At 53.9% G+C, this 57105-nt stretch carries 57 protein-coding genes; 28 read left to right on the forward strand and 29 right to left on the reverse strand.

The annotated features are described in order from the left end of the window. The first annotated feature begins 962 nt into the window (after positions 1–962). Together G491_RS0122880 and G491_RS32115 are read left to right on the forward strand one after the other, a co-directional pair. Complete coding sequence (locus tag G491_RS0122880; RefSeq protein ID WP_028316201.1) at positions 963–2066, forward strand: TRAP transporter substrate-binding protein; 1104 nt, start codon at positions 963–965, stop codon at positions 2064–2066. A 9-nt stretch (positions 2067–2075) separates the two neighbouring features. Beyond that, a complete protein-coding gene (locus G491_RS32115; protein ID WP_028316202.1) occupies positions 2076–5288 on the forward strand; it encodes an efflux RND transporter permease subunit in 3213 nt (1070 codons plus the stop codon). A gap of 97 nt (positions 5289–5385) precedes the next feature. Here G491_RS32115 and G491_RS0122890 read toward each other — a convergent pair whose 3' ends face one another. The 4 genes from G491_RS0122890 to G491_RS0122905 form a co-directional block, all read right to left on the reverse strand. Further along, the gene (locus G491_RS0122890) at positions 5386–6108 is read right to left on the reverse strand and encodes a DUF5131 family protein (protein ID WP_028316203.1); all 723 of its coding nucleotides are present in this window, start codon (positions 6106–6108) and stop codon (positions 5386–5388) included. Continuing rightward, the gene (locus G491_RS0122895; protein WP_015948991.1) at positions 6101–7204 is read right to left on the reverse strand and encodes a three-Cys-motif partner protein TcmP; all 1104 of its coding nucleotides are present in this window, start codon (positions 7202–7204) and stop codon (positions 6101–6103) included. The genes G491_RS0122890 and G491_RS0122895 overlap by 8 nt, the downstream gene beginning before the upstream one ends. Positions 7205–7362: 158 nt before the next feature. Continuing rightward, positions 7363–7710, reverse strand: a complete 348-nt coding sequence (locus G491_RS0122900) for an AzlD domain-containing protein (RefSeq protein ID WP_028316204.1) — start codon at positions 7708–7710, stop codon at positions 7363–7365. Then, a complete protein-coding gene (locus G491_RS0122905; protein ID WP_015948993.1) occupies positions 7707–8441 on the reverse strand; it encodes an AzlC family ABC transporter permease in 735 nt (244 codons plus the stop codon). The genes G491_RS0122900 and G491_RS0122905 overlap by 4 nt, the downstream gene beginning before the upstream one ends. An 82-nt stretch (positions 8442–8523) precedes the next feature. On the opposite strand from G491_RS0122905, the gene G491_RS32120 reads away from it, so the two are divergent. Next, positions 8524–9075: a gamma carbonic anhydrase family protein gene (locus tag G491_RS32120; RefSeq protein WP_169829504.1), complete on the forward strand. Its 552-nt coding sequence runs from the start codon at positions 8524–8526 to the stop codon at positions 9073–9075. A 29-nt stretch (positions 9076–9104) separates the two neighbouring features. Here the strand turns inward: G491_RS32120 and G491_RS0122915 are convergent, their stop codons facing one another. From G491_RS0122915 to G491_RS0122945, 7 genes are all read right to left on the reverse strand, one after another. Beyond that, complete coding sequence (locus G491_RS0122915; protein WP_015948995.1) at positions 9105–9692, reverse strand: chemotaxis protein CheD; 588 nt, start codon at positions 9690–9692, stop codon at positions 9105–9107. Between the two features lie 198 nt (positions 9693–9890). Then, positions 9891–10664, reverse strand: a complete 774-nt coding sequence (locus G491_RS0122920; RefSeq protein ID WP_028316205.1) for a type III pantothenate kinase — start codon at positions 10662–10664, stop codon at positions 9891–9893. Between the two features lie 9 nt (positions 10665–10673). After that, positions 10674–11594, reverse strand: a complete 921-nt coding sequence (locus G491_RS0122925) for a CdaR family protein (RefSeq protein ID WP_028316206.1) — start codon at positions 11592–11594, stop codon at positions 10674–10676. A gap of 5 nt (positions 11595–11599) precedes the next feature. Continuing rightward, the gene (folP, locus tag G491_RS0122930) at positions 11600–12472 is read right to left on the reverse strand and encodes a dihydropteroate synthase (RefSeq protein ID WP_028316207.1); all 873 of its coding nucleotides are present in this window, start codon (positions 12470–12472) and stop codon (positions 11600–11602) included. An 11-nt stretch (positions 12473–12483) separates the two neighbouring features. Next, a complete protein-coding gene (gene ftsH / locus G491_RS0122935; RefSeq protein WP_028316208.1) occupies positions 12484–14475 on the reverse strand; it encodes an ATP-dependent zinc metalloprotease FtsH in 1992 nt (663 codons plus the stop codon). A 95-nt stretch (positions 14476–14570) separates the two neighbouring features. After that, positions 14571–16013: a tRNA lysidine(34) synthetase TilS gene (gene tilS / locus G491_RS0122940; RefSeq protein WP_028316209.1), complete on the reverse strand. Its 1443-nt coding sequence runs from the start codon at positions 16011–16013 to the stop codon at positions 14571–14573. A 33-nt stretch (positions 16014–16046) separates the two neighbouring features. Further along, a complete protein-coding gene (locus G491_RS0122945; RefSeq protein WP_028316210.1) occupies positions 16047–16436 on the reverse strand; it encodes a DUF3568 domain-containing protein in 390 nt (129 codons plus the stop codon). A 99-nt stretch (positions 16437–16535) separates the two neighbouring features. On the opposite strand from G491_RS0122945, the gene G491_RS0122950 reads away from it, so the two are divergent. The 4 genes from G491_RS0122950 to ahbB all read left to right on the forward strand — a co-directional run bounded on the left by G491_RS0122950 (position 16536) and on the right by ahbB (position 18457). Then, positions 16536–16808 carry a hypothetical protein gene (locus G491_RS0122950; RefSeq protein ID WP_015949002.1) on the forward strand — a complete coding sequence of 91 codons (273 nt, stop codon included), beginning with the start codon at positions 16536–16538 and terminating at the stop codon, positions 16806–16808. 81 nt (positions 16809–16889) lie between these two features. Then, on the forward strand, positions 16890–17345 hold the full coding sequence (locus tag G491_RS0122955; protein WP_015949003.1) for a hypothetical protein: 456 nt from the start codon (positions 16890–16892) through the stop codon (positions 17343–17345). A 53-nt stretch (positions 17346–17398) separates the two neighbouring features. Then, a complete protein-coding gene (locus G491_RS0122960; protein WP_015949004.1) occupies positions 17399–17821 on the forward strand; it encodes a hypothetical protein in 423 nt (140 codons plus the stop codon). A gap of 153 nt (positions 17822–17974) precedes the next feature. Continuing rightward, positions 17975–18457: a siroheme decarboxylase subunit beta gene (gene ahbB, locus G491_RS0122965; RefSeq protein ID WP_028316213.1), complete on the forward strand. Its 483-nt coding sequence runs from the start codon at positions 17975–17977 to the stop codon at positions 18455–18457. 9 nt (positions 18458–18466) lie between these two features. Here the strand turns inward: ahbB and G491_RS0122970 are convergent, their stop codons facing one another. After that, positions 18467–19546, reverse strand: a complete 1080-nt coding sequence (locus tag G491_RS0122970; RefSeq protein WP_015949006.1) for a hypothetical protein — start codon at positions 19544–19546, stop codon at positions 18467–18469. An 85-nt stretch (positions 19547–19631) separates the two neighbouring features. Next, positions 19632–20687, reverse strand: a complete 1056-nt coding sequence (locus G491_RS34505; protein WP_051327471.1) for a glycosyltransferase — start codon at positions 20685–20687, stop codon at positions 19632–19634. A 119-nt stretch (positions 20688–20806) separates the two neighbouring features. Here G491_RS34505 and G491_RS0122980 point away from each other — a divergent pair, with 119 nt between their 5' ends. Next, positions 20807–22366, forward strand: coding sequence for a lipopolysaccharide biosynthesis protein (locus G491_RS0122980; RefSeq protein ID WP_169829505.1), 1560 nt, complete (start codon positions 20807–20809; stop codon positions 22364–22366). Here the strand turns inward: G491_RS0122980 and G491_RS0122985 are convergent. Next, positions 22360–23232, reverse strand: a complete 873-nt coding sequence (locus tag G491_RS0122985; protein WP_028316215.1) for a DUF1848 domain-containing protein — start codon at positions 23230–23232, stop codon at positions 22360–22362. The two genes, G491_RS0122980 and G491_RS0122985, sit on opposite strands and share 7 nt — an antisense overlap. A 38-nt stretch (positions 23233–23270) precedes the next feature. Between G491_RS0122985 and G491_RS0122990 the strand changes: the two genes are divergently transcribed. The 9 genes from G491_RS0122990 (at position 23271) to G491_RS0123035 (ending at position 32533) form a co-directional block, all read left to right on the forward strand. Then, on the forward strand, positions 23271–24092 hold the full coding sequence (locus G491_RS0122990) for a tetratricopeptide repeat protein (protein ID WP_028316216.1): 822 nt from the start codon (positions 23271–23273) through the stop codon (positions 24090–24092). Further along, positions 24085–25479, forward strand: coding sequence for an asparagine--tRNA ligase (gene asnS / locus G491_RS0122995; protein WP_051327472.1), 1395 nt, complete (start codon positions 24085–24087; stop codon positions 25477–25479). Before G491_RS0122990 ends, asnS begins: the two co-directional genes overlap by 8 nt. Positions 25480–25552: 73 nt before the next feature. Beyond that, positions 25553–26392 carry an MBL fold metallo-hydrolase gene (locus G491_RS32130; RefSeq protein WP_015949012.1) on the forward strand — a complete coding sequence of 280 codons (840 nt, stop codon included), beginning with the start codon at positions 25553–25555 and terminating at the stop codon, positions 26390–26392. A gap of 21 nt (positions 26393–26413) precedes the next feature. Further along, positions 26414–27337 carry a carbon-nitrogen hydrolase family protein gene (locus G491_RS0123005; RefSeq protein WP_028316218.1) on the forward strand — a complete coding sequence of 308 codons (924 nt, stop codon included), beginning with the start codon at positions 26414–26416 and terminating at the stop codon, positions 27335–27337. Continuing rightward, the gene (gene crcB, locus G491_RS0123010) at positions 27337–27726 is read left to right on the forward strand and encodes a fluoride efflux transporter CrcB (RefSeq protein ID WP_015949014.1); all 390 of its coding nucleotides are present in this window, start codon (positions 27337–27339) and stop codon (positions 27724–27726) included. Before G491_RS0123005 ends, crcB begins: the two co-directional genes overlap by 1 nt. Before the next feature lie 12 nt (positions 27727–27738). After that, positions 27739–28083, forward strand: coding sequence for a DUF190 domain-containing protein (locus G491_RS0123015; RefSeq protein ID WP_028316219.1), 345 nt, complete (start codon positions 27739–27741; stop codon positions 28081–28083). 346 nt (positions 28084–28429) lie between these two features. Beyond that, entirely contained in the window at positions 28430–30598 is a 2169-nt protein-coding gene (locus G491_RS32135) for a penicillin acylase family protein (protein WP_051327473.1), read from the forward strand. A 398-nt stretch (positions 30599–30996) separates the two neighbouring features. Next, entirely contained in the window at positions 30997–31290 is a 294-nt protein-coding gene (locus G491_RS0123030) for a type II toxin-antitoxin system HigB family toxin (protein ID WP_282706002.1), read from the forward strand. A 1-nt stretch (position 31291) separates the two neighbouring features. Then, positions 31292–32533, forward strand: a complete 1242-nt coding sequence (locus G491_RS0123035) for an ImmA/IrrE family metallo-endopeptidase (RefSeq protein ID WP_028316221.1) — start codon at positions 31292–31294, stop codon at positions 32531–32533. Between the two features lie 45 nt (positions 32534–32578). Here the strand turns inward: G491_RS0123035 and gltX are convergent, their stop codons facing one another. Next, positions 32579–33985 (reverse strand): glutamate--tRNA ligase, encoded by a 1407-nt coding sequence (gene gltX / locus G491_RS0123040; protein ID WP_028316222.1) that lies wholly within the window; start codon positions 33983–33985, stop codon positions 32579–32581. 211 nt (positions 33986–34196) lie between these two features. Between gltX and G491_RS32140 the strand changes: the two genes are divergently transcribed. The 4 genes from G491_RS32140 (at position 34197) to G491_RS32145 (ending at position 39547) form a co-directional block, all read left to right on the forward strand. Further along, positions 34197–36344, forward strand: a complete 2148-nt coding sequence (locus tag G491_RS32140; RefSeq protein WP_051327474.1) for a DUF1156 domain-containing protein — start codon at positions 34197–34199, stop codon at positions 36342–36344. Positions 36345–36476: 132 nt separating this feature from the next. Continuing rightward, the gene (locus G491_RS0123050; RefSeq protein ID WP_028316223.1) at positions 36477–38054 is read left to right on the forward strand and encodes a GMC oxidoreductase; all 1578 of its coding nucleotides are present in this window, start codon (positions 36477–36479) and stop codon (positions 38052–38054) included. After that, on the forward strand, positions 38051–38848 hold the full coding sequence (locus tag G491_RS0123055) for a tetratricopeptide repeat protein (RefSeq protein ID WP_028316224.1): 798 nt from the start codon (positions 38051–38053) through the stop codon (positions 38846–38848). Before G491_RS0123050 ends, G491_RS0123055 begins: the two co-directional genes overlap by 4 nt. An 18-nt stretch (positions 38849–38866) precedes the next feature. Beyond that, positions 38867–39547 (forward strand): DUF6901 family protein, encoded by a 681-nt coding sequence (locus G491_RS32145; RefSeq protein WP_051327475.1) that lies wholly within the window; start codon positions 38867–38869, stop codon positions 39545–39547. 466 nt (positions 39548–40013) lie between these two features. On the opposite strand, the gene G491_RS0123065 is transcribed toward G491_RS32145, so the two are convergent. The 9 genes from G491_RS0123065 to G491_RS0123105 all read right to left on the reverse strand — a co-directional run bounded on the left by G491_RS0123065 (position 40014) and on the right by G491_RS0123105 (position 48145). Further along, a complete protein-coding gene (locus G491_RS0123065) occupies positions 40014–41405 on the reverse strand; it encodes a cobyrinic acid a,c-diamide synthase CobB (RefSeq protein ID WP_028316225.1) in 1392 nt (463 codons plus the stop codon). 76 nt (positions 41406–41481) lie between these two features. Next, positions 41482–41721, reverse strand: a complete 240-nt coding sequence (locus G491_RS0123070; protein WP_015949025.1) for a dissimilatory sulfite reductase D family protein — start codon at positions 41719–41721, stop codon at positions 41482–41484. A gap of 72 nt (positions 41722–41793) precedes the next feature. Then, entirely contained in the window at positions 41794–42939 is a 1146-nt protein-coding gene (gene dsrB / locus G491_RS0123075; protein ID WP_015949026.1) for a dissimilatory-type sulfite reductase subunit beta, read from the reverse strand. Between the two features lie 12 nt (positions 42940–42951). Continuing rightward, complete coding sequence (dsrA, locus tag G491_RS0123080) at positions 42952–44265, reverse strand: dissimilatory-type sulfite reductase subunit alpha (protein ID WP_015949027.1); 1314 nt, start codon at positions 44263–44265, stop codon at positions 42952–42954. A 189-nt stretch (positions 44266–44454) separates the two neighbouring features. Beyond that, on the reverse strand, positions 44455–45669 hold the full coding sequence (locus G491_RS0123085; protein WP_028316226.1) for a hypothetical protein: 1215 nt from the start codon (positions 45667–45669) through the stop codon (positions 44455–44457). A gap of 1 nt (position 45670) precedes the next feature. Then, entirely contained in the window at positions 45671–46300 is a 630-nt protein-coding gene (locus G491_RS0123090; RefSeq protein ID WP_015949029.1) for a tetratricopeptide repeat protein, read from the reverse strand. Further along, positions 46287–47138: a 50S ribosomal protein L11 methyltransferase gene (locus G491_RS34510; protein ID WP_169829506.1), complete on the reverse strand. Its 852-nt coding sequence runs from the start codon at positions 47136–47138 to the stop codon at positions 46287–46289. The genes G491_RS0123090 and G491_RS34510 overlap by 14 nt, the downstream gene beginning before the upstream one ends. Continuing rightward, the gene (locus G491_RS0123100) at positions 47116–47472 is read right to left on the reverse strand and encodes a hypothetical protein (protein WP_015949031.1); all 357 of its coding nucleotides are present in this window, start codon (positions 47470–47472) and stop codon (positions 47116–47118) included. The genes G491_RS34510 and G491_RS0123100 overlap by 23 nt, the downstream gene beginning before the upstream one ends. Positions 47473–47476: 4 nt before the next feature. Further along, positions 47477–48145, reverse strand: a complete 669-nt coding sequence (locus tag G491_RS0123105; RefSeq protein ID WP_028316228.1) for a YkgJ family cysteine cluster protein — start codon at positions 48143–48145, stop codon at positions 47477–47479. A gap of 519 nt (positions 48146–48664) precedes the next feature. Here G491_RS0123105 and G491_RS32155 point away from each other — a divergent pair. The 7 genes from G491_RS32155 (at position 48665) to G491_RS0123140 (ending at position 52500) form a co-directional block, all read left to right on the forward strand. Next, positions 48665–48907, forward strand: coding sequence for an AtpZ/AtpI family protein (locus G491_RS32155; RefSeq protein ID WP_084511657.1), 243 nt, complete (start codon positions 48665–48667; stop codon positions 48905–48907). Next, positions 48894–49268 (forward strand): ATP synthase subunit I, encoded by a 375-nt coding sequence (locus G491_RS0123115; protein WP_028316229.1) that lies wholly within the window; start codon positions 48894–48896, stop codon positions 49266–49268. Before G491_RS32155 ends, G491_RS0123115 begins: the two co-directional genes overlap by 14 nt. Before the next feature lie 151 nt (positions 49269–49419). Beyond that, on the forward strand, positions 49420–50058 hold the full coding sequence (gene atpB, locus G491_RS0123120; protein WP_084511658.1) for a F0F1 ATP synthase subunit A: 639 nt from the start codon (positions 49420–49422) through the stop codon (positions 50056–50058). Between the two features lie 2 nt (positions 50059–50060). Beyond that, entirely contained in the window at positions 50061–51038 is a 978-nt protein-coding gene (gene atpE, locus G491_RS0123125) for an ATP synthase F0 subunit C (protein ID WP_015949036.1), read from the forward strand. Positions 51039–51070: 32 nt separating this feature from the next. After that, entirely contained in the window at positions 51071–51319 is a 249-nt protein-coding gene (gene atpE / locus G491_RS0123130; protein WP_015949037.1) for an ATP synthase F0 subunit C, read from the forward strand. A 15-nt stretch (positions 51320–51334) separates the two neighbouring features. Further along, positions 51335–51787: a F0F1 ATP synthase subunit B gene (locus G491_RS0123135; protein WP_015949038.1), complete on the forward strand. Its 453-nt coding sequence runs from the start codon at positions 51335–51337 to the stop codon at positions 51785–51787. Between the two features lie 146 nt (positions 51788–51933). Further along, the gene (locus G491_RS0123140) at positions 51934–52500 is read left to right on the forward strand and encodes a F0F1 ATP synthase subunit B (RefSeq protein WP_028316231.1); all 567 of its coding nucleotides are present in this window, start codon (positions 51934–51936) and stop codon (positions 52498–52500) included. Positions 52501–52599: 99 nt separating this feature from the next. On the opposite strand, the gene G491_RS34515 is transcribed toward G491_RS0123140, so the two are convergent. The 5 genes from G491_RS34515 to G491_RS0123165 are packed head-to-tail and all read right to left on the reverse strand — an operon-like array spanning position 52600 to position 56967. Beyond that, complete coding sequence (locus G491_RS34515; protein ID WP_028316232.1) at positions 52600–53601, reverse strand: GNAT family N-acetyltransferase; 1002 nt, start codon at positions 53599–53601, stop codon at positions 52600–52602. Between the two features lie 53 nt (positions 53602–53654). Beyond that, positions 53655–55007, reverse strand: coding sequence for a B12-binding domain-containing radical SAM protein (locus tag G491_RS0123150; protein ID WP_028316233.1), 1353 nt, complete (start codon positions 55005–55007; stop codon positions 53655–53657). Beyond that, the gene (locus G491_RS0123155) at positions 55007–55834 is read right to left on the reverse strand and encodes a carbohydrate deacetylase (RefSeq protein WP_028316234.1); all 828 of its coding nucleotides are present in this window, start codon (positions 55832–55834) and stop codon (positions 55007–55009) included. Before G491_RS0123155 ends, G491_RS0123150 begins: the two co-directional genes overlap by 1 nt. Positions 55835–55859: 25 nt before the next feature. Next, on the reverse strand, positions 55860–56306 hold the full coding sequence (locus tag G491_RS0123160; RefSeq protein ID WP_028316235.1) for a hypothetical protein: 447 nt from the start codon (positions 56304–56306) through the stop codon (positions 55860–55862). Between the two features lie 40 nt (positions 56307–56346). Beyond that, a complete protein-coding gene (locus G491_RS0123165; protein ID WP_028316236.1) occupies positions 56347–56967 on the reverse strand; it encodes a VOC family protein in 621 nt (206 codons plus the stop codon). Positions 56968–57105: the final 138 nt, after the last annotated feature.

The raw sequence follows: 57105 nt of genomic DNA on the forward strand, positions 1-57105 counted from the left end.
CAGGATACTGCCCTGCCAGGGCTGCCCGAATGCGTTGGAAACACAGCCTCCCTATTATCCTCTATCTTGTCGGATTGCTCCGCGTGAAGAGATGGGCGCTTAGGATGTTTTTGTGGAAATTTTTACCCCGCCTTGTCCTGATCCCTATCCTGGCTTCGCGTAATCCGACCTACATATCGCCTTGCGATTTCGGCAAGGCGCGGCTATGTAGGGGCTACTTCTGTTGAAAAGACTTTCAGGCCGTGGGAGGCGCGGAAGGTTTCCATTCCGTGTTTTCCGTGACTTCCGTGGTTCAAAACAAACGTACAAAGTGGGTGTTCAGCCTTCAATCAGCCGGTATAATAATTGATAACCATTTGAATTTAAATATCTTTAATATGCATTCCGACGCACAGCATGGGAACGAAAGAAACCTATCCCCTACGTGGCCCATGGACGCTCGGGAATGCCGGATCCCCCCCACCACCACCCTGACCCTCCCATCAGGCGGGTAAGGGATTTTATAGGACGATCTTCTTTTGCGCGCAGCGCCATTTTAAAGTTTTGATCAAACTTTTTAGGCCGCGTTGCGGCCCGAAGATAAAATGTTTGCCGCCGGAGGCAGGCCGTTTTATTTTTTTGCAGTTTGCAGTTTGCAGTTTGCAGTTTGCAGTTTGCAGTTTGCGGTTTGCAGTTTTCGCTTCACCGCCGGAGGCTTATCCAGGCTCTCGAATTAATAGCAAAATCACATTTTTTTCATCGTTTGGCAAAGTAAAAGACTTGCGAAACCGCGTCCAAAAAGGGTATAGGAACAGGCAGAGGGTTTAACGCGGAGGGTCGCTGTTCAGGGGGGACGCAGTTTACTCATGTTTTCTCCGGCATTCTAGCTTCGGAGGAAGACATTCTCTTCCATTATTTCCAATCTTTCCGTCCATGGCGGCGGCCCCAGGCTAATAATCTGAATTCCATACATGGAGAGCCTGATGGCTTCACTATTTTTCTTGCGCAGGAAGGGGGGCGCCCTGCATGCGTCCACCTTGCGCCCGCGCCTGACAGCGTGGGCCGCATTGCCGGTTTTGTTCGCCTTTTTGTTTTCCGCCGGCGCCGCTTTGGGGCAGGAGCCCCGTTTTAACTGGAAATTCGCCACCCTGGCTCCGGAAGGCGTGGGCTACGCCGTGCAGATCAAGCATGTGGTCAAGCCCAAGTTGGAGGAAGTGGGGCAGGGCGACATCCGCATCAAGATATACTGGAGCGGCGTCATGGGAGACGACGCCGGGATCATCCGCAAAATGCGTTTCGGGCACTTGAACGGCGCCGGCCTCACCGGCAGCGGAAGCATCAGCCTGTGTCCTGAGATGTCGGTCCTAAGCCTGCCTTTTCTCTTTTCCGACTATGACGAAGTGGATTACGTCCGTAAAAACATGCGGGACGATTTTGAATCCTACATGGAGACCAGCGGCGCCTTTCTGTTCGCTTTTATCGATCAGGGCTTCGACCAGATTTATTCCAAAAAATACAGCTTTACCAAGGAAGAGGATTTTCGCGCCGCCAGGTTTCTGACCTGGTACGGACCGGTGGAGGAGGAGTTTTACCGCAGCCTGGGGAACAATCCCATTCCGGTCAGCTTTCCCCGGGTTCTGCCCAGCCTGAAAGACGACGTGGGCGACTCCTTTATGGGCCCGGCCATCCTGGTGGTGGGTTCCACCATGTTCACCATGTTCAAGCATGTCAATCCAACCTTTATTCGATACTCGCCGGCCTGCTGCGTCATCCGTATGGAGGACTGGAACAGCCTTCCCCAGGAATACGTGGACGCCTACTATTCGCTGCGGGACGGCATTGAAAATGAATTTTGCGTCCAGAACAGGCGGGACGATAAAAAATATCTGGTGGCTCTTAGCAAATACGGAATCAGCGTGACCCGCACGGACCCGGAGACCGTGGCCGCAATCCGGGAAAAGGTCAAACCGGTCTGGAAAGAACTGGAGGGCCGGGTATACCCTCCCGAAGTTCTGGAAAAAGTCACCACCCATTTGCAGCAATACCGTAACGCCAAAGCCTCAGGCCAGGAAGGCGAAGTTCGCTAGGAAAAATCAATGGCAGCACAATCTTCACATTTTTTTGATTATAATACCTGGCTCCGGTGGATTGTCAGCCGTCCATGGATTATGCTTCTGATAATCCTGCTGTTGACCATAGCTGCGGGATATCGCTTGCCTTCCATTAAAATAAACGCCTCGTCCTACGCAATCTCCGTCAAAGACATTCCGGAATTCGCCGCTTATGAGAATTTCTTGCAGGAATTCGGGGGCGCCGAATACATTCAGGTGGCGGCCAAGGCAAATAATATCTTTGAGCCCGAAACCTTCGCCAGGGTTAGCCGCATGGCCGACAAACTGGCGAAGATTCCAGGCGTTCAGACGGTTATCAGCCTGCCCGGCGCAAAGCGCGACATGGACCTTTTGGACGAATGGACCCCGGCCCAGTTCGAGGAAAAAATCGAGCCCGTGGATTTGTTTGTCCGCAACATCATTTCCAAAGACAAAAAAACAACGACCATCACCCTGATCCTGAACGACATCCGCGGCGGGGAAGAGGAGTTGGTCAGAGCAATTCAAGAGGCTGTGGACTCGGAAAAGGGGGACATGACCGTTTATGAAATCGGCATGCCGCTGATTTCCCAGGCGGTTTTAAGCGTCATAAAGCGCGACTTCATGATTCTACCGCCCGCGGCGTTCGTCGTCATGATTCTAACCCTGATTGTTCTATTCAGGTCCATACGCATACTCATCGGCCCCCTGGCCTGCGTCACCATATCCATTATTTGGGCCTTCGGCGCCATGGCGTGGACCGACACTCCGGTGGCGGCGCTCACCCTGGTGGTCCCCATATTTCTCATGGCTGTGGGTACGGCTTATTGCCTGCATGTGGCGGCCGAATATCAAAACACGATAGAAACCGCCAAGACGCCCAAAGAAGCGGCAATAGCCTGCCTGGAGCAAGTGCGCCTGCCAACCGCCCTGGCCGTGTTCACAACCTTGATCGGCCTCTCGTCTCTCATGCTCAACCGGACCGAGGCGGTCAGGGAATTCGCCTTTCCCGCATGCATCGGCATGTTGTCCCAACTTGTCCTGATATTGCTTTTGTTCCCGGCTATATTGGCCATGACGCCCTTGCCGAAAAAACAGGCCAAGGCGAAAAAAGAGGACCTGCTGGACCGCCTGCTGTCCAGGATCGCTGTCCTGAATCTGGATCACAGCAAAAAGGCCCTGACCGTAATTGCAGTGATCGTCGGCGTGTCTCTGCTGGGCTTTTTCCTTTTAAAGGTGGACGCCGACGTGACAAAATACCTGGGCAAGGACGCGCCGGTAACCAAGCATTTTCACGATGTTTATCAGGATATGGCCGGCTGCTTCCCCATCAATGTAATTGCAAAAGGGAAACGGAGCGAATGCTTCAGGAACCTGGACAAACTCCACCGGCTTTCCGAATTGCAACGCTACCTGGAGTCGGTGGACGGCGTGGATAAGACCATATCCACGGCGGACTATCTCAAGCTCATCAACTACTCGGTCAACGGCTATCGCAAAGAAGACTACACCCTGCCCGAAACCCAGGCGGATTTGGAGAACCTGTACAATCTCTATAGAATGCTCCTTGGCGGCGCCGACACGCAAAAATTTGTTTCAGACGATTTCAACTTGGCCAATATTTTGATGATGACCCACATCTCGTCCACCCACGAATGGCTGGAAACCCAAAAGCGCATCGAAGCCTATTGCCAGGAGCATTTTGGCGAGGATTTCAGCATTTCCATCACCAGCATGGCCGTGATAGTGGCCCATAGCAATGAAATCGTGACGCTAAGCCTCATAGAGGGCCTGCTCATAATCATTTGCGTGGTCCTGGGGATCATGCTGGTGGCGTTGTTATCCCCCAAAGCAGGGCTAGTCACCCTGCTGCCCAATTGCTTCCCCTTGGTGATCCTCTTCGGCGCCATCGGCTGGTTTTCCGTGGAGCTTTCCATGAACACCGCCATGGTGGCCAGCATTGCCATCGGCCTGGCCCTGGACGACACCATCCATTACATGGTCCGCTACTCCCGGGAGCTCCGCCACGGCCTGGACCGCCGCAAGGCTCTTGAAACCGCCGTTCGCAGCGTAGGGCGGCCCATCATCTTCACCAGCATTACCATCACCATGGGCTTTTTGATTCTTTTATTCTCCGGGTACAAGCCCACGGCGACCTTCGGCGCCCTCATGGCCGTCACCATGATGTCCGCCCTTGTGGGGGACCTTATAATTTTGCCCAGCATGATGCTTAAGGTGGATCTGGTGACCCTGCTTGACCTCCTGCGGGTCAAGTTGGGCATTGCTCCGGATAAAGGCATTCCCTTGTTTGCCGGGCTTTCCAAATCGCAGATCCGGCTGCTTTTAAGCGCCGGAGCCATCAGGAACTATCCCAAGGGCCATATTTTGATGGAGCCGGGCAAGGACGGGGATTCCCTATACGCCGTCATATCCGGCGAGGCGGCCTTGTATCACACCATACCGTCCCAGGACGACAGCCTGGCGGGCGCCCGCATCAGGCTGGCCGCCCTCAAGCCGGGAGACGTGATCGGCGAAATGGGAGGGGCCTCCAGTTGGCACGGCAAGACCGCAACCCTCATGGCCACCACCTATGTGGAATTGCTTGAGATTAATCCGGGCGTGGTCAAGCGGATTCAGTGGCTGTCCCCCCCCACGGCGTATAAGTTCATGCTCAACCTTGTGGAGGTCCTGGCCCAGCGCCTGGAAAGCACCACCCAGAGGCTGGCGGGGGAGGGATACCGGGATTCCGTCACCGGCCTGATTAATCCGGCCTCGTTCGAACGCGCCCTGGAAAAGGAAATCCACCGCGTAAGGCGTTACGGCAGCCAGTTGGCTCTGGGCGTGGTGGAAATTCAAAATCTGATAGACATCAGCACTCGTTTTGGACTGCATACGGGAGACCGGGTTTTGGCGCACGTCTCCAGGGTGTTGGGCAAACGCATCCGGGAATTCGACACCCTTTGCCGCTTGGATGAGCAGCATTTTGGCATGCTTTTGGTTCGGGCCGGAGATGAGGGCGGCCAGGCTATTGTCAGGCGGCTCTCTTCGCTGTTGAACAAGGACCTGGACAAGGACCTGCCCAGGCTGGAGGTCTCGGTGGGTTTTGTGGTTTTCAGCGGCGAAGAGGACGTCACCGCCGGCCAATTACTTTCCCGCGCCCATAAAGCGTTGGAAAGCGGAAAAGATCCGGACGCCTTCCTGCAGCGGCTTGTCGTTTAAAAGAAGCTCAATACGCATTTGCTATTGTAAAATGAAACGAGGGAGCGGCTTTTTCAGCCGTTCCCTCGTTTGGTTGGTTCGGAGAATATGTTGAGGATCACCCGGTCGCTTGTTGCTGCTCCGGCATATCATCGTAAAGAATGCCATCGAGCAAGCGCCCGGCTTTCTTTTTGTTTACCCCGCCCCATTGTTTGAAGAAAAATTTGACGCCAGCCTCGCAGCACTGGTCCCTGATATCGCAAACCCACGCCTTTTCCATGGGCCTTGAGCCTGGGCCGGATTCTCCGCCTACGATCACCCAATCGATGCCTTTCAGGTTCATGTCTGGCACAGGTCCCAAAAGCGGCTCCAAGGACAAAAAACGTACGGCTGCCGGGATTTCCCTAAGGTGATCAATACGTGATTTGTAATCCTGGTTTTCTATGGTGACGCCCATCCAAATGTTTGGGCTCCATTTAAGCTCATTAGCCATGGTCATGGCCCGGCGTGAGCGCTTGGTCAAAACTTGAAAGCTATGCCAATGGGCTTCTTTCATGACAGAAAAGATTTGTTGAATGAATACATCCGGGACGGAAGAATGAAAAGTGTCGCTCATGGAGTTGACGAATATAACCTGCGGCTTTTTCCAGTGCAGTGGATAATCAAGGACATGGGGATGCAGGCTTGGCTTGAATCCGTCCACATAATTAGGTTGGCCCATGGCCTGTAATCGCATTGCCATGCGCTCAGCATAGCAATGGTCGCAGCCAGGGCTGATTTTCGTGCACCCTGTCACCGGGTTCCAGGTGGATTCCGTCCATTCTATTCGCGAGCTAGCCATTGCCTATCCATTTGATCTTATGTCGCTTTTCCGTTTTTGAGCAGGTGTCGTAGTCGAACCCAATCCTTCTTTTATAGTGCACCTTACCACGTTTTTTCAGATCGCTCATCTTTTCTCGTGCATGTTTTGGAATATGCCCTTCCTCAAGTGTAAACCTTAGTACCTCCCAGTTTGTAACTTCCCGCTTTAAGGCAACAAATTTCTCTAGTTTCCTTTCAAAGGCTTCAACTTTAGATATTTTTTGATCCTCTTCAAAAATTTTAATTTGTTCAACATCGTCAATATCATAGTCTGCCTCTCCGGCCAACTTGTCTTTATTCCAAGCGATTTTTAAAAATTTCTGTACTCCCAGTAAATGCTTTGATCCAAAGATAAGTCCATATATGTTGCTGTTTTTCATAATAGAAAAAGGGTAGAGCAAGGTCAGATTATTATCGGGGATTCTTTTCCTATATGTTTCCAAGACAATTCTATGACTTTGGTCATGTGGGGCATTTTTAATCACCTCTGGGTCTAAATCCGGGAATATAGTTCGAAAACTTGGCTCTCCTGCAAACCTCCTTAAGTACGACGATGATATAAAGAAGAGAAAATCAGTTTTATCCATAGAAATTAGGCGATAAAATATCGGCTCGTTGACCTCTTTAACTCCATTCTGGTCTAAGAAAAATAGATTCGGCTGATTTCGGAATTGATTTTCCATCTTATAGAAAAGAGCTTGAAATTCGTCCTTAAATGGCAATACTTCAATAAGATCCTTAATGGCGGGGTGCAATTGCCCATACTCTTGGTTAATTGTTTTTTGAAGTAAATCAAATTTTTCGGGATCCTTCTCATTCAGGAGAATTCGGACTCTCACATTTTGTTCTATAATATTGCTTTGGTACTTTCGGATGTTATTAAAGATCAAAACTGGGCTCCCAGGGACGCCTTTCTTGTCATATCCAGGGCCGGCAAAGAAATCACAGATCATTAGCCCTTTAGGGCCTTGCCTGAAGAACACCGGAAGCCACTCTTCAAGATATCTTTGGAAAATATCCAGCTTAGTTTTGGTCGCTTCATCAAACGGCCTGCTGTGCAGATTGGTGATCGGCATCTTGCCTCCTTAAATGAAAGAAAGACAAAATTTAGACGGGCATGGTTATGTCGCAGAGGAAACTATCCTTTAATTATCATAGGATAGACAAATAAAAAAGAGCTTTATTTTACACATGTCATTCAGTTAGGGCTATTCCAGTGGTCTTAGGCATTGAGCTATCCTAAATATCCGCTTTCAATGAGCTTTTGCGCCAGCCAGTAAAGGGCCATGCCGGAGATGACCGTCCCGCCCAATGATTTGGTCTTGGCGGCGATGAAAAAAACAGGAAAAGCCACAAACAACTTGGGGTTTAAAAAGTCGAAATGCGCGCCCTGAGCGGTTTTGGCGACGATAAGGTCCGGCGCAAGCAAGGCGGCCAGCAGGGCCGGGGGGATGAATGACAGCCATTCGGAGAACCAGGCCGGGACGTCTCTTTTGGCGAACAAAGCCAGGGGGATGAAGCGGGGCAGATATGTCACAAGGCCCATGCCCAAAAAAATCAGGAATAATTGGAAGGTGGTCATGTTTTTTCCTCCCGGGCCTTTTCGAACTTTTTGAAAAAGGCTGTCCTGCGCAACGCCAGGCATACCGTGGCCCCTGTCATGGCGCCCACGATCACATACATGTTGCCTTCCGTATACAGATGCATGACCGATGCGGCCAATCCTGCGATCACGGCCGAAGCCACGTATATAAGCCCCCGGATTTGAAATATCAGCAAGCCGATGAACATGGCGATAAGCGCGTAGTCAATGCCGAAGGCCCCTTGAGGAATAAGCTCGCCGAACCAGGCGCCGGCGATGGTGCATAGAATCCAGCACAGATTGGAGGCATGATTGACCACCAGGGCTTTTTTCGGAGTCCAACCGCCTTCGATAAAACGGGTGTAGTTGACTCCAAAGCTCTCGTCAGTGACTCCGTACGCGTATAAGGCAAGCCCTTTGAGGCTCATGGAGTCCAGGTGCTTGGCCAGGGAGGAGCTTAAAAGCACGTGGCGCAGATTCACCACAAAGGTGGTGATGATGATGGGGATGGAGGCGGCTCCGGAGACCAGCATGGACACGCAAATGAACTGGGCGCTGCCCGCAAACACGATCACGGACATGAGGGCCATTTCAAAAACGCTGAGCCCCGCTTTTTGGGCGAGAACCCCAAGGGCCATGCCGATGGGCATGTATCCCATGCAGATGGGCCATGCTGCAGCCAGCCCCTGCTTTAAGAAATCTTTTTCCTTGTCCTGGTATTCGGCGTCCATTTCCTGTAAAATCCTTGTTGATAGTGCTCGCCCATATACCTATTATTGTAAAAAGATGTCAAGAACGGCAAGGAGAGATATTATGGCTGAAATCCATCCCAGCGTGTTCGTGGCCCCCAACGTATTCGTTTCCGGGGATGTGACGGTGGACGAAGACAGTTCCTTATGGCCCGGCGCTTCCCTCAGGGGAGACCTGGCGCCCATTCGGATAGGCAAGGGTTCATCCATTCAGGACAACTGCTCAATACATGTGAATCCCGGCTTTACCGTCGAAGTGGGGGATCTGGTTACCGTGGGCCACGGGGCAGTGCTGCACGGCTGCAAGGTTGGAAATCATTCCGTGGTGGGAATGAACTCGACGGTCCTGGACGGTGCGGAAATTGGCGATTGCTGCCTGGTGGCCGCAGGGTCGGTGGTCAAAGGAGGAACCAAGGTTCCTGACTATTCCCTGGTGGCCGGAAATCCGGCGGAAATCAAATCCGTTAGGCTGAAGCCCTTTATGAATTGGGTCGGAGCTTTAATGTATGTGGCCATATCCAGCCTGTACAAGGAAGGGGCGACCGAGTTCCCGCCGGATGAACTCAACAGGATCGTGGATTCGCTGAAAGACAAATACCCCATGCCCCCCGAATAGCCGCAGCTTTTCTTATAGCTTGGAACGGGTTACATGGTTGTCCATGCGACGTGCTGGCCGGCGGTGTTGGTTTTTAGGGTGACTTCGCCGGTGGCCATGTCCAGCCACATGGACCGGGAGCAAAACCCTCCGGTTTCCTGGGCGTTGATGGATTTGCCCATGGACTTGAAGATGTCCGTCAAGGCCTGGTAGTTCCGGGGGCCTATGTTGAACACCCCGGTGGAGGTTTTGCTGCTGGCGCCGCCTGCGATCTTGACTTCCATGCGCCGCCATTTGGCGCCCAGTTGGGAGCACGCCTCGAACAAAGCGGGAATGCCGGTGTCCGCGAACATATACGGCCTGGCTTGCGCCTTTTCCGGGGAGATGGACGAGTGCGGCAGTTGGAAATGCAAAAGGCCTCCGATCCGGGCGACCGGGTCGTAAGCCGATACTCCAATGCAGGAACCCAAAGAATAGGTGGCTAAAACGGCGTCAAGGCTTCCGCTGACTCTCAAGTCTCCAATTCCCGCCTTTACTTCCTTTTTCTTCCCAAGCACCAAACTGGATATGACCGGACTTTGAGCCGGGATGGGATAGTTTTCCAAGTTGCTAAAATGCGCCAGTGAGCCGTAAGCCATTCTTTTTCTCCTTAAAAAAGAAACAATCGGTTATAGGAGGCTTATCGGCATTTAGTTAAAAAAATTTAGGCGATTTTTCACATTCGGGCTATCTTGTGGAGGCTCTCTGAGCCGCGGCGTATTCTTCTGCTTGTACAGAAAATAAAAGCCCCGGGCGTGAAGGCGCCGGGGCTTTATAAAGCGGAATGAAATTGCAATTTAACTATTTGAAACCCTGTCGAAAATAATCCGGAGGCCTTCCAGGGTCAGGCCGGATTCCACCTCCTCGATGGTTTCCGCCACATTGGCCATCAACGGCGCAAGGCCTCCGGTGGCGATGACCCGGGGCTTGTTTTCCATTTCCTTGACTATCCGCCTGACCAAACCGTCCACAAGCCCGGCGTAGCCCAGGATAATCCCGGACTGCATGCTTTTGGCCGTGTCTTTGCCTATGGCCTGGGCCGGGGGATTGAAAATTTCCACCCTGGGCAGCTTGGAGGCGCGGGCGAACAAGGCTTCGGAGGCGATGCCCACGCCGGGGCTGATGGCGCCGCCCAGGTATTCGCCGTCCTTGGAAATGCAGTCAAAGGTGGTGGCGGTGCCGAAGTCTATGACGATCAGGGCGTCATGGTAGCGCTCGTAAGCGGCCACGGCGTTGACGATCCGGTCTGCGCCCACCTCCGCGGGATTGTCGTACAGAATGGGCATGCCCATGTCCATTTCCGCGGACACCCAGATAGGCTCGTGGCCCAGATACTTCTGGCAGAATGCGTGAAGAATCTTACGCATGGGCGGGACAACGCAGGAAACGATGGTGGCCGTGATGATTTCCGGCTTGATGTCCTTGCCGGCGAATAATTGGGACGCCAGGACAAAGAATTCGTCCTCTGTGGTTTCCCGCTCCGTCCTGATTCTCCAGTCGCAAACCACGCGCTGATCGTCAAAGACCCCCATAACCGTATTGGTGTTCCCCACATCAATGACTAATAGCATACCCGTTTCCTATTTGATTTGTACCGTAAAAACCTCCGGAGAGGCATCCTGCAAAGTTACGGCGAGCGGCAGGGCGATGACCGCCCGCCTGGCGTACACGCCCCGTTTCAGCCCGCTCAGGTCGATCCAGGCGGCCATTTCTCCGCTATTGGGCAAGTCGTCCAACACCTGCACCGGCCCGCGCACCACTAATTCTATCACCGGAGGAGAAATGTCAAACGCCTTGGGCGGATTTTTCCCTACAATGGGTACTGTAATCCTCCTGACCGCCTTCTCCTCTTCAATCACCACTTTGGCTGTCACGGCCCGGACTTCAGACAGTTTGGCCACCGCCTCCTCCAAATCCAGCGCCGCCTCCCTGGAGAGAGGTTCGCTGGCGCCGGCGATATCCACGGGCTTGGTCGGAACGGTTTCCTTATCCTTCAAAATTCGGGAAGGCCCCTTCAACAAAACCCTTTCCGGAACCACGTTAAGCTCCGTCACCGTATACCCTGACGCCGGCTGGCCCGCCAGCATGACCAGGACGTACATTTCCTTTTCGATTTTCGGCTCGACGCGAAAACTCAATTCCTGGGGCTGGATGGATTCCACGCGGACTCCGCGCGGGACGAGGCCTTCCCCAAGCTGGACGGGGATGGAGACCGCGCCTTCCTCAAAGCCCTTTGGGTCGGGGCGGTAGTAAACCCCTGAATCCATGAGGGAGCTGAGTCTGCTTCTGGGGCATGAAACGGTCAGGGTGAGGTTGTTCACCGGCGGGTCCACGGCCATGAGATCCCCCCGTACGTCCCAGTCAATGGGGACAAGGATTTCCGCCTGCGTGGGGATGACAAAGCAGAAAAAGATCCAACCGGCGAGGCACGCCAGCCCTAAGCCCAGCACGGCCGGCAGGATGATTCTGCGTACTCCGTTTTTAGCGGATTGAGGCTCCATAATGGCTATTCAGCCTGAGCGATGGCGTTTGCCAACAGCATGGTTGTACGGGCTCTTGGAACATCGTGCACCCGAACAATATGAACCCCGGCGGCTGCGGGGGAGGCCAGCACGGCTTGAGTTCCCGTTTCGATATCCTCCATGGAAGGCTCTTCCGTTCCCGGAAGTAAATTGTCAGTCAGTATTTTTCGGATAAAGGATTTGCGGGACGGCCCGAGCAGGACGGGAACGTTCAGGGCGTCCAACGCGTCCAGATGCTTGATAAGCAAGAGGTTGTGGAGGACGGTTTTTCCAAAGCCGATGCCGGGGTCTACTATGACCAGATCGCGGGAAATTCCAGCCTCCACGGCTTTTTCCACGGCGTTGCCCAGGTAATCGCGCACTTCCGCCACGACGTCTTTGTACTGAGGCGCTTCCTGCATGGTTTTGGGCGTGCCCGCCATATGCATGAGGATCACCGGGACTCCCGCCTTGGCGGCGGTCTCAGCCATTTGCGGATCCATGTTAAAAGCGCTGACGTCGTTGATGATGCTGGCGCCGGCCTTGACGGCGGCCTCGGCCGCCGCGGCTTTCATGGTGTCTATGGAAATAGGGACGGAGACCTCTTTGTTCAGCCTCTCAATGACCGGAACCACCCTGTCGATTTCTTCCTGGACGGACACCGGATCCGAAAACGGCCGCGTGGATTCGCCGCCAATATCGATGATGTCCGCTCCTTGGGAAACCATTTCAAGGCCGTGGGCGACGGCTTTGTCGGTCTCCCTCCATAGCCCCCCATCCGAAAAGGAGTCCGGGGTGACGTTGAGAATACCCATGATAAGGGTGCGGCTGGTCATATCCAGCCTGCGGCCGTTCCAGGCCATGGTATAAGGCTTCAAACGAACTTCTCCTATTCTTCTTCGTCCCTGTCGCGGGGATCGGAGCCATCCTTTAATTCAATATCTTCCGCATCTGCACTGTTTTCAGGAGTCTCCGGCGCAGACTCGTATTTGGCGTTCAAGGTCGGCCCGGGAGGAGCGATGACCTGCCCTTCTTCCGGAGCGTCTTCCCCTTCCTCCTCTTTCAATTCTCTTTTGAACTTTTCGGAAGGAAGTTCCAGGCCAGGACGCATGGAATGAATAAGCTCGTCCAGCTCCGCACCCATAATGGTTTCCTTCTTCAGCAAAAGATCCGCCAGGGCGTGGAGGATGTCCACATTGTCGGTCAGGAGCTTGACGGCGTTCTCATAGCTGGTCGTAATAAGGTTCTTGACTTCCTGGTCGATCTGCCGGGCCGTTTCTTCGGAATAATCCCTGGGCTTGGCGATCTCGCGTCCCAGGAAAACCTGCTCGTCGCCCTGTGCGTAAGAAAGGGGGCCCATCTTTTCACTCATTCCCCATTCCCGAACCATGCGCTGGGCCGTTTCCGTGGCCTGCTTGATGTCGTTGGACGCGCCCGTGCTTATGCGGTTGAAAATCAAATCTTCAGCCACCCGGCCGCCGAACGCGACGGCCAGTTCGCTTTCTAACTGGTCTTTATACTGGGTGACCCTGTCTTCCGAAAGGAACCAGGTGACGCCCAACGCCCTGCCCCGCGGTATGATGGTCACTTTGTTGACCGGCAGGGTTCCGGGCAGGAAGCGGGCGACCAACGCGTGTCCGCCTTCGTGATACGCGGTCATGCGAAGCTCGGCCTTGGACATGACCTTGGTCTTGCGGGCCAGCCCCATGTAGACCTTGTCTTTGGACTCCTCAAAGTCCATCATTTCCAGCTTATCCTTGCCCTTTTTGGCGGCCAGCAGGGCGGTTTCGTTCACCAGGTTTTCCAGGTCTGCGCCGGAAAAACCCGCCGTGCCCTTGGCAAGGGCATCGGCGTCCACGTCGTCCCCAATGGGGGTCTTTTTCATGTGGACTTCCAGGATTTTTTTACGCCCGCGGATATCGGGCAGAGGCACAACCACCTGGCGGTCGAACCGGCCGGGCCTGAGCAGGGCCGGGTCCAGAACGTCCGGCCTGTTGGTTGCCGAAATCAGGATAACGCCTTCGTTGGATTCAAACCCGTCCATTTCCACCAGAAGCTGGTTAAGGGTCTGCTCCCGTTCATCGTGTCCGCCGCCCAGGCCTGCGCCGCGATGGCGTCCCACGGCGTCAATTTCATCGATGAATATGATGCAAGGGGCGCTCTTTTTGCCTTGCATAAACAAATCGCGAACCCGGGAGGCGCCCACGCCCACGAACATTTCCACAAAATCCGAACCGCTGATGGTAAAAAAGGGGACCTCCGCCTCTCCGGCGATGGCGCGGGCCAGCAAGGTCTTCCCCGATCCCGGGGGGCCCATGAGCAGCACGCCCTTGGGAATACGCCCGCCCAGACGGGTGAATTTGCGGGGATCCCGCAAAAACTCCACAATCTCCGAAAGTTCTTCCAAAGCCTCGTCCACGCCGGCCACGTCGTCAAACGTCACCCTGGCCTGCTGGTCCGACAGAAGACGAGCCCGGCTTTTTCCGAACGACATGGCCTTGCCGCCTCCCGACTGCATCTGGCGCATGAAAAAGATCCAAACGCCCAGGAGAACGATCATGGGCAGCCATTGAAGGATGTATATCCCGATACTGTTATCCGAGGGCGGCTCAGCTTTTATGTCAATGCCCTTTTGGGTAAGGTGGGGAATCAGGGACTGGTCTTCCGGCGCATAGGTGCTCCACTCTTTGTCATTCTTTTTCAGAGTAATCTTTTTACCCTGGATGCTGACGGAATCCACCTCGCCTCTATCCACCATCTGCAAAAACTCGGAGTAGGTAACCTCCTGCTGCTGGGCGGATTGTTCAAAGGTGCTGAACATCAGGAAGACGGCAAAAATGATAATGACCCAAAAGGCTAAATTTTTATACCAAGGGTTCAAATGAGAATACCTCCTTCATCCCGGGGCTTTTGAGCGCACCACGGGCTATTGGGCTAATAAAACTGTCCAGGTTATATTTTAATCATTACGTGCTTTTAGGCAAGAAAAACTTTGCAACGCAAAATGCGCCTTGTTTCTGATAGAATTTTAGCAGGCTCCGCCAATCGTTGGCCTACAAGCCAAAGAACGGTTTCTTCATTTGTAAGTACATAAATATTTAGGCGATCCTGGGCGGGAACCTTGTGGTCGATAAGAAATTTTTTTACCTTTTGCGCCCCTCCTGCTCCTAATGGGGTAAAACGGTCCCCGGGCCTCCAGGGCCTGAAGGTCAGGGGAAAAGACGCCCGCTCCAGGTCCATGCAGACCTCCATGGGGTCCTCCTTGAGAAGAAAATTTTCCGTTTTCTCTTCCTCATAGCAAACCAAAGTCAGGCCGGCCTGGGGAATTTGGTGCGTCCCGGGCCCATCCAAAACCACCCGCCATTCCTTGGCAGGCTGGGAAGGCGTGCGCGCCCAGTCCGGAGAGTCGTGCAAGATGAATTCCAGCTTCCTTTGCACGCGCCGGGCTTCCAGGCCGTCGGGCAGGTGCACCTGGCTTCCGGATTTCCCTTGGCAGGCAAGTTTCAGGACGTCATGCACGTGGGTCCATGAGGTCTTTCGGGTATTGCCCCGAACTTCGGCCATGGCCTGCAGGACAATCCTGCGCTGCAAGGCCAAAGGCTGTTTAACAAGGTGGACGAGCGAAAGTTCCAGGCCGTTTTTTATTGGCTTGGCGTGATCGTCCAGGAAATCCCGGGCCATGCCGTCCATCCATAGATGCTCTTCCCGCAAGATGTTTGAAAGGCGATTAAGCCCCGGAACAATGGCCGGATTGTACTGGCTTTCCAAAATGGGGAGAAGATGAAGGCGAATTTGGTTTCTGAGAATGCTTTGATCCTGGTTGGTGCTGTCCTGGACCCATTTCAGGGCGTTTTCCCGGCAGTATTCCAGGATTTCCTTGCGGGTTAGTTTAAAAAGAGGGCGCACCGTTTTTCCGTTTACGGGCGGAATGCCGGAAAGGCCTCCGGCGCCTGCCCCGCGGATTAGGGAGATAAGCATCCATTCGGCATTATCGTCTGCATGATGCCCCAGGGCGACAAAGTCGTAGCCATGCTCCTGCATGGCGCGGGAAAAAAAGGCTTTGCGGGCCTCCCTGGCCGCCTCCTCCAGGCTCAGCCCCGACTCTTTTCGGGCGGCCGCAACGTCCACGGTTTCCATATGAAAGGGCACATCCAGGCTGTTAGCCAATTCCTGCACAAAGAGGGCGTCCCTGTCCGATTCCTCCCCGCGCAGGCAATGGTTTACGTGGGCCACGCCCAGTTGCAGGGCGAACTCCTTTTGAAGACGGGACAGAACGTGCACCAGGGCGGTGGAGTCCGGCCCGCCGCTCACGCCCGCCAGAACGCGGGCGCCGCGAAAAAGCAAGCCCTGTTCATACAGGGCTTGGCGGACTTTTTCCAAAAAAGAATCCACAATGGGCGGAACATGCCCTGCAGTCATTTGGGGGCCTCCGTCCTTATGGCGTGGGAAGGCCTAAAGGCGTTCCTGAATGTGGCTATGGATGGTTTCGGAAATCTGACGGTCCCAGACTCCCACGTATCCCACGCGAATTCCGATTTGGGTGATTTTAGGATCCAGCATGGTGACTTTGATGGTGACCGGCTTGTCTCCCGCCCTGCGGCCGTTGAACGTAGTGGTAATGCCGTCGTCCACCTTGGAGTCAATGCTGATTTTCAGCTCATTTATCACCGCGTTAGTCACGGATACGGCTTTGGCGTAAGTAGCCGGATAAGACCGCACCAGTTCCCCTTTAACGTACGTAAAAGCCCCCGCGCCCGCGCCCGCGCCCAAGACCACCGCAGCGCATGAAGAGGTTGAAATCAGTACAATGGCGCACAGCAATGCCAACAAAGCTCTTTGCATAAGAAAATCCTCCGTGATCTGATAGTTTCCTGATCCGCAGGCCTAAGATTAGGCTACATTCTCTGATGTGTCAACGGCGCATTGACAGGAGTAGTAATAGTGCTGATTATGTTATATAATACCGAACCCTTTAACCGGCAAAGGGGGTCGCCTTTGGAACTCATTGATTTCAAGTATGTATACTGCCCCGTGATGGAGAAGGAATTGCGCCTCAAGAGGCTTTACAAAACCCGTGCAAATGGTAAAAGCACCAGGAAGAAGGTGATCGATTGCACGGGCGCATTGAGGTGCGGAGCCTGCTCGGTCATGGATGAAAAGGTGATTTTCGATTTTTCCAACTGCCCTTTTCGGGATGTAAATTTTTTTGATTAACCCTTGGCGGGACCGGCCGGGGCGCGCCGGATCATAAACGGCCGCCCCGCCGGCCCCCATGCTTTGCGCCAGAGGCTTTATATGGACGAAAAACTTATTAAAACGCACGACCTTCCCAACGGACTTACCTTAAACATTTATGACGGCTCAAAAAAAATCGCTGACAAAGGGGAATTTCAAAGCGAGCACGCTTCCACGGCTCAGCGCAAGCTGGAAGGCGACATCTGGCTGGTCTCCATGACTCTGCGGATGGAAGTGCCTGTTCTGGACTCCTACTTTGTACAGGATGGAAGCTCCGCAATGACCCGCGAAAAAGTGGTTCAGGTTCTTGGAGAAACAGTCTTGTTTGAAAAAACCATGGCCCGGAACCTGGTTCATTCCAGCGAAAAGGACGAAATTTTCGAGCAGGTGGCGAAAGAAGCTGAAAAAAGCATGATCCCCTACCTCTCCCATCCGGAGTTCGGGAAAAAATTTGTTTATAAGGTCTACGCGGACGAAACATCCCCCGCCGCCATGCATAGGAAAGGCCTGCTGTAACGGAAAACGCAATGCGGCTCATCCGCCGCTATATAATACAGGATCCAAAGAAAATGATTAAAAACATATCCGAAAGCATGAAGGAATACGCCGAAATGGCGGTCCAGTTCGCCAAAAATTTTTTTGACGCCGACCTGGACTACTCCGAAGACAGCCTGCAAAAAGTGGATGAAGTCATTTCGGCCTACCGAAGCGGCCAGGTTTTCGATCCCAAAGAGCTTACCCCGGAACAGGAGGAGGACCTCTGGGTTTTCTCCAAAATGATAGGCGGCTACGTGGGGGAAGTGATTATTCGCAATTTGGGAGGAAACTGGTACACCCGGAAGCTGGATGATTTAAACCTGACCATTGTCCTGCAGATAGCCGACCAAGTGGAAGGCTCCCCCCCGGACATGGTGTTTCAATGCATGACCGAGCCTTTTCGGACCGTGGAAGCCTTTTATGAGGAAGCTAAAAAATCGCTTTCCGTGCATTAATGAGCCGACTCGGCGCTTGAGGCCCAAGGCCTTGTATACAGGTTATTATCTTGGGCCGGCCGGCTTCCCTTGAAATTTCAGGCCGTATGGAGTATTTGGATAAGACTTATTGATTGAAGGTCTTGTATTCCAATCCAAACTTGGTAAGGATCCATGCTGACAGACGTTGACAAAAAGGTGGTCGCCGCTATTCAGGGGGATATTCCCATTTCTCAAAGGCCCTACAAAGAGCTTGCGGAATCCATTGGGATTTCGGAAGCCCAGTTTCTTGAAGCCGTCAGAAAACTCCATGATCAAGGCGTAATCCGGCGTTTTGGGGCCACGATACGGCATCAGAAGTCCGGGTTTTCGGCTAATGCCATGGTTGCCTGGAAGGTGGATGAAGCCAAGGTGCATGAGGTGGGTAAGATCTTTGCGGGCTTTAAAGGCGTTTCCCATTGCTACCGCAGAAACCCCGTAAGTACATGGCCTTACAATCTGTACACCATGATTCACGCCCAGGCCCAGGAGGAGTGCGTGGAAATGGCCCGGGAAATGGCCCATACAGTTGGAGTGGAGGACTACAACCTGCTTTTTTCCAAGCGGGAGCTTAAGAAAACCTCCATGGAGTACTTTCCGTCCGACGACGACGACTAAATCAAACTCCTATACAGCCATGTCCACCTGCTGGACTGTGGCCACCTCCCCGGTTTCCTTGACAAAAACGCCGGTTTGCCGGACCTTGCCCTGCAACTCGTTGTCCTGGTCCTTGATGTCAAACTGGGTGGTCAGCCCGGAAGTGGAAATAGCCCCCACATTAGCCTCTTTTAAGGACTGCAGCGTCTGGTTTCCCTCGCCGTCCACGGTCCACACGCGCAACTGCCCGAAAACCGCATCAGACTCGTCAATCCAGTTGTTTCCGTCCTCGTCGTACTGAGCCAGTTCCTCAAAACCATTGCCCGAAGTGGGGCCGAACAACTCGCTGCCGTCGTTGATCATGCCGTCCTGATTTTTGTCCAGGGCGAGAAACCCGCTTCCCTGGGCCAGGGTGGACACATTTTCCATGTCTCCGTCCGCATCCAGGTCAAAGCTGAATTTGGAGGACGTCAAACTGGCGGCCGGAGCGTTGAAATTGATGACCAGAGGATCCACAATGGTTCCGGCCCGGAACTCAAAATTTTCCTCCGTATAGTATTCACGCTGCATGACCAGGTCCAGGGAGAAGTTGATGGACCTGCCGTCCGCCGTTTTTATTTCGCCCTGGGCCGAAAAAGAGGTGGCTTCCTTTTCGTAATAGGATTCGTGATATTTGTATTGGATTCCCCAGTCCGGCGCAGCCGCTTCTTCCACAGGGGCCTCCCCCTCAACAGGAACGCTTTCCGGCTGCTTCACTTCCTTCATGAAGTCAGACAGGGTTTTCAGCTTGATTTTCTTGCCGAACAGCGTCTCCAGGAGCATCTTGACCAGGTACCCCTCCTTTTCCATGTATTCCGCTTCTTCGGCCAGGATTTCGGAAAGGGTTTCGGTCTGATTTTCCACGGCGGCCTTTTTTACCTGCTTGGCGCCTTTGGCAAGGTCTTTGGCGAGATCCGACAGGCTGATCGTGTCCTTGGGGCCTTGGGCTTCGCCTTCCTCGGCGTCCACGGAGCCGTCGCGCATCTGGATGCGCAAGGATTCACGCTTTTCAGTTCTTTCAGTGTAGGTTCGGAAAGATTGAAGGTTTAGATTGGCTTGTTGTATTTTCATGTTATGCGCTCCCTTGCATAAAGACGTCCCTGTTTTTCGGAGTATCGGCAATAGAGCGGCTGGGCTTTAATATAAGCCGATGAGGCTATCTTATGCGGATCAGGGCTTTGGCATAGTGAGCGATGCGCTTCAGGTCATGAAAGAGGGGCTGGGGGTCGTGTTCTATAAAAAGGGCGGGCGCGGATCGGAATATGCGCTGATAAATAAAGGGATGGAGCAGGCTTTGGGCAAGATAGCCTATCCCTTTGGGGGCATGATGATTTCTCAGCAGCGCAAGCCCCAGGTCCATGTATGTCTTTCCTATCAGCCTGGAGCAAAGCCGCCCAAGGCCCGGTGCGCATTGCTTTTTAAACCTTTGTAAAATAAGCAACCGTTGCAGAAAATTGTTCGCCTGCTTTTTTTCCTTTTGCTCCATATCCCAATTGTAGCGGGCAAGCGGTTTATCGATAAACGCAAACCTGCAACGGGACGCCAGCCTGAGCCATAGGTCGAAATCCTCGGCGAACGGCAGCGATTCGTCAAAGCCGCCCAGCAAGTCGAAAACCTCTTTCCGGATCATGGCGGTAATCGTGGAAGGCAGCAGGTTTAAATTCTCCAAGGCAATCTTGCAATAGTCCGGGCCAATCAAATACACAGGTGCGTACTCACTATTGGAACTGCTGTTCAAAAAGGACAGATCTTCAGGACGGACCCAGTGGTACGGAGGGCGGCCAAGGGATTCAAACACGATAAAGTTGCTGTAAACGACCGAAACCTCCGGGTGCTTATCCAAGACCTCCGCCCGTTTCTCCAGGCTTCCGGGAAGAGCCTCGTCATCCGCGTCCAGAAATGCTATGTACTCTCCTCGTGCAACTCTCAACCCGGCGTTCCTCGCCCTGGCGCGGCCCAGGTTTTCCTGTTCCTGATAAACGATTTGCTTTTTTTCTGCGTAGCTCCGGCAAATATAGCCCGTATCGTCCGTGGATCCGTCGTTCACTACAATAATTTCCACGTCAGGCCCACGTTGCTCCAGAATGGAGTCAATGGCGTTGGCAATGCAATCCTGGCCGTTAAAAACCGGGATAATGACGGATACTTTAAATGGATTTTGGGCGTCTTTGTTCATATGCGCGGGAACAAGAAAAAAGTTGGTTAACAGCATTGATTTCAAAAACTAAGTATAAAGGGCCGTGCGTCCTGTCAACAAAAGAGTTGCTAAAAAAACTGCTGTTTGATAGGTATTTCCGTTCTTTCCGGTCGATATGCTGAGGATCTATGCGCTTGCTCAACAGAATTATCAGAGGGTCGGTTTTTCGAGTAGGAAGCCTTCTGCTTCAGATCGCCCTCACCTTCATTATGATGCCCTATATAGTCAACAGCCTGGGCATCCGTATGTACGGATTCTGGGCCTTGGCATGCGCCTTTGTGGGTTATTTCGGCTTGATGGACATAGGACTCGCCTCAGCCGTGGTCCGCTACGTCTCCCGGGCATTGGGCGCCAATGACAAACAGGATGTAAACCGGGTTGCAAGCACCGCCTTTTTTACCTTCAGCGGTTTGGGCATGGCCGCCTTGTTGGCCACTCTTATCCTGGCGTTTTTGTCCAACTGGTTCTTTAAAAGCCCTGACGAATCCAAAATTTTCGGCCAGGTGATCCTGATTACCGGGGCGGGCTTCGCCTTGAGCTTTCCCATGCGCGTTTTCGCCGGGCTGCTTAACGCCCGCATGCGTCAGGATCTCCAGTCTTTGACATCCATGCTCAGATTGCTGGTCGCCAATGCACTGATTTATCTGTCGTTATCTAACGGGTATGGAATTATGGCCCTGGCTTTGAGTTATCTGGCGGCCGACATATTCATGCACACCCTCACGGCTTTCATGGCCTATAGAATATATCCCGGCTTGCAAATCCGGCCCTCCCTCATGTCCACAGCCAGCCTTAAAACCTTATTTTCATACGGCGGCATATCCTTTTGGGCCAAATTGGCCGGAATCTTCCAGTTTCGGACCCCGCCCATCCTCATCGCAATTTACCTCAATGCCAACTACGTCACCCTGTTTCATGTCGGCGCCAGGCTGCTTCAGATCTACTCTGCGCTGGTTGACAGCGTGGCCAGCATGGGCGGCCCCATGTACAGTTGGCAGGAAGCCAGGGGCGACAAGCAGGCTCTGCAAAATTCCTTTTTGCATTTTATCCGGATCAGCAGTTTGTTCGCCGTTTTTATTGGGGCGTCCATTGTTTTTTTCGGAAAAGACTTTGTCACGGTGTGGATGGGGAAAGGGTATGTAACAAGCTATTACATCATATTAATCCTGGGCGCGCCCACCATTATCGCGGCGACCCAAGGTCCGGCCGTAAACCTGTTGTTCAGCATTTCCCGCCATCGTTTCATGGCTATCATCAACACGGTGGAGACCGTGATCGGCTTGCTGCTATCCATGATTTTACTCCCCTATTACGGAATTTACGGCGTGGCCGCCGCACTCGGCGTTTCCACCTTGTTATGCAAGTCCGTGATTCTTGCCTATTACACCTGCAAGTGCATTGAAGTCCCCGGCAAAGATTACGTCAGGGCTTTCGCTATGCCAAACCTTAAGCTCCTGGCCGCCATGGGTTTTTATTTCTACCTCATTTCGGATTATTTGAAGCCCACCTACGCCAGCATCATGGGGCTCGCCGGAGTTCAGATGCTGCTGTTTATTCCCGTGATCTACTTTTTTGTGCTGGAAAAAGAGGATCGGATCGCCTTGGCCGGTGTTCTAAAAGCCCGCAAGATGGGCGATGATCCGCTCTCTGCAGCCCATCCCGCCGACATCGACAAAGACGCTTCTTGTCAGTAGCCTTCCGGGTTGGCGTAGCAATAAAGGCAGCTGTGCCTGCAAGGATGAAGGGAGTAAGACCCAATGTCCCGGGACTCCATGCAACGGCACCCCTGGGAGGCCCTTTGGCCTTTGTCCTGTTTTTTGGAGAGCCCTGGCCCGTATAATTTTTCCAACAAATCATGATTGATGCATGCGTGGGGTAGGATGCCGCAGTCCTTGGGCAGGATTCCCTCAAGCCTGTTTTCGCAGCAGGTGTACAGGGTAATGCCCCGGTCTTGCAGGACCGTTTGCATGCGCAAGAGGATTTCCGCCTGCCTTTCCGGGCCGGGAGGGGCGAAGGAAAAATTCTTTAAAACTTTAGTGCGTGTGACCAGTTTCCGATACACATCGACAAAACTGGTGACGCATCGGGCCACGCCGCAGGCGGCCGCTGCATCGGCGATGGCGACGAAATCCCCCAGATTGTTCTGCGGGCCTTGCTCCGTTGTAAAATGGCAAATGGGGTCAAATCGCCAGGTTACCGCCTCCGGCCCGAATTGCTCCGCCAGCTTTTTCAGCGCTGCAAGGCGGTTTGCCAACGGCGGCGTCCGGGGCTCCAAAATAGGGGACTCCGAATTGATGGTAAAAACAAAAAAAAGATGATATCCTGTATCGATTAGGGCTGTCCCGTAGCCTCCACGCAGGAACGGGGAATAGTCCTTTGACCAAAATACTATGGAGTGAACTGCTTCATTGTCTGCAGGGACTTTGTGCATTATCTTGGAAAACGGGTTTTGCACTTCGAAAAAACCCTGCTTAACGCCGGCCATGAACCAGTCCATATAGAACGCAGGGATGTCTGTGCGTCTGGAAGCGGAAATAACTGTTTTGAAATGCTTTTTCACGTTAGTTCCGATCCCGTGCAGGTCCTGGAGGTGAAGAATTGAAGTTACACAAAGTTTGTTACGGCATCTTGTTCTTTTTTTATTTGGCCTCTTTTGTCTCCGCCAACCAGGGGCCCGGTGCAGCGATTTTCAAAGACATAAAAACCCATATAGAGGAAGCCTACTACACGGATAACAAAACAGAGCTTGAGGCGCAACTTAAACGGGCCTCGGCCTTGGTGAATAATAAGGAATTTGAGTGGTACGCTTATTATTACATGGCTTTTTGCCATAATCATTTGTCCATGCTTACTCTGGAGTCGGACCCGGAACAGGCCCGGAAACACGTGGACGCAGCCTTTGAGAATGTGGACAAAGCCAAGGAAATCAACGAAGCCGCCGAGCTTTACGTGCTTTGTATTTCCATCATGGGAAAAAAAATCACCCTGGGCTCCTCGCTCATGCGCATGACTCGCGGTTTGGAAACCCTGCGGTACATGGATAAAGCCAAGGAGCTGGACCCGGACATGCCCGGAGTTGTTTTTGAGCACGCCCTGACCGAATACCACACCCCGGTCAAGTTCGGCGGCGGCGTGGATAAAGCCAAAGCCTTGCTGAAGAAGAATCTGAAGATCCTGGAAACCTACGAGCATCAGGATCCCTTGTATATAGATTGGCACCTGAGAGAGGACAATCTGGCCTGGCTGGCCTACTTTGAGGCGGAAACGGGAAACATATGCGAGGCGACGGAGTATTATAACGAAGCGGCTGCGCTTCGCCCCGATCATGCCTTTTTGAATTCGGTGGTGGAAAAGAAACTTAACGAAAAAAAGAACGAACTCCTGCGCAGTAAGCAGGAAGGGGAAGAAGACCATGGCTAATCAGGCTCCTCCTTCCGGTTCCGCCCCCAGGTCTCGGGTGGCGGCCCTGCTCAACGCATCCGGTCCTTTGGAGAACGTCCTTGTCAAAGGGTGGGTGCGTACGGTTCGCGACCAAAAGGGATTCGCCTTTTTGGAAATCAACGACGGCTCTTGCCTGAAAAACCTGCAAGTCATCGCCGAAGGAGGCGACGGCCCTTATGAAACGGCCGTGTCGCTAACCACGGGATGCTCCGTGCAGGTTTCCGGGCGCCTGGCCGCCTCGCCGGGCAAGGGACAGGATTGGGAGTTGAAAGCCGGGGAAATCCTCCTGATCGGAGACTGTCCGGAGAGCTTCCCCCTGCAAAAGAAAAGGCATTCGGACGAGTTTCTCCGCACCATCGCCCATTTGAGGCCCCGTACAAACAAGTTCGGCGCTCTGTTTCGCATACGTTCCTCCATGGCCCTGGCCGTGCATAATTTTTTTGCGGACCGCGGTTTTGTCTATATTCAGACGCCCATTATCACGGGCAGCGACTGCGAGGGCGCAGGGGAAATGTTCACCCTGACCACCCAGGCAAAGGGCGAAACCTTGGCCCCGGAAAAGGATTTTTTCGGCAAGCCGGCCTATCTTACCGTGTCCGGTCAGTTGGAGGCCGAGATGTACGCCCTGGCCCTGGGCGCCGTATACACCTTCGGCCCCACCTTCCGGGCGGAAAACTCCAACACCAGCAGGCACGCCGCCGAGTTTTGGATGATTGAGCCGGAAGCGGCCTTCGCCGACCTGAACGACAACATGGCCCTGGGCGAGGAGCTTGTGCGCCATCTGGCCTCCCATGCTTTGGAAAAATGCTCCCAGGACGTGGACTTGTTCGCCCGCTTTGTGGACAAGACCCTGTCCCAAACCCTGGACAACATCATCAATAACGACTTCGTCCGCATGACCTACATGGAAGCGGTGGAAGCCCTGCAGAAATCCGACAGGAAATTCCAATACCAGCCCATGTGGGGCAAGGATCTGCAGACCGAGCACGAGCGCTATATCACGGAGGAGTACTGCAAAAAGCCCGTGATCGTTTATGACTATCCGGCTTCCATCAAACCCTTTTACATGCGCATGAACCCGGACGGCAAAACCGTGGCTGCCATGGATGTGCTGGTGCCTCGGATCGGCGAGATCATTGGCGGCAGCCAGCGTGAGGAAAGGCTGGACATGCTCGAAGCCCGAATTAAGGAAATGGGCTTGAGCGAAGAGGAGTATTGGTGGTATCTGGATTCCCGGAGGTTCGGCACGGCGCCCCACAGCGGCTTCGGCATGGGCTTTGAGCGGGTCTTGATGATGGTCACCGGCGTTTCCAATATCAGGGACGTCATTCCTTTTCCGCGGACGCCGGGCAACGTGGAATTTTAACAGTCCCCCCTTTTGGGGAGGTTTTTACAGCAGATACAAGCCCAAACAGGGCTTTAGGAATAATCGGCTTTTCATGGGTTTTATCAAGGAGTACCGGTTCGGCGACGTCCAGGCCTTTGAGACGGGGCGCGCCTCCCGGGGGAAAACTCCCTCTTTAAGCGCCTTTTCATATCTGGCGGGCGGGGTGATGATTGACACCGGCCCCAAGCACGCCCGCAAGGAAATGCTCCAGGCGCACCGGCTATATCCGGTCAAGATGATCTGCCTGACGCATCATCATGAGGATCATAGCGGAAACGCTGCAGCCATGCGGGATCTTTGGGGCCTGGAAATCCACGGCCATCCTTTGTGCGTGGAAAAAATGGCCAATTCCTTTCCCATTTTGCCGTACCAGAAATACTTTTTCGGCAAGTCGGACCCCGTATCCATGCAAACCCTGCCCGACCGGATCGACACAGAGAATGTCAGGCTGTATCCTATCCACACCCCGGGCCATAGCAGGGATCACATTTGCTATTACGAGCCCAACCAAGGGTGGCTTTTTTCCGGGGACATGTATTTGAACGACAAGGTCCGCTACTTTCGCTCGGACGAAAGCCTGGGAGACGAAATCGTCTCTTTGCGCAAAATATTGGACCTGGACTTTGACAGCCTGTTTTGCGCCCATAACCCCCAGCCCGTCGGCGGAAAAAAACGCCTGGCCGCTAAGCTGGCCTTCCTGGAGGACGTCTACGGAAACGTGGCCGGCCTTCGCAAAAAGGGTATGGGGCCCAAGGGAATCATGCGTAAGCTGGCCATCAAGGAAAGCCTGACCACCAAACTGATCTGCATGGGCAATGTAAGCGCCCTGAATATGGTGAAATCCGCTATCGCAGCGGCCGACGCGGGAGGCCCCGAACGCATGGCCTCCTGATTTTGATGCAAGGGGGGAGTCATGAAAGCAGCCGCCGTACAAATGCGCGCCGCCCTGGGCGACGTGGAAGCCAACCTGAAATCCGCTGAAAATCTAGCCAATCAAGCCTTTTCCGCAGGCGCCGAAATAGTGATCCTGCCGGAATTCTTTCCCACGGCCATGGCCTTTCATCCAAAAATGCTTCAAGCCGCCCGGCCCCTGGACGGAGAGCCCATGGAATTGCTCAAAGGCCTGGCCAAGCAAAACAACGGCGTCGCCGGCGGTTCGTTCAACGCCATCCGCCAAGGCGAAGTTTACAACACCTTTGTCCTGGCCTTTCCGGACGGCTCGATCTTTCTCCATGACAAGGACCAGCCCACCATGTGGGAGAATTGCTATTATATCGGCGGGACGGACGACGGCGTTCTGGACACGCCCCTGGGGCCTGTGGGCGTCTCCCTGTGCTGGGAGTTCGTCCGGTCCCGCACGGCCAAACGCCTGAGGAACAAAGTACGTCTGATCGTGGGCGGCTCCTGCTGGTGGGATTTGCCCAAAGTCGCCCTGCCGGGCTTTTCTCCGGCGGTTGGCGCCAGGCTGTTGGAAATCATGCGCCAAAGCCCTCCCAAGATGGCGCGCATGGTCGGCGCTCCGGTCATCCACGCGGCCCACGCCGGGGACTTCAAAGGAAAGATGCCGCTCATGCCCGGCTTTCCCTACGAAAGCAACCTCCTGGGCCAAGCCATGATCACGGACGCCCAAGGAAAAATCCTGGCTAAAATGGATCGGGAAGAGGGCTACATCATGGCGGATATTGACCTGGATGAATACGCGGAGCCATCGGAGGAAATTCCCCAAACTTTTTGGATTCCGGATTTACCCTTGCAAATCAGGGCGGTTTGGGCGTACCAAAATAGGCACGGCCGGAGGTACTACCGGACCAAAACAAAAAAAGCGTTGGGTTTGTAATGGATACAGGAGCAGTAAAGCTATTGGTTATAGGCGCGGGCGGCTTTATCGGCGCTATCACGCGCTATTTGGTGGGCGGCTGGGTCCACAGGATTTTTCCCGGCTCCACCTTTCCTTTGGGCACCATGACCGTCAACCTGGCCGGGTGCTTTCTCATCGGCCTGGGTTGGGGCCTCATTGAAACCCGGGGGCTCTTCTCCCCCAACGTCCGGGCTTTGCTCCTGGTGGGCTTTTTGGGCAGCCTCACCACCTTTTCCACTTTCGGCTACGAAACCTTTCAACTGGCCCGCAACGGCCAGACGGTCTGGTCCATCCTGAACATCACCCTGAGCCTGGTTTTAGGCCTCATGGCGGTCATCGGCGGCAACGCCGCTTCCCGGCTGATCTGATAAGGAGGAAACATGCGCTATCCCAAAGACGGCAAACTGCTTCGGATTTTTTTGGGCGAAACCGTACAGCATAAAGGCGTCCCCCTCCACGAATGGATCGTCAAAAAAGCCCGTAAGGAAGGCCTGGCAGGCGCCACCGTGGTTAAGGGCATTCTGGGCTACGGCGCCAACAGCGTCATCCACACCGCCAAGGTGCTGCGCCTTTCCGAAGACCTGCCCGTGGTGGTGGAAATCGTGGACGAGGCCGACAAAATCGAGGCCTTCCTCAACACAATTGACGAGGTCATTAACGAGGGCATGGCCACGGTCCAAAACGCCCAGATCGTCTTTTATCGGTCCAACAAAAGCAAAGGCTGATTCGCGTCCATCATTCCAGGCGCGAAGCATTAGGCGGCGACACGAAAAGACTCCTTTGAATATTTTCAACAATTGTTGAAAACTGCATATTTGTTGAAAACCTGGATTTGCTGCGCCCACTGTCGAATTCCGTGAAAAACTCCGCTTTAAACTCCAAGAATGGAATTTGATCCGTCAATATTCAGTTTGCCAGCAATAATGCAACGGTGTTATAAGAAAATGGTCGTTTTTTTGCAGGACTCGCCGACATTTTATCCTGTTAGATCTGCTTTTTCGCCTGCCGGGAGCGCGGCCCCCAAGGTGAAATCCGTTTCAATCAAGCATCACAGTCAAGGGGGATGCACACATGAAAATACGTATTAAAGGCAATTATCCTCAGGGATTGGAAATCACAAGAGGGGAACGGGGAGTTCCTCACGTCAAGGCCAGGGACATGGCCGGAGTGTTGTGGGGCATGGGCTATTGCCACGCCATGGACAGGGGGCTGCAAATGCTGATCATGCGCATCCTGGGGCAGGGGCGCGGTTGCGAATGCCTGGACGACTCCGACGAAATGCTGGAAGTGGACCGTTTTTTTCGCCGACTGAACTGGGGCGGGCGTCTTAAAGAGCAGTGGAACCTGCTGAACGCCGAAGAACAAGGGCTGCTGACCGCCTATTGCGACGGCGTAAATGCCTACCTGAGCCGCAAAAGGCCGTTGGAATGCAGGCTGGTGGGATACAAGCCCGAAGCCTGGATTCCGGAAGATACCCTCATGATCTGTCGCATGGTGGGATACTTGACCTTGGCCCAGTCCCAGGGCGAGGTGGAACGGCTGTTTATAGAAATGGTCCAGGCCGGCGTGGACAGCGATCTTTTGGCCTCCCTGTTTCCGGTGGAGGCGGAGGAAATCGACCGGGACCTCCTGTCCAAAATCAAGCTGGGGGAGAAGCTCGTTCCCGAAGCCCTCAAGTGGCTTAGCCCGGTTCCCAGGGCCATGGCGTCCAACAACTGGGTGATTTCCGGGTTCAAGACAGCCACGGGAAACGCCATGCTTTGCAACGACCCCCACCTGGAGGTCAACAGGCTGCCCAACGTCTGGTACGAAACCACCTGCCAGTGGGGAAATCAGTACGCCATGGGCGCCAACATGCCCGGGCTTCCCGGAATTGTCATCGGCCGGAATCACAACCTTTCCTGGGGCGCCACCTATCCTTTCATGGACAACATTGATTCCTGGATCGAGGAATGCAAAGACGGCAAGCACCGGCGCGGGGACGAGTGGATGGACTTCACCGTGCGCAGGGAAGTGATCAAACGCAAGAAGCACGATCCCCTGGAACTGACCTTTTACGAAAACGATCACGGCGTGCTGGAAGGCGATCCCAACCAGGAGGGCTTTTACCTTACCACCTGTTGGGGGCCGTCCTTAAGCGGCGCCAACTCGGTCCGGGCCATCCTTAAGGTGACCAAGTCCGCCACGGTGGAGCAGGGCATGGAGGCCTTGGGCAAGCTGGAGGTGGCGTTCAACTTTGTGTTCGCCGACAACAAGGGAAACATCGGCTACCAGATGACCGGCCTGTATCCTTTGCGCAAGGAAGGCGTGAACGGATTCCTGCCTATGCCCGGCTGGGACCCGGAATACGACTGGAAAGGATTTGCCGATCCCAAGGACCTTCCCCGGGAGTACAATCCCGAATGCGGTTATATTGTCACCGCCAACCAGGATCAGAACCATCAGGGAGTCCTGGATCCCGCCAATATGCCCATGGGCGACTACCGGGCGCGGAGAATCTCCCAATTACTGGAAGAGCGGGGAAATCACGATTTTCACTCCACCAGGGCCATCCAGATGGACACATATTCCATTCAGGCCAGGGAGTTTCTGGACATACTCCTGCCTGCAGCGCCGGATTCCCGGGGCAAGTCGGTTTTGGAATCGTGGGATTGCGAATATGATTTCGACTCCCAGGCTGCGCCTTTCTTTGAAGCCTTTTATTCCGAGCTTCGCAAAAAGGTTTTCGGCGAGGCGGGAATCGGCGTGGACATTATGGTGCATTTGGAGCAGGAAACCGGGGTGTTCATTGATTTCTACCAGAACTTCGACCGCATGATGACGGACGAAAACTCCCCCTGGTACAAGGACTTCACCCGGGAGCAGGCCTTCGCCGCCGCCCTGGCCAAGGCCGAGGAAGGATACGATTGGAACAAAACCTGGAAGGACGTCAATAAGGCTATGTTGACGAATATTTTCTTCGGAGGAAAAACTCCCGCCTACCTGGGTTTCGACTACGGGCCAATTCCGCTAAGAGGAGGCCGGGCCACGCCTCATCAGGGCCAGATTTACAACAGCGGCGGCCGCCAGACCACGTTTTCCCCTTCCTTCCGCATGATCACCGACATGGGGGAAACGGTCCTCTACACCTGCATCGCAGGCGGGACAAGCGATCGGCGCTTCTCGAAATTCTACAAGGACGGCGTGGCCGACTGGCTGGAAGGCAAGTTTAAAAAATTGGAAGGCCAGCTGTCTGAATAAACTGCCAACATCGCGGCGGGCTGTCTTGCCAGCCCGCCGCATGCAAGATTTCAGGGAGCAAGCCTAAAAAATTCCACAAACAGAAGCCCGAAGAAAACGCCGAGTTCCAAATCTTTCCGTCCCCAGGCGTCTGCTACTATTCCGTCATCGAGCAAATGGGCCTGAACCGCGCCCCTTTGCCTTGCTTCGTCGGCAAATCCGAAGAATCCGCCATGTACCAATCCCTCTGGCAGGCTATGAAACAATCACTTGCAAAGTTTCTAAAATTTTGTTTTCATATCATATATCGATTTTAAAAAAACTGTTTCGGTTATCGCTTGTTTTGGCTGTGCAAGATAAGGTTGCCTATTTGGGAACTATTTTATTGACACAATACAAGGAACTATTTTATTGTGCATGTGATATCCAGGAGGACCCTCAGAGTCTTTTATGAGCAGCCCGGGCGCCAGGACGCTCAGAAGGCTTTGGACTCTTGGTATTATGAAGCTATGCATGCGAGTTGGAGTTCTTCCGCCGATATCAAAGCGCAATACCGCTCTGCGAGCATATTGAAGAGCGGGAGAGTGGTTTTTAATATCGCAGGAAACAAATATCGCCTGATAGTAACTATCAACTATGAATATCAAAAAGTCTTTGTGCGATTTGTCGGAACGCACAAGCAATATGATAGGATAAATGCAGAGACGGTGTAATATGAAACCTCGACTCATCAAAACCGAAGATGACTATAACCAAGCCTTGGCGAGGATTGATGAATTGATGGATGCTAAGATGGGCAGTCCTGAAGGGGATGAATTGGAACTCCTCTCTGCGCTGGTTGAAATGTATGAAGAAAAACACTATCCCATCAGCCTGCCTGATCCCATAGATGCTGTCATGTTTAGAATGGAGCAAGCGGGGTTATCGCAAAAAGATCTTGTTCCTTTCATTGGGAGTAAAAGCAAGGTTTCTGAAGTTTTGAACCGCAAACGCCCCTTAACTTTATCCATGATGCGTGCTCTTCATAAGGGGCTTGGTATTCCGGCCGAGGTATTGCTCAACGAACCGGCCGCTGTTTTTCCAACGGATTTTCCTGAAATTGAATGGGGACGATTTCCGATCGCCCAAATGGTCAAACAAGGATGGGTGTCCTGCAAAAAAGGCTATAAAGATAAGTCGGAAGAAATAATGCGGGCCTTCATTTTAAAAGCAGGAGGGTCCGATGCGATTCCCAGTGTGGCGTTTAAGAAGGGGTTTGGTTCAAGGGTAAATCCGCGGGCAGATAGGTACGCCCTTATGGCTTGGTGTTGGCAGGTTCTGATAATGGCGCAGGAGAGACAACTTGAGCGTAAGTTCAAACCAAACTCCATCGATGAAAGTTTTTTACGCAATGTTGCCAGACTATGCCTTTTTGATGAAGGGCCGCTTTTGGCTAGGGAGTTCCTTGAAAAGAATGGCATCCATTTTATCATTTTACCGCACTTGGATAAAGCCTACCTTGACGGGGCTTCCATGCTAATGCCTGACGGCGCTCCGGTTATTGCAATGACGTTGCGACACGACCGTTTGGACAATTTTTGGTTTGTTTTGATCCATGAATTGGTGCATGTAGCAAAGCATCTCAGCTTGTCTCAGCAGCAGATAATTGTGGATGATATGGATTTGCGGTCTATGGAAATTGAGGTGGATGATCAAATTGAAAAGGAAGCGGATGCCATGGCCGAGGAAATTTTGATTCCGCAAGAGACAAGGAGCACCCATTTCAAGTTGTGGGATGAGAACAACCCCTTGAAAGGCCGCCAACTGGGCATGGCCGTCCTTTCCCTGGCTTCGAGCATGCAAGTGCATCCTGCCATCATTGCTGGGGCAGTACGTTTTCAACGAAAAAATTACAAGTTATTGCATCACATGGTTGGACAAGGGCAGGTCCGCGTCCAGTTTTTAGGCTCAAACTAAAAAACTAAGGGAGCCTGAACCGGCGTCAGGCCCCCTTGAGTATTTTTAATCTTCCTGCGTTTTGATGTAATCCATGGCTTTTGCCAGCCTGGCTTTCACCTTATCCATGCCCAGAATCTGCACGATTTCAAAAATGCCGGGGCTGGCGGTCTGGCCGGTTAAGGCGACGCGGACGGGCTGGGCGATCTTGCCCATTTTCAGGCCCGTGGCTTCCATAACCTGCACAAAGGCGTCTTCCACCTGCTTTTCGTCCGAGACGTCCGCGGCTTCCAGCTTTTCGATCAAAAGCTCCAAAGCCGGGACGGCTTCCGCCTTTAGACATTTGTTGGCGGCCTTGGGATCGTACTCAATGTCATCCACGTAATAGAACAGGGCTTTTTCAGCCAGTTCGATCGTGGTTTTGGCCCTGGGCTTCAAGGTTTCCATGACCTGGTACAAATATTCGCCTTCTTCGGTTTCCACGCCCAGTTTGGCAAGCTGCTCGATGAACAAAGGCGCCAGCCTTTTGTCTTCTGCAGCGCGGATGTGGTCGCCGTTCAGGTCCAGGAGGCGGGCCGGGTCGAACACGCCGGCGCTTTTGCCGATGTTTTCCAGGGTGAAAACCTGCTTTAACTCGTCCACGGTGAAAAATTCCTGATCCCCATGGGACCAGCCCATGCGCGCCAGATAATTGATCATGGCCTCGGGCAGGATGCCCATATCCTTGTATTCCACCACGGACGTGGCGCCGTGGCGTTTGGACAATCGTTTTTTATCCGCCCCAAGCACCATGGGCACGTGGGCGAAGGTAGGGACGGGGTATCCCAGGGCGTTGTACAGCAATATCTGCCGGGGCGTGTTGCTCACGTGGTCGTCCCCGCGAATGATGGTGTTGATCCCCATGGTGATGTCGTCCACCACAACGGCCAGATGGTACGTGGGGCTGCCGTCGCTGCGGGCGATGATCAGGTCGTCCAACTCCTGGTTGTCAAAGGCGATGGTTCCCTTGACCTTGTCTTCAAACACGGTCTTGCCCGTCTGGGGGGCCTTGAGCCGAACCACGGCGCCTTCGCATTTTTCCAGGCCCTTCTCCCGGCAGGTTCCGTCGTACTTGGGCTTGTCGCCGCGAGCCATGGCCGCCTTGCGCTTTTCGTCCAGTTCTTCGGGCGTGCAGGTGCAGTAATAGGCATTGCCTTCGTCCAGCAGTTTCTGGATGTGCTGCTGATAGATTTCCGTGCGTTTGGACTGGTAAAAAGGCCCCTCGTCCCAGTCGATGCCCAGCCATTCCAGGCCTTGGAAGATGGCGTCCACCGATTCCTGGGTGGAGCGCGCCTTGTCTGTGTCTTCCAGGCGAAGCACAAAGGTTCCGCCCATGCGGCGGGCGTAAAGCCAGTTGAAAAGGGCGGTGCGGGCGCCGCCGATATGCAGGGCCCCTGTGGGGCTGGGTGGAAATCGGGTTATGATCTTATCCATGGGAAATATTCCTTATGCTTTTATTGGTTTGCATCCGCAGGCGCTCATCCGTCCTTGCAGAGAAAAACATAATTCCATACCACAGGGCATCAGGCGACTCAACCCTGCATTCTGAAAAACGCTTCTATCAAATCTTGACGGAGAATCAGCCTGTTGTTAGATGTGAACCTCTGCGGCCCACGAAGGCCGTTCCCTCAACAAGGATCTTCGGATGCCTCCAAAGAAAAAATCGCCTGTTCCCTGCCCGAACCTGCACCCTCTGCCGGACAAGGCCCAAGCGCGCCTTATTGACAAGGGAATCCTGCATTGCCTGGCTTCCCAGGGCGGCGCCCGGGAGCGCTACGGCAAGGGAAAGACCCCGCATACCATCCATGTCTGGTGGGCCAGGCGCCCCTTTTCGGCCATGCGCACGTTGGTTTTTGCAAGTCTGGATTCGGGGGAGTCGCCAAAAGCTCTGAGCCTGGCCTCTGAGCTAGGGCGGCTTCCGGTTTCCGCGTCCAAGGACGCGAAGGCAGCCGCCAAGATGCTTTCCAGGCAATATGCCGAACCTCCTCGTGTGCTGGATATGTTCGGAGGCGGAGGCGCCATTGCTTTGGAAGCGGGCAATTTGGGCTGCAGGGCCTTTTCCCTGGATTCCAACCCTTTGGCGGTATTCATTCAAAAAAGTCTTATGGAGTTCATCCAGGAAGCGGGGGGCTGCCCGCCTGATTTGCTCAAAGAGTCCGGCCGCCGGGTTCTGGAGCGTCTGGAGCGCGAAACCGCCCCTTTGTTCCCCATGCGAAACTCTCAAAAAGGCCCTGTTCTGGCCTATTTTTACACCTATGAAACCGCGTGCCCGCATTGCGGCTGGAAATTTTTCCTCTCCAGGCGGCCCTGGCTGTCCCGGAAAAAGGGGAGGGAAGCCTGCCTGGAATTCCACCCGGGCGAGGATCATGCAAATTGGAAGATCATTCATCCTTCCAGGGATCATAAACCTACAAGCCTGTGGAGAAAAACCGGAGCGGTCTGCCCAGTCTGCGGGAAGGTTTGCGGCTCGCCGGTTTTTTCCCAATGCCGGGAAGTCCTCACCGCCCTCTGCCGGCGGGGAAACGGCAAGGGCAAGGATTTTGAGGCTGGCTCACCGAAAGTCCTTGCGGAACCCGCGCTTATAGAGAAGATGGAGTCCGCTGTTCTGGCTTATCTGGGCCAAGAGTTGCCCAAAACAAAAATCCCCAAATGGTCGGGTATCTTTAATCCCGCCATATACGGCATGGATTCCCACGCGGATTTTCTGAACCCACGGCAGCGCCTCGTGCTGCTTCTTCTCATTAAAAGCCTGCGCACGGAATACGACGCACTCACTCAATCGGAGTCCAAGGCTGTCGCCCGGTGCGTAATCGGCCTGCTTTCCGGTCTTGTGGATCAGCTCATAGACTGGAACAGCCGCCTTTCCATGTGGATTCCACAAAACGAGCAGGCGGGCAGGGCTTTTTGCGGTCCGGGCGTGCCCATGATGTGGGATTACGTGGAAATCGACCCCTTACTGAACGGCCCGGCCAATTTGTGGAAGAAGCTGGATCGCATCGTGGAGGGCGCCAAGGCCATTCCAACCTTTTCCATGGCGCCGGACGTCCGGCTGGCCGCGGCCCAGAACCTGCCCTTTGGGGATGGTATATTTGACGCCATTGTCACGGACCCGCCGTACTATGACAACATCTTCTACAGCCCCCTGGCGGATTTTTTTTATTCCTGGAAAAAGATGGTTATATCGGCCCTGTCGTCTGAACTGGCCGGTTTTGATTCCACGGAGTCCCCCCGGGAGTTGGTGGCTTCCGTACGGCGCCACAATAGCAAGTTGGGCGCCCACGAATCTTATTGCCGCGAACTCACGCAGGCGCTTTGCGAAGGCGCCAGGGTCCTGAAGGACTCCGGCCTGATGTCCTTGATCTACAGCCACAGCTCCCTGAACGGCTGGGACGCCCTGGTTAAAGCCTTTCGGGCTTCTCCTCTTCTTATTGCAAGCGTGCAGCCCTTGTGCATAGAGCGAAAAGCCCGGCCGCGGGGGTTGGCCAGCGGAGCGGTCAACACCTGCCTGGTCCTTGTCGCAAGGAAAAGCTCTAAGCCCAAGCCTGTTCAGAGTCCGTCCGAACTGGCAGCCAGATTTGAGGACATTGCCGGCTGCGGTTTTGCCCGGGACCTTTTAAACCAGGGGTGGCCGGAAGAGGATGCAGGACTTGCCTTGTTCTCCCAAGGGGCTGCTTTGCTGGCGAATTCTTCTGGTGAGTTGATTGGCAATGATCACGAAGTTCTGGCCCTTATAGAATCCGTTGTTGCATCCAGGCTTCCCGGCTTCAAGATATCCCGCAGAAGGTCTCTGTGAAGCGCTTCACACCGGGGGGACAAAAACTTAATCCTATCGTTCAAAATACTTGTGTAATGTGGAAATTCAATTATAAAATATCTTATAAACCGTTTTTTTGGGAGGGAGAGTAACTTTTGACAAGGGGGGGTAATGGATTACGATTTTGTTGTTGTAGGAAGCGGCTTTGGAGGCGGCGTATCAGCCTTACGCCTTACTGAAAAAGGGTACAAGGTCGCCGTTATTGAACAAGGCAGGAGAATAGGCCCAAAGGACGTGCAGGCGGCGGATGAGAAGCCGTTGAGGAATTTCTTTTGGATGCCGGCGGCTAAAATGAACGGCTTTTTCACCCAAACCATATTTCGCCACGTGCAGATTGTGGGCGGCGTGGGCTTGGGCGGGGGAAGCCTGGTCTATGCGGCCGTGCTGTTAAAGCCTAAAACCGGTTTTTTCAAAGACCCGGTCTGGAGCAATTTCGGCGTGGATTGGGAACAGGAACTGGAACCTCATTACGAAGAAGTAAAGCGCATGCTTGGGCTCACCAATAATCCCAATTTCGACCTGCAGGACGAATACCTGAAAAAGACCGCCCACACCATGGGCGCGCAGGATACTTACGGCCCCACGCCCAACGGCATATACTTCGGCAAGCCCGGCGTTACGGTCAAGGATCCGTTTTTCGGCGGCGAGGGGCCTGATCGAACCGGCTGCGAACTTTGCGGAGACTGCCTTTCCGGCTGCGGCAAGGGCGCCAAAAACAGCCTGGACAAAAACTATTTGTTTTTAGCGGAAAAGAACGGCGCCGAAATTCTCACCAGCCGTAAGGTTTCCCACATCGAACCCATGGAGGGCGGATACCGCCTGCACCTGGTTGATCCCATGAAGCCTTCCAAGGCCTATCCGGCCGTCACGGCCAAAAAGGTGGTGCTGGCCGGGGGCGTGTTGGGCACCCTGGAGCTTTTGTTCCGAAGCCGGGACGTCAAGAAGACCCTGCCCAAGGTTTCGCCCCTGCTGGGCAGGGTGGTGCGCACCAACAGCGAGGCCATTGTGGCCAGCCTATCCAGGAACCCTGACGAAGACATCACCAAGGGCTCGGCCATCTCCAGTCATTTTTACCCGGACGATCATACGCATATCACGCAGAACCGCTTTCCCGACGGATACGACTTTATGCGCTATTATCTGGGCCCCATGGTGGACGAGCCCAACCCGGCGAAAAGAGCTTTCAAGACCCTGTGGGCCATGGTCAAAAACCCTATTCGGTCTATGGCTTCCATTTTCGCTAAAAACTGGCGCAAGCGCATCTCGGTGCTCACGGTCATGCAGCATATGGACAACCAGATTTCCCTGGTTTACCGCCGCGGCTTGTTTTCCTGGTTCAATAAGTCGTTGCACTCGAAAATACCCGAAGGCCAACAACGGGCGCCCGCGTTCCTGCCGATCGCCAACAAGGCGGCCAGGGCTTACGCCCAGGCCTCGGGCGGCGATCCTCTGAACGTCACCATGGAAAGCCTGCTTAACCTGTCGTCCACGGCCCATATCCTGGGGGGATGCCACATGGGAACCTCGCCCGAAAACGGGGTCATCAGCACGGATCATGAAGTGTTGGGCTATCCCGGATTATACGTGGCGGACGGCGCGGCGGTTTCCGCCAACGTCGGCGTGAACCCGTCTTTGACCATAGCGGCCCTGGCGGAAAGGGCCATGTCCAGAATCGAGGCGAAACAATGAAGACTGTTCTTGGAAAAACCGGCCTCGCCGCCTTGATCTGCCTGATTGCCATGGCCTTGCCTTGCCTCGCCCCGGCCGGGTTCGAGCCCTCGCTTGCACTTGATATCCAAGCGAATATGACAAAAGGCGCCGAACTGTTAACAATTTTTCACGAGGATGAAAACAATCTGTACAAGGCCGGAGCCATCTATGAAAAAGTGCTTGAAAAGAAACCGGATTTCGTAGAGGCTGTATGGAAATTGGCGGAGGTTCAATACCTTTCCGGCATGATGGTCAAAGGCCAGCCTGCGGAAATGGAACATTATACGAAAAGCCTGGAAACAGCCGGCAAAGCCCTGGACCTGGACCAGTCCTGCGTGCAAGCCAGGTTCTACTCGGGCTGCGCGCAAGTGAGCCTTGCGGAAAAGGCCTCGTCCTTCAAGGCCCTGGGGCTTTTGAAGCGCGGCAAGGCAGACCTGTTCTTTGTCATGGATCAAGGTCCCAATAACCGCTGGGCTCCTCTGGCGGCGGCGGTGCTTTCCCAGGTCAACGAACAGGCGCCATGGCCCCTAAAGGATCTGGACGAAGCTCACAGATTCGCCGTAAAGGCTTTGGAATGGGACCCCAACCTGACCATGTCGCAACTTCAACTGGCGCGCGTGTACTTCGCAAAGGAAGATTACGAGGGCGCGGCCAGGGAGGCTCAAGCCTGTTTGGAGATAAAGCAGCCAACGTATATCGCCGACGCCGTGGTCTGGGACTGGCCTGACGCCAGAAAAATTTTAGCCTCTATAAAGGAGAGGAAAGGGGGATAGCCCCTTTCAAAAACGGCTATGATTAAATATGCATTTGAATACACCGACGGCGCCATGATGTATTATGAACTGGACGAAAACGCCTATTATCCCGAGGAAGGGACGGTCCTGGAAGGCGAGTGGCTGAACCTGGAGGAATTCAAATGCCGCATTTGCACCGTAGATCCTGAAACCCATCCCCAATGTCCCGCGGCCATGGCCCTGTGGCCGGTGCTGCGGGACTTTGGGCATCGCATATCCCACGAGCCCGTGAACGTCCAGGTGGATTGGACCGACGTCCATTTGGAGGCCGTCACCTCCACCCAGCAGGCGGTGCGGTCCATGGTCGGCCTCATGCTGGCCCTGTCCCGGTGCCCGGTCATGGAAAAACTCCGGCCCATGGCCCACTTTCACCTGCCCTTTGCGGACGCCGCCCATACCCAATTTCGCGTGCTGGGCATGTATTTGATCGCCCAATACCTTAGAGAAAACAGCGGCATGGAGCCCGACTGGACCCTGGAAGGCCTGCTCCAAAATTACCGGGAGCTGCAGCACGCCAACCGCAGGCTGGCCGAACGCATACGCGCCGCCTCGGAAACAGACGCCGCAGTCAACGGACTCATCATCCTGGACGCCCTGGCCCAAAGCGTGGAAATGGGCATCAACCAGAACCTGAAAAAACTCCGCCCCCTGTTTGAAATGTACATGGATCCAGAGTAGTTCATTTTAACGGAGCTGTTAAATCCTGCGCCCAATACACAAAAATGATTTGTAGCTTCAGTGCTTGCCCTGCGTAAAACGCGCTTGGCGCGTTTTTTGGCCCCCACTGGTGGGCTACGCTATCTCAACAGTCGAAATAGAGGCCAATTTTGAATTGTAGTTGCAGGCCCCCGTGCCTGCCCAAAGGCCTTTATTCGCCTGAAATGCCGCCGGTAAAAAGATATTGAGTTTTTGAGAGACGTCCCCAAGAATTATTGAGTTTTTGAGAGACGTCCCCAAGAATTATGATAGGTTCTACAGTAGGACAGTTATTAACAATCTGATTTTATACAAATTATTAATATGAGATTGGATTAGCTCTGAAAATCCTGTTAAATACATTTTACCTTCATATTGACGTATAGGGACATCCTTGCCTATTCGATAAGTTTTGAATTGATTCCATATGATTTAGAAACGTTGAGGGCTACTTATGGCTGTATACCGCAGCCAGGCGGACCAAACCTTCGGCCCATTGGGGGGCGCCTAATGCGTGGATGTGGGTGTAGGTGGCCAGGACGTTCTTGTAGATCATGCCGTCCCTGCCGTTATAAAGGCCTTTGCCGCGAACCATGGAAAATGCCAGGTCCGACTCCTTGCCGTTGAACTCCAAGACGGAGGAATAATGGAATTCGTGGCCCTTTAGCTGCGTGCCCGATTCGTAATAGGGATTGGCTCCGTCCACCTTCACCACGGTGTATCCATGGCCCTGTGGCTTTTTGCTAAGGCCGAAGACGATGGGCAATATCCCGGCCATGGGGTAGCGCTCCCCCTCCAAAACCAGTTCCTTTCCCAAAAACATAAGCCCGCCGCACTCTGCGTAGATGGGCAGTCCTGCCTCGGCAAGGGCTTTGATTTTATCCCTGCCTGCGGCGTTGGCGGCCAGCTCCTTGGCGTGAGTTTCGGGAAATCCTCCGCCTATGTACAAACCGTCCAATTCGGGAATCGGCTCGCCTGAAACCAGGCTGAAGGAAACCACCTCCGCGCCGGCCTCCTCCAAAGCCTCCAGGTTTTCGGGATAATAAAACTGAAAGGCCGAATCCTGAACCACGCCGATCCGGGGCCTGTACCCGTCCAACCTGGGCTTGGGCCTGGCCATGGGCAATTGGTCCGTGCGAGGCACGGGAATCAAAGGGCTTCGTGCGATTTGCCGGACCAAGTCCAGGTCAAGATATTTGGCGGCGATGTTTCCGGCTGCGTCCACGGCCTCGTAGGCCCAGTCGTGTTCCGCCGTGGGGATGAGCCCCATATGCCTTTCGGGAAAATCTTCGGATGTCAGTTTGGGGATAGCCCCAATCACGGATATCCCGGTGAACTTTTCGATGTTTTTTCTGAGCTTGGATTCGTGCCTGGAGCCGGCCACGTTGTTCAGGACCACCGCGCGCAAATCCACGTCCGGGTCGAAATGGGAGCATCCCATGACCAGGGCGGCGATGGTGCGGGTGCTTTTGGTGCAGTCCACAATCAGGATTAACGGAGAAACCAGCAGCTTGGCCAGTTCAGCCGTACTGGTGGAGCCGTCCGGATCTATACTGTCGTACAAGCCCCGGTTTCCTTCAATGATGGAAATGCCGTCTTCCTTGGAGTGGCTGACAAAGGATGCAACTGTGGTGTGGGGATCTACCAGAAAGGCGTCCAGGTTGTGGCACGGCTTGCGTGCAGCAAGGGCGAGCCACCCGGCGTCTATGTAATCCGGTCCCTTTTTAAATGGGATGACATTCTCGCCCGCTTTGGACAAGGCGGCTGCGAGGCCGACGGAAAGTATGGTTTTCCCAGATCCTCCGCGCAGGCCGGATATTGTGATTCTAGGGAGTACCATATTCCCCGGTTCAGTTTAGCGCTTGGGACATGAAAACGGCCTAAGCCTAAGCCGTTTTCATGAATATCCCAGTTGATTAATCTTCGTCTTCAGCGTGAGCTTGTTTGCCGACGCCTTTGAGCCCGATCAGGGTGGTGCTTCCGGAAGACCAGTACTCCAGGGTTCCTTCGGAAACCATGGTGTTGACCAGCTTCTTCACCGTACGAGGTTTTTCTTCCGGGAACATGGCGTAGAAATCTTTCAGATAAAACTTGGATTTTCCTTTTTTACCCTTCAATTTCTCGACAATAGTGTCTCTGGCTGCAACTTCGTCCATTTTATTACCTCTTTAGTTTTCTCCTGAAAGGGCGGCCCAAAGGCCGCCCTCCAGGAAAAGTTGTTCAATATTTTAGAACTTGAACTGAGAGGTCTGGCGCCACGTGTAGTAGGCCGGATCCCTGAAGTCGTCGATCAGGTGATGGGTGAACTCGAGGCCGGTCACGTCGAAGAAACGTTCCCAACCAATGCGCTCGGCCCATTCGCCGAAACGTTCGTACTTGTTGGCGCCAGCAGCATAGGCTTCCACCATGTTCTTGATGCAGTCGGTCGTGGACTCCCAACGCGGTACTTCGTTGGGCAGGAAGGCGACGACGACTTTGGAGAACTTGGGATAGCTGATGCGGTTGGACACCTTGCCGCCGGCCATGATGACGATGCCGTCACCTTCGGTGTCGGCCAGGGGCATGGAGGGACACATGGTGTAGCAGTTGCCGCAGAACATGCAGCGTTCCTGCTTAACGGCGACGGAATTCAGTTTCTTGTCGCCGATTTCCACCTTGGTCGGGCGGATGGCTGCCGTGGGGCATGCGGCCACTGCCAAGGGGATTTCACACATTTTGTCCAGGTACTCATGGTCCAGCATGGGCGGCTTGCGATGGTAGCCCAGGATGGCGATGTCAGAGCAATGCACAGCGCCGCACATGTTCAGGCAGCAAGCCAGGGACACGCGCAGGTGAGCAGGCAGACGCATGGATTTGAAATCGTCAAACAGAACGTCCATGGCCGCCTTCACGGGACCGGAAGCGTCGGTCGCGGGAGTGTGGCAGTGGATCCAGCCCTGGGTATGGACGATGTTGGTAATGCCGGCGCCGGTGCCGCCAACGGGGAACTTGTAAGATCCGCCAGCGAACTTGCGGCTTTCCAGATCGTCGATCAAGGGTTTGACCTTGGCTTCGGCGTCAACCATGAATTCCACGTTGTTACGGGTGGTCCAACGGACGTAGCCGTCGCAGTGTTTGTCGGCGATTTCACAGATTTCACGGATGTGGGTAACGCTCATGAGACGGGCGCCGCCGACACGCACGGTGTAAACTTCGTCGCCGCTTTCGGCCACGTGCTTCAGCACGCCAGCCTGCAGGACTTCATGGTATGCCCATTTGCCCTTGTTGGCCTTGATGACCGGCGGGTAGAATTGTTCAAAGTGTTTAGGACCAATATCAGTGATCCGGTTCTCCATGGGTTTTTCAGGATTATACCCTGAGGATACAAATGCCATTATGGTCACCCCCTATCTCTGATGGTATTTTCTGAATTCATTAACGTCACGCTGCCAGCCGCCGGGAACTTCGTCTTCCTTCCAGAAGATGTAGGGGTTGGAGCGAGGTTCTTTGACGTGTTGCGGAACAGGATCGATACCGACGGCGTCCAGCATTGCCTGGAAGCCCTGGCGTTTGATCAGTTCGCCCAAACGCTCACGGTTCTTGCCTTCTTCCATCCACCAATCCCAGATAGCTTCGATGACTTCGGTGATTTCTTCGTAAGGTTCTTCCACCTTGACGAAGGGAACCAGCAGGGAGCCCATCTGAGCGCCGTCCAGAATAGGAGCCTTGGCGCCAACCAGGATGGACACGCCAGTGTCCAGACCTTTTTTCAGAGCGCGAGGCATGACGTTGATGCAATGCATGCAGCGGGTGCACTCTTTGTCGTTGATTTCCAGCTTGCCGCCTTCGTACTTCATGCAGCCGGTGGGGCACAGGTCGATGACTTCCTTCTGGATGTCAAATGCTCCCCAGTTGCCGTCTTTGTGAGCGCCGGCGTTGGGCGGATATTCGCCGCCAACGTAAGCGGCGACCGCATCCTGATCAATGCGGATGTCGTCGCGCCAGGTTCCGATGAAGGACATGTCGGAACGGGCAATGGAGGCCACGCAGCAGTTGGGGCAGCCGTCAAACTTGAACTTGAACTTGTACGGGAAAGCCGGGCGGTGCAGTTCGTCCTGATACTCATTGGTCAGGAAGTGGCACAGAGCCTGGGTGTCGTAGCAAGCATATTCGCAACGGGCTTCGCCGATGCAGTCGGACGGGGTGCGCAGGTTGGAGCCGGAGCCGCCAAGGTCCTGCCCATGCTTGTGAGTCAGTTCAAAGAAAATTTCCTCGAGCTGCTCGGTGACGGTTCCCAAAAAGACGATGTCGCCCGTGGAACCGTGCATGTTGGTGATGCCGGAGCCGCGGAATTCCCACAGATCGCAAAGATTGCGGAGCCATTCGGTGTTGTAGAACTTACCGGCGGGCTGGTTCACGCGGATGGTGTGAAAGTGAGCAACGCCCGGGAACATTTCGGGCTGGTCGCAGTAACGGCCGATAACGCCGCCGCCGTAACCGAAAACGCCGACGATTCCGCCGTGTTTCCAGTGAGTCCGGCCATGCTTGTAAGAAAGCTCCAGTACGCCGAGAATGTCTTCGCAAACGTCCTGTTTTACCTGAAACTCTACGTTGTTTGCATTCTTGGCCCGGTTTTCAGCCTCCTGCTTGATGTCGGACACAAAGCTAGGCCAGGGCCCGCTTTCCAGTTGGTCCAACAATGGAGTCTCGTGTTTTGCCATGTTTACCTCCAGTTAACAGTTAATTGTGTTTATGGGTCATGCTAAATACTATAAGGGCTTTGGCCTGCCCTTAGACGCCAAAAACGTCACCTCCTCTCCAAAGTCTTTGTATTTATTCTATATATTTAATTTTTTCCAATTCTTATCCTTTTTTAGGTTCAAGTGAAAAATCGTACAAATGGGCAACATTTATAAAAGCACGGCCCCTTTGTCAACAAAAAACGGGCCTCCCGTGCTTTTGGAAAAGGCCTCCACAAGGGCTTGGGCGTGCTCCTCGATATGCGCCAAGAGCAAGGGGCGATCAGGGGCCTGGGAAGAGCTTGCTTCCACAAGCTCCAAACAAAGATTCCTCCATGTTTCCTGGGGCAGTTCCCTGCATATGTCCAAAAGTATGGAATGAAAATCGCCTTTTTCGCCTGATTCCTTTTCCCTGGCTGCCAGGCCCTGAAAAATTCCCCTCACGCAGGGAAAAACCTCTGAGTCCTCCGCCAGAACCAAGTCGCCCACGCCGTCCAAACGATCCAGGCGCATACGCATGGTCAGGTTCGCCAAAAAATACAAAGCTGCTTCCACACGGGATTCCAGGTCAGCGCCTTCTTGGGCTTCGATCATGCCCTCATACTGGCGGACGGTGATCAGGCGTACATCAGTAACGCCGTCTTCCACCTTGACCACAAAATCCCCGGCTGCGTGATGCCAGGGAAAAATCTGCCGGAAATTTTCCGGGTCGTAATAATAGGACAATATGGCCGCTGCTTTCTCATATAATGAAGCAGCTTGGCTTTGATCCAGAAAAAAGTGGCCGCCTTGGTTATCCCAAACAATTACCCCATGCTTGCCGCTGGCAGGGTTGACTGACAAATGAAATTCGCAGTACCCGGCGTACCATTGGCAAAATAACGCCATGGCCTCCGTACTCCCTCCGCCCTCCAGAGGACAGGGGGTGCGGCCGAGCCCGTAAGGCGTGGGGATGAAGGATTGCTTTCTCCCCTTTTGCAGCGCAGATAAGAGGGCGTATTCCCTTTCAGCGGCGGCGCGCCCCGGGTCCGACAAAGCCACATTGGCCGCCAGGACCGCCGTGCCTCTTTCCGTGACAGCCTCCACCCGCGCGGGATGGTAAAAAGCCCCGTGCTTCTCGGCGACGACTCGCCACTCGCGGACATGAGAGACTTCCAGGTCCTCGCCCAACTGGCTCTTTACGCCCGCCATGGGGATTGCAAAGCTGTTTTCCGCCAGCATTTGACCAAGAGCCTGAAAGTAACCGCCAAAGGTCGCATGCCCTTCTGATGCGGAGCTTTGTCCGTCCCGCTTGGAGGGCAGTGAGGTTACCGCCATTTCCGGCGTCAGAGGAAGGACCTCCCCGGGCATGGCTGCGAAAAATAAAATAGGGGCTGCCAAGCTCATATTATCTGTGGGCTTTCAACTCTTCGAGAAGCCCGGGATGCACCTCAAAGCCCAGTTCCAAAGCCTTGTCGCAATGCTCAATGGCCCGGTCGTATTCTTCCCTTTCCAGGTACGCCAAAGCCAGGTTGTTGTGCGCCGGGGCGAAGTTGGGGTTCAGCTCCAACGCCTTTTCCGCGGCGGCGATGCTCTCTTCCACCAGACCCTGCGTATAGTATACGCTGGCTAATGTGGTGTAAGCCTGGATGAAATTCTGGTTGTAGTTGATCGCCTTGCGCAGGTTCCGCACCGCCTCGTCGAAATCGCCTTTTTGAGCCAGGCAAAAGCCGATGTTGGCGAACCCCTCGGCAAACCCCGCCCGCGACTTGATGGACTGCTTGTTCCAATCCAGGCATCCGTCCAGATCCCCGCGGTCCAGGGCGATGCCGCCCAAGGCCACATAGGCTTCAGCCAGGCTGGGGCTGCAGCTGATGGCTTCCTTCAACTCGATTTCCGCTTCATTGAAAAGCCTTTTGCCAAGCAGGCCCATGGCCAGGTTATAGTGGGACTGGCCGCATTCGGGATTCATGTCCACGGCTTGGCGGTATTCCGCAATGTATTGATCGATGTTTTCAAACTCTTTATACTTCGCCATTAGTTAACTCCTTATGGTTTTCTTGCAAGAATATCATGCAGGCCCATTTTGGTTCAGTCATGAGATTTCGGGAGACAAAGCCGTGCTTTTTCGCCTCCAGCTCCATGTCCCCGGCCTCCGCTACCTGAATTCCCGAAACAATCAACCAGCCCGGTTCAATCAGCGCCTGAGTGAAAACAGGCATGGCTTCCACCAAGGTGGGAAACCGCAGGTTGGCCAGGATCAGGGAATATCGGCCTGGTATTTCCGGTATGGGAATATCCTCTACGCGGACCCTGTTTTCCAGTCCGTTCAATAAAGCGTTCTCCCGGGTTTCAAACAATGCACACGGGTCAATGTCCGTGCAAAGGGCGTTTTCCATGCCCAGCTTTAACGCGGAAAGGGCCAGCACTCCGGTTCCGGTCCCTGCATCCAGCACGCTGCCTTGAGGGCGCAACGGATTGTCCGGCGACAAGACCTGTTCTATGGCTTTGACCGCCATACGGGTTGTGGGGTGCCTGCCGGACCCGAATGAAGCGCCCTGTTTCATGACTAACGGAACATCTTCATCGCTTCCCCTATAAATCTGCCCCGGAGGAACAGCTATAATTTTGAAGCCCAGGCGCGACGCCCCGCTGAAGTTCTCCTCTAAAAACGAGGTTCCCAACTCGTAGGTGTACATGAGCCTGCCCTGCTCCATCAAAGCCCGGACAGTTTTACGGATCTCGCGCCTGGTCCAGGATGCGCCGGCGACCGTAGCGTCCTTCTCCAACTCAGGCTGGGGAATGCGCATGGACCGAGCCACTCGCTCCATTATCCATTCGCTCATGCCCTGGCTAGTCGTCTGTATGACCTTCACGCGTTAGAAGCTCCTGGTACCACACGGCGAACTCAAACATGCCTTTGATGCGTTCCTCTTCGTTCACGATGCCAAGGGCCATTTCCAGGGCGCCTCCGGAATACGCATTATTGTGAACGCCGTCAGGCCGCGTCTGCAAAAACTCCCTGACCAACTGCTGGGTCGTGCGCTTGGATTTATCCTTACGGATGTCTATGGGATCCTTGGGCTCCTGGAAGGGATCCCACTTCTCATAGGTCATTTTTTTGAGGACGCCTTTTTTACGCCTTTCGGACATGGCGTTCCAGATAGCGAGTTTGCGTTCCTCTTCCTGTTCGGGAGTCAGGTTGCTCATGGGCTTATTCCTTCTCCTCTTTTTCCTCTTTAATGCCCAGGTACTCCTTATTGTACTCGGTCAACAAGGCCATGGACAACGGCACCAGCATGTCCGCCATGCCCACATACTTGGTGGGAATGCCCGCCACAATCTTTTGGCTTAGCTGGTACAGCATGGCGTTCAAGGAGTCCAGGTTCACCGTGGGATAGGCACGGCCTTCCTCAAATCCGGACTCGCCGCACGTGTGCCCCTTGCCGCCGATGGCCGTGGGAATGCCGTACAGCCGGCATGTTATGGGCCGTTTGTCGTACAAGACGCATTTTTCCTCATCGTCCAAAAGAGGGCATCGCACCCGCTCCCACGCAACGCGGGACAAAATCTCGTCCGTCTGCTTACCCTTTTTGGTGGCCTGGTAGGCTTCCTTTTTGATCATATGGATTTTACGGTCGGCCCGGTCCGCCCTTTCCAGCAGCCTGTCCTTTTCCTTGCCTTCAAAGCGTTGGTTGAAATGATGATTGATGTACAACGCTTCCACCAGACTCAAATCAAACAAAGCGTAACAGCAATCCGAGCAACCAGGCTTGCACTTGACGCAGTCGGAGTGAGCCTCTTCCACGGTCTTGAAGGCTTTGTCCACGCCTTCCACTACTTTTTCATATTCTTCAAATATTTTTGAATGATCCAGTTCCATCGTTGCGACTCCATAAATAAGTTGACGGGCCAATCTGATTGGAAGCCCGGTTTCGGTTAAACCGAATTTTTAATTATGCCCGCAATGTAACACATCGTCAAGGACTTCCAGACAGAGGCGGGCGATTGCCTTGCCCCAAGCCCCCAAACCCCAAGCCGGATCGGAGCTGCAGCGCAGCATGATGGGGGGTAAAACCTTTCCTCCCCCCTGCCCGGGGCGGCCCCGTGCGAAGAAACCGGACAATGCGGTTTGGAGCCCAAAATTTATTTTTACTAAAAAATTTACAATAATATTATTTAAACTTAATTTCGCCCTTACCTATATTTATACCTATATAAACGTTTGACACAAGCCTTCGGGTCTGCTACTCACTGTCCCGTCGCGACTCCCGCGCGCCCTTGAGTGATACGTGTTTAGAGCGATCAAGGGAAAAAAAACGCAATTTATCCGACGTGGCGTATTGGTGACCCGGTGGCGAAACTCTTTAATTTCAAAGACAATAAACCATGGGCCCAGGATATGACCATTGTCATGCAGTTGGGCCTGACCATGGCCGGCTGCATAGCCTTCTGCTTCTGGGCCGGTTATGAACTGGACAAATGGTTGGGGACCAGGGGGGTCTTCATCACAATCGGAACTTTGTTGGGAGTGGCTGGCGGAGCGAATGTCTGCTATCGCGCGATAATGGATTTAACCCGGGATTCCGGGAAAGGGGACAAGGGCGAAAAATCGCCCGAAGACAAACAGGATGGAACAGGTTAACGAGCTGCGGAGGCGTTATTGCCCCAGGGCGCTGGCTCTGGCGGTCATGGCAGGCGCCATCCTGATTGTGCTGGACATGAAGCCCATCGGTAAGGGGATCATCTTAGGGACTTTATTCAGCATCCTCAATTTTCTCATTATGAGCCAGGCCTTGCCAATGGCTGTTGTGCAAGGCAGAAAAGGCAGCATGCTTCGCAGCTTGGGGTCCGTTCTGGTCCGGTTTGTGTTAATGGCCGGGGCCCTGTTTGTAGGCGCGAAATATGATGCCTATAATTTTTTCGCCGTGGCGGGGGGGCTGTTCGCCGTTCAATTGGTTATTTTGGCGGATCATTTGCTCAAGGCGCTGCGGAGGCAAATCTGAATTTTTCAGTGTTGAATTTGGGTGCGAGCCGTGATAGGGATGCGCGCCCTTGGGGAAAATTTGACGTAAATAAATAAAGACGGGTTTCGAGATTATGGATGAACTTGGGAGAATACATCAGTTGCTTGTGCCGCTGACGGATGGTTATACAATGACCTTCAATTTGGAAGTCATTCTCATGACCTGGATCGTCATCGGCATTTTGCTTTTATTCGGGTTCCTGGCCGTGAAAAAGCGCGGCGTGATTCCCAACCCCATGCAGGTGGTGGGCGAGCTTTTCGTCAAAAACCTGTATGATCTTGCGGACGACGCCTTGGAAGAGGAATTGGGTAAAAAGTACGGCCCCATGATTTGTGCGCTGTTCCTTTTTCTGTGGATGAGCAACATGCTGGGCGTTTTGCCGCCCTTGGGCTTCATTCCGGAGTTTTCCGAGCCCACCAAAGATTTGAACACGCCGTTGGGGTTGGGCCTTCTGGGCTTTTTCATCGCTCACGCCGCGGGCATCAAGGAAAAGGGCATCAAGGACTACCTCAAGGTGTACATCGAACCCTTCGCTTTCATGCTGCCTCTCAATCTGATTGGCGAACTGGCCAAGGTGGTTTCCATCTCCTTCCGTCTGTTCGGTAACATCATGGGCGGCTCCATCATCATCCTGGTGGTTTCCCACCTTACGTACTCCATACTGCTTCCCCCGGCCTTGTTCGGCTTCTTTGGGATCTTTGTGGGCACCATCCAGGCTTTTGTGTTCACCATGCTGACCACGGTCTATATTTCTGTTCAGGTGAAATAGTTATGAATGATATTGTGATGTGGGCCGAAGTGGCCGCGTTTATTGGAGGCGGGTTAGCGATGGGCTTTGGAGCTATTGGCGCTGCAGTCGGCGAAGGGTACGCTGCAGCCAACGCCAACGCCGCTATCTCACGGAATCCGGAAGTAAGCGGAGACGTTTTCAAGACCATGCTGGTGGGCCAGGCGGTTGCCGAGTCTGCGGCTATTTTCGCCCTGGTTGTGGCCATGCTGCTGGTCTTTGCCAAGGTGGATGACACCGCAACCTGGATGACGGTGACCGTGTTTTTGTCCTCGGGCCTTTGCATGGGCCTGGGCGCCATCGGCTCCGGCATCGGTTCCGGTTTTCCTGCAGGCGCCGCCTGTGAGGGCACCGCTCGTCAGCCTGCAATGGGCGGTAGACTGGTGACCAACATGCTCATCGGCTCCGCCGTGTGTCAGACCCCGGCGATCTTCGCCCTGGTGGTCTCCTTTATTCTCATGTTCACCAATTTTTCCGACAGGCCGGTCAACCCCACGTGGGCAGCCATCTTGGGCGCAGGCCTTGCTTCGGGATTGGGCGCCATTGGCTCCGGCCTCGGCGGCGGGCTTGTGGCTCAGGCAAGCTGCGAGGGCGTTGCCCGTAAGCCGGAAGCCGCAGGCACCCTGACCAACGTCATGCTGCTGGGCCAGGCGGTTACTCAAACCACGGCCATTTACGGCATGCTGGTCTCTTTTATCCTCATGTTTAAAGCCTTCGATCCCGCAGGCACGACTTTGGCTCCGGCCATGGCTCTGCTCTCCGCAGGAATCTGCATGGGCATCGGCGCTATCGGGCCGGGCGTAGGCGAAGGTTTTGCAGCACAGAGCGCAGTGGGTTGGATTGCAAGGAACGAAAACGCCACGGCGGAACTGACCCGCACCATGCTGGTGGGGCAGGCCGTTGCAGAGTCCACGGGCATCTACGCCCTGGTGGTGGCGTTGGTACTGATATTTGTTGTGTAAAATATAATTTCTTTTTCTCAGGAGGTAGGCAAATGGCAATCGAAGGTGCAGACATCATCAAAGCGGCAGGTCTTTTGGGCGCAGGCATTTCCATGGGTTTGGGAGCTATCGGGCCCGGTGTCGGTGAAGGTATGGCGGCAGCCAAGGCTTGTGAAGCGATTGGACGCAACCCCAAGGAAGCCGGTCTGTTGACCCGCACCATGCTGGTCGGCCAGGCTGTTTCCGAGTCCACGGGCATCTATTCTCTGGTTATCGCGCTCCTTTTGCTCTTTGTGGTCTAATACGGGGAAGAATTCATGGAAGTTGTCAGCAATATCGCCTTAATCAGCATCAACGAGACGTTGGTCGTCCAGGTGATTTCTTTCCTGATCTTCCTTTTTATCGCCAAAAAGTTCATTTTTACTCCCCTGCAGGATTCCATGGGTGAAAGGGACTCCCAAATCAAGGGCGCCCAAAACGACATCGCCCAGGTTAAGCAGGAAATGGACGCCATGGCTGCAGAACTTGCCAAGCACGAGGCTGACGCCAAAAGCAAAGCTTTGTCCTTGAAAAATGAATTGGAAGATGAAGGCAAAAAAGAAGCCCTGGACATCGTAAACGCCGCTCGGAAAGATATTGAAGGCTTGCGCGCTGAAGCCGCCGCCCATGTGGACGACCAAATCGCCCAAGCCCGTCAGTTCTTTCAGGCTGAATCCGAGGCGCTAAGCATAAGCATTATGGAAAGCATGCTGGGTAGAAAGGTTTCTTGATAGAAGCCGCCTTCCCGGCCCTTCCAGGTATAATGACGGATTTGACGGGCCCTAACTGATCCGAGTCCTATGGTCCTCGGTCCCTACAGCATCATGGGGAGGACGGCATCCAATAGGACCAAGGCCCACAAATATTGGAGAGGCTGATGAAACATTCGGCGCAAAAGATCGGGTTGTTCGCAGGCGTGCTGTTCATGTTTTTCGCCGCGAACGCCTTTGCAGCGGAAACTCAGAGCTGGAGGCCTACCTACGACTTTGTCATGCGGTGGGTCAACTTTGCTATCATGGCGTTTTTATTCTTTAAATTCGCCTGGGGGCCCCTAACCCGCTGGCTGCGGGGGCAGGGCGATGAAGTGGCCGCCCAAATCAAGGATATGGAAGAAAAAAAGCAAGCGATCCTGGAAAAAATGGCCGAAACCAAGGAACAGATCCAAAAGCGCTCCCAGTACCTGGAAGAACTTATGGCCAGAACCACGGAAAATGCCAAGATGGAAAAAGAGCAGATTGTGGAACAGGCCAAGGCCGAAGGCGCTCTCATGATCCAGCTTGCCAAGGAGCGGGCCGATTACCAGATCACGGCCGCCAGAAAGCAATTCCGCGCGGAGCTTATTGACGAAGCGGTGGAACTGGCGTCCCAAAAACTGCCGGGGATCATTTCCTCTGACGACGAAAGCCAGATCCAGACGGACTATCTGGAAAAAGCCCTGCAGTAAGCCGCCCTCCGAAAGGCGGACAGGATAGGGCATTTCCTGCTAAAAATGACTTTAAGGCCCCACCCATAATTGTGGGTAGGGCCTTTTTTCATTCCATCCTTAAACCACGTCCGTGTCCCCCAAGGTCAAATGCCACCTTAAAGGATCCATCCATGATTTTGCGTCCCCCCCCTCAAAGCGGCCTGCAAGATGGAACACCTTGGGCGCCGCCGCTCTGGGAACAGGATAAAATCCCAACCGGGACGCCAACCCATTCCTACTAATGGGAAACATGGCCGTAAGCATAAAACACCCAAGCGAAGCCGCGCGGAACTTGGCGGCTTTTACAGCCTGTTCCATGACCTTAATAGAATCCAAAGGGAAGCAATCCGCCAGTACGCACACTTTAAGCCCGGCAACATGCTGAACCCGGAGCGTGTAATAGCCTTGCAAGCGACCTGCGTTAAACAGCCCGAAAACCTTGTAGCCAAAGTCGGGCAAGTCCAGGTACCGCCACTGCAAGTAGGCTCTGTCTCTGACCTGTATGACTCCGTCCCGCGGCTTATGGGCCTCCCAAAGCGCGTCAAACTGGGGACTAATCCTTTCCATGGGGACGTCCTCCCAACCTGAGGCCAGTCTTGGGGATGAGTAGACCTTAAGCAGAGCGGAAAAAGAGGTGAATCCAACCCGGGCTAGCAGATCCCCGACGCGGCGCCACCCTAAGCTCCTGATAAATCCGGGCATGGAGTTTTTGTTGGGAAAACCCCAAACCGCGCCTATTCCGTGCTCCGACTCCATATGCGCATAAACCTGGCGGGCAAGGCTTGTAAAGACTCTCCGCCCCTGGCAGCGGGGATGCACCATGGTATCGCAGGAATACCCGCAGAGGGTCTCTACGCCGTCCACAAGCATTCTAACGGGTATGGCGGCGTATTGCCCTACAATCCTGCCCTGATCCTCTGCAAGCATGATAAAGCCCCGCCCGGCGGGGTTATTCAGGAATTGCCATTTCCAGGCGTTGAGCCGGGCGCGGACAGGGTCCACCTGGCCGAAAACCGCCCTTCGAAGAGCCAGGATGCCGTGCTCGTCGCCGGCTTTATAGGATTTTGCCTGCCAGGTCATAGGCGCCTCTTAGGAGGTAAAAACTGGCTCACAAGGGGGTTTTAGGCCAAGTATTACTTAAAAAGCATGTTTTGTGAATTTTTTAACATGTCCCCTAACACATTAAAAATTGGCCGGGGGCGTAAATAAAATTTCCAATAGGCCTGGTGCAGCATTCTTTTGAGCTTTTCCAGGTCATGATCGAAAAAATTGTAGTGCGGATACTGATGGGCGGGGAAATTTTCCGGATTCAGGCCGCAATTGTCGGCCAAGGCCGTTCCGGGAAAGGGCACGATCAAATGAAAAGCCGCATAATCGGGATCAAGATTTAAGGCTAACTTAATGGTGGCCTCCATTTCGTAGTCATGTTCGCCCGGAAAGCCGAAATTCATGAATAAAGCCGTCCTTATCCCGAATGATTTACAGAGCCGGACCGCCTTGTAGCAGTCTTTAACCAGTATCCCTTTGCCTGTTTGCTTTAAAATCCGGTCCGTCCCGGCTTCCACGCCAAAATGGATGAGGCTGCATCCGGCCTGAGCCATGGCTTGGGCGACCTCCTCGTCCATGTCCGTAACCCGGGTCTGGCAGCACCAGTTCAAGATTAGTCCGCGATCCTGCAGGCCCTTGCAAAATTCGAGGACGAACCTTTTGTTGATCGCAAATTCCAGATCCATAAAGTATACATTTTTTAGCCCTATTTTCCGGACCGCCCATTCGGTTTCATCCAGAAAACGATCCACGCTTTTACGGCGAACCCGGCGCCCGTACATTCCCATATAGCAGAAATTGCACTTTCCGGGGCACCCCCGGGACGCCTCCAGAATCCCAAAGGATTTTCCCATGACGGGAAAATAATGGTAGGCCTTCATGTCCAGCAAATGAAAAGCGGGGTAGGGCAGGGCGTCCATATTCTTGATAAAGCCTCCGGCCGGAGACTTTTTAAGGCGCCCCTGCTCCAGCCAGGCCAGTCCGGGAATCTGTTCCAAATCGTTCGGATTTTCAGCGCACGCAATGTCCAGCATGGTTTGTTCCGGCTCTCCCAAAATTGCGGCCCTGGCCCCGGACTCCCTTAAAATAGCCTCAGGCCGTTCCGTAACGTGAGAACCCAGGATGAACAGTTTGTCTTTGCTGATATGTCTAAGCGTATCAAAGAAAAAGCGGATGTCCAGGGACGGGCATTGCCAGCGGTCGTATGGAGTGGACGTGACGAACACCCTGTCGTATTTTTCAGCCAATAGGCCGATTTTTTCCGGTGAATGGCCCTTAACCTGGTTGTCAATGATGCGTACCTCCAGGCCTTGCCGCTCCATCATGGCTGCGGCCAGAGCAAGGGATAAGGGGGGCCACAAGCGTTTGAACTGGCGTTGCTTCTGGTTTTGTATCCCGGTCCAGTTGGGATTGATCAGCAGGATGCGTTTAGGGTCCATTAGGCCGCCTCCCTGAAAGAGGCCACGCTGACCCCCATTTGATCAAGAGACTGTTTAAGGGCCGGGTCAGTGCACAGGTCCGCGTCATTTTTCCAGGAATAGCCCCAATGGGCGTATTTTTTCGCCGTGTACTCATCCCCGATTCCGGGATGGAGCATGATTTCCAGCGATTTAAACGCGGAAAAACATTTTAGGGACGACAGGACCGCCTCCACCGTCATGCGGCCTCCGGCGTTAAGAAATCCTGTGCAGGGAATAACCGGCAAATTCTTGGGGATGCGGGGCTTTACATAAAGCATGCTCCACGAATTGAGCATGGTCCATTGCAGCCGCCTTTTTAGACCAGTTCCTTTTCGCATTTGCTCCTTCACCAGGGTGCGCATGAAGGGGATTTTGTATTTTTTTTGAATATCCAGGCATAGCGGAAATACGCCGGGCAGCAGATGCACAAATTGATGGCTGTCCATGTGGCTGGGCTTTACGCCTGCGTCCAAAATCTTTTCCACCTGGGCGCACAACTCCCTTTTGGCGTGACCCAGATCAAATCTTTGGGTTGCCAGCGCCATGGTCAGGTCGTGGCGGGAAGGCATGCATTCCCCGGAAAAATAACCGGGGCCGGGCAAAAGAGGCTTTTCGTCCGTCAGCGTCAAATGCACGCCGAGGTCAAGGCCTTTATGGTCCGAGGCGGATTGCACGGCGTGGTCAAAAGCCTCTCCCGACGCGATTAGGGAAGCCGCTCTGAGCAGGCCCTTGGAATAGGCCTGAACAATCCCCTGGTTTACTCCCTGGGTAAGCCCGAAATCGTCTCCGTGAAATATAAGATGCATGGCTGCCTATATGGATTGCAAAACGCTATTGAGCGGAAAAATTGTATTCCTTGGCCTTTTTTCTGAGCACGCGCCCCAACTCCCCCTGCCTGGATTCCAAACCGGGTATGGCGATTACATGCTTGGCGCCATCCTTTTCTTTTAAAACCAAGGCGAAGTCTTCCTCTTCCCCCTGATATTCTATGGACTCGACAGCACGAAAGCGCACCCGGCGCTTGTCTTTGGGGCCGGTGCGCCACTTGATGGAATCGATGTCCACCAATAAAGACGGCGCCCTGCGGCGGGTCCGTTCATAAAGCCAGCCGGTCAAGGCATATAGGATCAATGGAAAAAGCACAATAAGGGCGAATACGCCGTTTTGAAGGCAATAGACCAAGCCTAGCATAAAAAGCATGGAGTCCAAGGTGAACAAAAACAACCATAACCCAGGATTGCTGTATAGGTGCCTGAACTCTACAACTCGAATTTTCATGGGCCGCCTCCTGTCGAGGAAGGCTTTTTAGATAACCATTTCACCCTTTGTTTAACTCCCAGGAGCGTGTTCTCATTTTTTTTTGCATCCTGGCCAGCAAATTGTACAGGCCATGGGGCGTCTTTATCTGCTTGCCGAATATGCTGATGTTCATGAATTCTATAACAAACCCGCACTGCTCCTTGGCGTCCATGTACGCAAACTCCACCCGGACCGGTTTGGAAGCTATTCGACCCCGGACCCACAAAGGGCAGCCGGCTTCTGTCAGTTTCTCCGAGGCTGCATCCACGTCGGGAACCATGAACCCCAGGTGGTGGACGGTCATGCGGCCCTGGGGGTCAAGGGCCTGCCTGTAAAAATTTGACCCTTCTCCAGGTTCAAGCAACTCCAGTTCCTTGCCCTGGTACGTCGAAACCCCAATCCGTCCCTTAAAATCCCGGTCCTTGCCGTTTTCCGTCCACATTTGAACAGGGCCGCCGGCGATGAAAAAAGCTTGCAGCCCCTTTTGCTCCAAACGCCTGGAGGCCGTCTCGGCGTTGGCCGTCACAACGCCCAACTGATCCACGGGCCCCAGACCGGCTTCCTGCAGAAAAGGCCGCCCCAAGGAATTAACGGCTTTGGCAAAATCGTCATGGACGAGAAGATCATCCAGGTAAACCATACCCTCCCCCCGTTACACTTTCCAATTGTCAAAAAGATCGTCTGCCTACTTAATACAAGGCTATCCAAGGGGGAATCAAGGCAAATTTCAGACAATGGGGCGTCGTTTGGAGAAAATTAGGCGATCCCTCGTGAATTT

The organism is Desulfatibacillum aliphaticivorans DSM 15576, from assembly GCF_000429905.1.
GTDB lineage: Bacteria > Desulfobacterota > Desulfobacteria > Desulfobacterales > Desulfatibacillaceae > Desulfatibacillum > Desulfatibacillum aliphaticivorans.

Excerpts from the sequence above, each read along its gene's own strand:
- G491_RS0122880 (WP_028316201.1), top strand. The coding sequence starts at position 963 with ATGGCTTCACTATTTTTCTTGCGCAGGAAGGGGGGCGCCCTGCATGCG.
- G491_RS32115 (WP_028316202.1), top strand. The coding sequence starts at position 2,076 with ATGGCAGCACAATCTTCACATTTTTTTGATTATAATACCTGGCTCCGG.
- G491_RS0122890 (WP_028316203.1), bottom strand. The coding sequence starts at position 6,108 with ATGGCTAGCTCGCGAATAGAATGGACGGAATCCACCTGGAACCCGGTG.
- G491_RS0122895 (WP_015948991.1), bottom strand. The coding sequence starts at position 7,204 with ATGCCGATCACCAATCTGCACAGCAGGCCGTTTGATGAAGCGACCAAA.
- G491_RS0122900 (WP_028316204.1), bottom strand. The coding sequence starts at position 7,710 with ATGACCACCTTCCAATTATTCCTGATTTTTTTGGGCATGGGCCTTGTG.
- G491_RS0122905 (WP_015948993.1), bottom strand. The coding sequence starts at position 8,441 with ATGGACGCCGAATACCAGGACAAGGAAAAAGATTTCTTAAAGCAGGGG.
- G491_RS32120 (WP_169829504.1), top strand. The coding sequence starts at position 8,524 with ATGGCTGAAATCCATCCCAGCGTGTTCGTGGCCCCCAACGTATTCGTT.
- G491_RS0122915 (WP_015948995.1), bottom strand. The coding sequence starts at position 9,692 with ATGGCTTACGGCTCACTGGCGCATTTTAGCAACTTGGAAAACTATCCC.
- G491_RS0122920 (WP_028316205.1), bottom strand. The coding sequence starts at position 10,664 with ATGCTATTAGTCATTGATGTGGGGAACACCAATACGGTTATGGGGGTC.
- G491_RS0122925 (WP_028316206.1), bottom strand. The coding sequence starts at position 11,594 with ATGGAGCCTCAATCCGCTAAAAACGGAGTACGCAGAATCATCCTGCCG.
- tilS (WP_028316209.1), bottom strand. The coding sequence starts at position 16,013 with ATGACTGCAGGGCATGTTCCGCCCATTGTGGATTCTTTTTTGGAAAAA.
- G491_RS0122945 (WP_028316210.1), bottom strand. The coding sequence starts at position 16,436 with ATGCAAAGAGCTTTGTTGGCATTGCTGTGCGCCATTGTACTGATTTCA.
- G491_RS0122955 (WP_015949003.1), top strand. The coding sequence starts at position 16,890 with ATGGACGAAAAACTTATTAAAACGCACGACCTTCCCAACGGACTTACC.
- G491_RS0122960 (WP_015949004.1), top strand. The coding sequence starts at position 17,399 with ATGATTAAAAACATATCCGAAAGCATGAAGGAATACGCCGAAATGGCG.
- ahbB (WP_028316213.1), top strand. The coding sequence starts at position 17,975 with ATGCTGACAGACGTTGACAAAAAGGTGGTCGCCGCTATTCAGGGGGAT.
- G491_RS0122970 (WP_015949006.1), bottom strand. The coding sequence starts at position 19,546 with ATGAAAATACAACAAGCCAATCTAAACCTTCAATCTTTCCGAACCTAC.
- G491_RS34505 (WP_051327471.1), bottom strand. The coding sequence starts at position 20,687 with ATGCTGTTAACCAACTTTTTTCTTGTTCCCGCGCATATGAACAAAGAC.
- asnS (WP_051327472.1), top strand. The coding sequence starts at position 24,085 with ATGGCTAATCAGGCTCCTCCTTCCGGTTCCGCCCCCAGGTCTCGGGTG.
- G491_RS32130 (WP_015949012.1), top strand. The coding sequence starts at position 25,553 with ATGGGTTTTATCAAGGAGTACCGGTTCGGCGACGTCCAGGCCTTTGAG.
- G491_RS0123005 (WP_028316218.1), top strand. The coding sequence starts at position 26,414 with ATGAAAGCAGCCGCCGTACAAATGCGCGCCGCCCTGGGCGACGTGGAA.
- crcB (WP_015949014.1), top strand. The coding sequence starts at position 27,337 with ATGGATACAGGAGCAGTAAAGCTATTGGTTATAGGCGCGGGCGGCTTT.
- G491_RS0123015 (WP_028316219.1), top strand. The coding sequence starts at position 27,739 with ATGCGCTATCCCAAAGACGGCAAACTGCTTCGGATTTTTTTGGGCGAA.
- G491_RS32135 (WP_051327473.1), top strand. The coding sequence starts at position 28,430 with ATGAAAATACGTATTAAAGGCAATTATCCTCAGGGATTGGAAATCACA.
- G491_RS0123035 (WP_028316221.1), top strand. The coding sequence starts at position 31,292 with ATGAAACCTCGACTCATCAAAACCGAAGATGACTATAACCAAGCCTTG.
- gltX (WP_028316222.1), bottom strand. The coding sequence starts at position 33,985 with ATGGATAAGATCATAACCCGATTTCCACCCAGCCCCACAGGGGCCCTG.
- G491_RS32140 (WP_051327474.1), top strand. The coding sequence starts at position 34,197 with ATGCCTCCAAAGAAAAAATCGCCTGTTCCCTGCCCGAACCTGCACCCT.
- G491_RS0123050 (WP_028316223.1), top strand. The coding sequence starts at position 36,477 with ATGGATTACGATTTTGTTGTTGTAGGAAGCGGCTTTGGAGGCGGCGTA.
- G491_RS0123055 (WP_028316224.1), top strand. The coding sequence starts at position 38,051 with ATGAAGACTGTTCTTGGAAAAACCGGCCTCGCCGCCTTGATCTGCCTG.
- G491_RS32145 (WP_051327475.1), top strand. The coding sequence starts at position 38,867 with ATGATTAAATATGCATTTGAATACACCGACGGCGCCATGATGTATTAT.
- G491_RS0123065 (WP_028316225.1), bottom strand. The coding sequence starts at position 41,405 with ATGGTACTCCCTAGAATCACAATATCCGGCCTGCGCGGAGGATCTGGG.
- G491_RS0123070 (WP_015949025.1), bottom strand. The coding sequence starts at position 41,721 with ATGGACGAAGTTGCAGCCAGAGACACTATTGTCGAGAAATTGAAGGGT.
- dsrB (WP_015949026.1), bottom strand. The coding sequence starts at position 42,939 with ATGGCATTTGTATCCTCAGGGTATAATCCTGAAAAACCCATGGAGAAC.
- dsrA (WP_015949027.1), bottom strand. The coding sequence starts at position 44,265 with ATGGCAAAACACGAGACTCCATTGTTGGACCAACTGGAAAGCGGGCCC.
- G491_RS0123085 (WP_028316226.1), bottom strand. The coding sequence starts at position 45,669 with ATGAGCTTGGCAGCCCCTATTTTATTTTTCGCAGCCATGCCCGGGGAG.
- G491_RS0123090 (WP_015949029.1), bottom strand. The coding sequence starts at position 46,300 with ATGGCGAAGTATAAAGAGTTTGAAAACATCGATCAATACATTGCGGAA.
- G491_RS0123100 (WP_015949031.1), bottom strand. The coding sequence starts at position 47,472 with ATGAGCAACCTGACTCCCGAACAGGAAGAGGAACGCAAACTCGCTATC.
- G491_RS0123105 (WP_028316228.1), bottom strand. The coding sequence starts at position 48,145 with ATGGAACTGGATCATTCAAAAATATTTGAAGAATATGAAAAAGTAGTG.
- G491_RS32155 (WP_084511657.1), top strand. The coding sequence starts at position 48,665 with ATGACCATTGTCATGCAGTTGGGCCTGACCATGGCCGGCTGCATAGCC.
- G491_RS0123115 (WP_028316229.1), top strand. The coding sequence starts at position 48,894 with ATGGAACAGGTTAACGAGCTGCGGAGGCGTTATTGCCCCAGGGCGCTG.
- atpB (WP_084511658.1), top strand. The coding sequence starts at position 49,420 with ATGACCTTCAATTTGGAAGTCATTCTCATGACCTGGATCGTCATCGGC.
- atpE (WP_015949036.1), top strand. The coding sequence starts at position 50,061 with ATGAATGATATTGTGATGTGGGCCGAAGTGGCCGCGTTTATTGGAGGC.
- atpE (WP_015949037.1), top strand. The coding sequence starts at position 51,071 with ATGGCAATCGAAGGTGCAGACATCATCAAAGCGGCAGGTCTTTTGGGC.
- G491_RS0123135 (WP_015949038.1), top strand. The coding sequence starts at position 51,335 with ATGGAAGTTGTCAGCAATATCGCCTTAATCAGCATCAACGAGACGTTG.
- G491_RS0123140 (WP_028316231.1), top strand. The coding sequence starts at position 51,934 with ATGAAACATTCGGCGCAAAAGATCGGGTTGTTCGCAGGCGTGCTGTTC.
- G491_RS34515 (WP_028316232.1), bottom strand. The coding sequence starts at position 53,601 with ATGACCTGGCAGGCAAAATCCTATAAAGCCGGCGACGAGCACGGCATC.
- G491_RS0123150 (WP_028316233.1), bottom strand. The coding sequence starts at position 55,007 with ATGGACCCTAAACGCATCCTGCTGATCAATCCCAACTGGACCGGGATA.
- G491_RS0123155 (WP_028316234.1), bottom strand. The coding sequence starts at position 55,834 with ATGCATCTTATATTTCACGGAGACGATTTCGGGCTTACCCAGGGAGTA.
- G491_RS0123160 (WP_028316235.1), bottom strand. The coding sequence starts at position 56,306 with ATGAAAATTCGAGTTGTAGAGTTCAGGCACCTATACAGCAATCCTGGG.
- G491_RS0123165 (WP_028316236.1), bottom strand. The coding sequence starts at position 56,967 with ATGGTTTACCTGGATGATCTTCTCGTCCATGACGATTTTGCCAAAGCC.